This is a genomic window from Nocardioides terrigena (assembly GCF_003047265.1).
Taxonomy (GTDB): Bacteria; Actinomycetota; Actinomycetes; order Propionibacteriales; family Nocardioidaceae; genus Nocardioides; species Nocardioides terrigena.
Genome location: NZ_PZYY01000002.1, coordinates 338,774 through 394,310, shown reverse-complemented (window position 1 = coordinate 394,310; position 55,537 = coordinate 338,774). Strand labels below are relative to the sequence as shown.

Annotated in this window: 59 protein-coding genes (2 of these 59 cut by a window edge); 30 read left to right on the top strand and 29 right to left on the bottom strand. The window is 73.2% G+C overall.

Annotated elements, in window-relative coordinates:
* A protein-coding gene (locus DAE25_RS05870; protein WP_107765272.1) for an NAD(P)-dependent malic enzyme crosses the window boundary here: on the bottom strand, positions 1-772 show its 5' portion. It extends 404 nt beyond the left edge of the window; only the first 772 of its 1,176 coding nucleotides appear in the window; the start codon lies at positions 770-772; the stop codon falls past the left edge of the window.
* Between the two features lie 19 nt (positions 773-791).
* Positions 792-1,184: a S24/S26 family peptidase gene (locus DAE25_RS05865; RefSeq protein ID WP_234410875.1), complete on the bottom strand. Its 393-nt coding sequence runs from the start codon at positions 1,182-1,184 to the stop codon at positions 792-794.
* Positions 1,185-1,234: 50 nt separating this feature from the next.
* On the opposite strand from DAE25_RS05865, the gene sodN reads away from it, so the two are divergent.
* A complete protein-coding gene (gene sodN / locus DAE25_RS05860; RefSeq protein ID WP_056888499.1) occupies positions 1,235-1,636 on the top strand; it encodes a superoxide dismutase, Ni in 402 nt (133 codons plus the stop codon).
* A 110-nt stretch (positions 1,637-1,746) separates the two neighbouring features.
* On the opposite strand, the gene DAE25_RS05855 is transcribed toward sodN, so the two are convergent.
* Positions 1,747-3,114, bottom strand: a complete 1,368-nt coding sequence (locus DAE25_RS05855) for a chloride channel protein (RefSeq protein WP_107765271.1) — start codon at positions 3,112-3,114, stop codon at positions 1,747-1,749.
* Between the two features lie 203 nt (positions 3,115-3,317).
* Between DAE25_RS05855 and DAE25_RS05850 the strand changes: the two genes are divergently transcribed.
* Positions 3,318-3,752: an ATP-binding protein gene (locus DAE25_RS05850; protein WP_107765270.1), complete on the top strand. Its 435-nt coding sequence runs from the start codon at positions 3,318-3,320 to the stop codon at positions 3,750-3,752.
* Position 3,753: 1 nt separating this feature from the next.
* Positions 3,754-4,599: an RNA polymerase sigma factor SigF gene (locus DAE25_RS05845; RefSeq protein ID WP_107765269.1), complete on the top strand. Its 846-nt coding sequence runs from the start codon at positions 3,754-3,756 to the stop codon at positions 4,597-4,599.
* A 19-nt stretch (positions 4,600-4,618) separates the two neighbouring features.
* Here DAE25_RS05845 and DAE25_RS05840 read toward each other — a convergent pair whose 3' ends face one another.
* The gene (locus tag DAE25_RS05840) at positions 4,619-4,999 is read right to left on the bottom strand and encodes a hypothetical protein (RefSeq protein ID WP_159083603.1); all 381 of its coding nucleotides are present in this window, start codon (positions 4,997-4,999) and stop codon (positions 4,619-4,621) included.
* A 205-nt stretch (positions 5,000-5,204) separates the two neighbouring features.
* Here DAE25_RS05840 and DAE25_RS05835 point away from each other — a divergent pair, with 205 nt between their 5' ends.
* Positions 5,205-5,456, top strand: a complete 252-nt coding sequence (locus DAE25_RS05835; RefSeq protein ID WP_056888502.1) for a WhiB family transcriptional regulator — start codon at positions 5,205-5,207, stop codon at positions 5,454-5,456.
* Between the two features lie 4 nt (positions 5,457-5,460).
* Here DAE25_RS05835 and DAE25_RS05830 read toward each other — a convergent pair whose 3' ends face one another.
* Positions 5,461-6,930, bottom strand: coding sequence for a sensor histidine kinase (locus DAE25_RS05830; RefSeq protein WP_107765455.1), 1,470 nt, complete (start codon positions 6,928-6,930; stop codon positions 5,461-5,463).
* Between the two features lie 68 nt (positions 6,931-6,998).
* Here DAE25_RS05830 and DAE25_RS05825 point away from each other — a divergent pair, with 68 nt between their 5' ends.
* Genes DAE25_RS05825 through DAE25_RS05810 form a run of 4 tightly spaced genes read left to right on the top strand, consistent with a single transcriptional unit; the run spans position 6,999 to position 10,439 of the window.
* Positions 6,999-7,853, top strand: a complete 855-nt coding sequence (locus tag DAE25_RS05825) for a DUF2785 domain-containing protein (RefSeq protein WP_107765267.1) — start codon at positions 6,999-7,001, stop codon at positions 7,851-7,853.
* Between the two features lie 15 nt (positions 7,854-7,868).
* Positions 7,869-9,578 (top strand): acetolactate synthase, encoded by a 1,710-nt coding sequence (locus DAE25_RS05820; RefSeq protein ID WP_107765266.1) that lies wholly within the window; start codon positions 7,869-7,871, stop codon positions 9,576-9,578.
* 13 nt (positions 9,579-9,591) lie between these two features.
* Positions 9,592-10,074 carry a GNAT family N-acetyltransferase gene (locus tag DAE25_RS05815; RefSeq protein ID WP_107765265.1) on the top strand — a complete coding sequence of 161 codons (483 nt, stop codon included), beginning with the start codon at positions 9,592-9,594 and terminating at the stop codon, positions 10,072-10,074.
* The gene (locus DAE25_RS05810; protein ID WP_107765264.1) at positions 10,071-10,439 is read left to right on the top strand and encodes a thioesterase family protein; all 369 of its coding nucleotides are present in this window, start codon (positions 10,071-10,073) and stop codon (positions 10,437-10,439) included. Before DAE25_RS05815 ends, DAE25_RS05810 begins: the two co-directional genes overlap by 4 nt.
* Positions 10,440-10,499: 60 nt before the next feature.
* Here the strand turns inward: DAE25_RS05810 and DAE25_RS24255 are convergent, their stop codons facing one another.
* The 6 genes from DAE25_RS24255 to DAE25_RS05785 all read right to left on the bottom strand — a co-directional run bounded on the left by DAE25_RS24255 (position 10,500) and on the right by DAE25_RS05785 (position 13,934).
* A complete protein-coding gene (locus tag DAE25_RS24255) occupies positions 10,500-10,574 on the bottom strand; it encodes a 50S ribosomal protein bL37 (protein ID WP_369759046.1) in 75 nt (24 codons plus the stop codon).
* A gap of 99 nt (positions 10,575-10,673) precedes the next feature.
* Positions 10,674-10,943, bottom strand: a complete 270-nt coding sequence (rsrA, locus tag DAE25_RS05805; protein ID WP_107765263.1) for a mycothiol system anti-sigma-R factor — start codon at positions 10,941-10,943, stop codon at positions 10,674-10,676.
* Entirely contained in the window at positions 10,940-11,584 is a 645-nt protein-coding gene (locus tag DAE25_RS05800; protein ID WP_107765262.1) for a sigma-70 family RNA polymerase sigma factor, read from the bottom strand. Before DAE25_RS05800 ends, rsrA begins: the two co-directional genes overlap by 4 nt.
* Positions 11,585-11,711: 127 nt before the next feature.
* A complete protein-coding gene (locus DAE25_RS05795; RefSeq protein WP_325050362.1) occupies positions 11,712-12,365 on the bottom strand; it encodes an alpha/beta hydrolase family protein in 654 nt (217 codons plus the stop codon).
* Complete coding sequence (locus DAE25_RS05790; protein ID WP_107765261.1) at positions 12,362-13,123, bottom strand: SOS response-associated peptidase; 762 nt, start codon at positions 13,121-13,123, stop codon at positions 12,362-12,364. The genes DAE25_RS05795 and DAE25_RS05790 overlap by 4 nt, the downstream gene beginning before the upstream one ends.
* Positions 13,124-13,187: 64 nt before the next feature.
* Positions 13,188-13,934, bottom strand: a complete 747-nt coding sequence (locus tag DAE25_RS05785; protein WP_159083602.1) for a hypothetical protein — start codon at positions 13,932-13,934, stop codon at positions 13,188-13,190.
* A gap of 164 nt (positions 13,935-14,098) precedes the next feature.
* Here DAE25_RS05785 and DAE25_RS05780 point away from each other — a divergent pair, with 164 nt between their 5' ends.
* Genes DAE25_RS05780 through rsgA form a run of 4 tightly spaced genes read left to right on the top strand, consistent with a single transcriptional unit; the run spans position 14,099 to position 18,883 of the window.
* The gene (locus DAE25_RS05780) at positions 14,099-16,000 is read left to right on the top strand and encodes a sigma-70 family RNA polymerase sigma factor (RefSeq protein ID WP_159083601.1); all 1,902 of its coding nucleotides are present in this window, start codon (positions 14,099-14,101) and stop codon (positions 15,998-16,000) included.
* 53 nt (positions 16,001-16,053) lie between these two features.
* Positions 16,054-16,584, top strand: coding sequence for a DoxX family protein (locus DAE25_RS05775; protein ID WP_107765258.1), 531 nt, complete (start codon positions 16,054-16,056; stop codon positions 16,582-16,584).
* A 20-nt stretch (positions 16,585-16,604) separates the two neighbouring features.
* On the top strand, positions 16,605-17,885 hold the full coding sequence (gene aroA, locus DAE25_RS05770) for a 3-phosphoshikimate 1-carboxyvinyltransferase (protein WP_107765257.1): 1,281 nt from the start codon (positions 16,605-16,607) through the stop codon (positions 17,883-17,885).
* Entirely contained in the window at positions 17,882-18,883 is a 1,002-nt protein-coding gene (gene rsgA / locus DAE25_RS05765; protein ID WP_107765256.1) for a ribosome small subunit-dependent GTPase A, read from the top strand. Before aroA ends, rsgA begins: the two co-directional genes overlap by 4 nt.
* 5 nt (positions 18,884-18,888) lie before the next feature.
* On the opposite strand, the gene DAE25_RS05760 is transcribed toward rsgA, so the two are convergent.
* Positions 18,889-19,356 carry a DUF2231 domain-containing protein gene (locus DAE25_RS05760; RefSeq protein WP_107765255.1) on the bottom strand — a complete coding sequence of 156 codons (468 nt, stop codon included), beginning with the start codon at positions 19,354-19,356 and terminating at the stop codon, positions 18,889-18,891.
* Between the two features lie 41 nt (positions 19,357-19,397).
* On the opposite strand from DAE25_RS05760, the gene hisN reads away from it, so the two are divergent.
* From hisN to DAE25_RS05745, 3 genes are all read left to right on the top strand, one after another.
* The gene (hisN, locus tag DAE25_RS05755; protein WP_107765453.1) at positions 19,398-20,297 is read left to right on the top strand and encodes a histidinol-phosphatase; all 900 of its coding nucleotides are present in this window, start codon (positions 19,398-19,400) and stop codon (positions 20,295-20,297) included.
* Positions 20,298-20,379: 82 nt separating this feature from the next.
* A complete protein-coding gene (locus tag DAE25_RS05750; protein ID WP_107765254.1) occupies positions 20,380-20,811 on the top strand; it encodes a CBS domain-containing protein in 432 nt (143 codons plus the stop codon).
* 22 nt (positions 20,812-20,833) lie between these two features.
* On the top strand, positions 20,834-21,202 hold the full coding sequence (locus DAE25_RS05745; RefSeq protein WP_107765253.1) for an FKBP-type peptidyl-prolyl cis-trans isomerase: 369 nt from the start codon (positions 20,834-20,836) through the stop codon (positions 21,200-21,202).
* A gap of 24 nt (positions 21,203-21,226) precedes the next feature.
* Here DAE25_RS05745 and DAE25_RS05740 read toward each other — a convergent pair whose 3' ends face one another.
* Both DAE25_RS05740 and DAE25_RS05735 read right to left on the bottom strand, forming a co-directional pair.
* Complete coding sequence (locus DAE25_RS05740; RefSeq protein ID WP_234410892.1) at positions 21,227-21,448, bottom strand: RNA-binding S4 domain-containing protein; 222 nt, start codon at positions 21,446-21,448, stop codon at positions 21,227-21,229.
* A 76-nt stretch (positions 21,449-21,524) separates the two neighbouring features.
* Positions 21,525-22,796: a DUF445 domain-containing protein gene (locus tag DAE25_RS05735; protein ID WP_107765252.1), complete on the bottom strand. Its 1,272-nt coding sequence runs from the start codon at positions 22,794-22,796 to the stop codon at positions 21,525-21,527.
* An 87-nt stretch (positions 22,797-22,883) separates the two neighbouring features.
* Between DAE25_RS05735 and DAE25_RS05730 the strand changes: the two genes are divergently transcribed.
* Genes DAE25_RS05730 through DAE25_RS05720 form a run of 3 tightly spaced genes read left to right on the top strand, consistent with a single transcriptional unit; the run spans position 22,884 to position 26,416 of the window.
* Positions 22,884-23,279, top strand: a complete 396-nt coding sequence (locus DAE25_RS05730; protein WP_107765251.1) for an adenylyltransferase/cytidyltransferase family protein — start codon at positions 22,884-22,886, stop codon at positions 23,277-23,279.
* A 51-nt stretch (positions 23,280-23,330) separates the two neighbouring features.
* Positions 23,331-24,782, top strand: a complete 1,452-nt coding sequence (locus tag DAE25_RS05725) for an MXAN_6640 family putative metalloprotease (protein WP_107765250.1) — start codon at positions 23,331-23,333, stop codon at positions 24,780-24,782.
* 44 nt (positions 24,783-24,826) lie between these two features.
* The gene (locus DAE25_RS05720) at positions 24,827-26,416 is read left to right on the top strand and encodes an MXAN_6640 family putative metalloprotease (RefSeq protein WP_107765249.1); all 1,590 of its coding nucleotides are present in this window, start codon (positions 24,827-24,829) and stop codon (positions 26,414-26,416) included.
* 9 nt (positions 26,417-26,425) lie between these two features.
* Here the strand turns inward: DAE25_RS05720 and DAE25_RS05715 are convergent, their stop codons facing one another.
* The gene (locus DAE25_RS05715; protein WP_234410874.1) at positions 26,426-27,010 is read right to left on the bottom strand and encodes a TetR/AcrR family transcriptional regulator; all 585 of its coding nucleotides are present in this window, start codon (positions 27,008-27,010) and stop codon (positions 26,426-26,428) included.
* Positions 27,011-27,050: 40 nt separating this feature from the next.
* Here DAE25_RS05715 and DAE25_RS05710 point away from each other — a divergent pair, with 40 nt between their 5' ends.
* Genes DAE25_RS05710 through DAE25_RS05690 form a run of 5 tightly spaced genes read left to right on the top strand, consistent with a single transcriptional unit; the run spans position 27,051 to position 31,536 of the window.
* Positions 27,051-28,301 (top strand): acyl-CoA dehydrogenase family protein, encoded by a 1,251-nt coding sequence (locus DAE25_RS05710; RefSeq protein WP_107765247.1) that lies wholly within the window; start codon positions 27,051-27,053, stop codon positions 28,299-28,301.
* Complete coding sequence (locus DAE25_RS05705) at positions 28,298-29,062, top strand: SDR family NAD(P)-dependent oxidoreductase (protein ID WP_107765246.1); 765 nt, start codon at positions 28,298-28,300, stop codon at positions 29,060-29,062. The genes DAE25_RS05710 and DAE25_RS05705 overlap by 4 nt, the downstream gene beginning before the upstream one ends.
* Positions 29,059-30,129, top strand: a complete 1,071-nt coding sequence (locus DAE25_RS05700) for a phosphotransferase family protein (RefSeq protein WP_107765245.1) — start codon at positions 29,059-29,061, stop codon at positions 30,127-30,129. Before DAE25_RS05705 ends, DAE25_RS05700 begins: the two co-directional genes overlap by 4 nt.
* Positions 30,126-30,782, top strand: a complete 657-nt coding sequence (locus DAE25_RS05695; protein ID WP_107765244.1) for a histidine phosphatase family protein — start codon at positions 30,126-30,128, stop codon at positions 30,780-30,782. The genes DAE25_RS05700 and DAE25_RS05695 overlap by 4 nt, the downstream gene beginning before the upstream one ends.
* Positions 30,783-30,789: 7 nt before the next feature.
* Positions 30,790-31,536, top strand: a complete 747-nt coding sequence (locus DAE25_RS05690; RefSeq protein WP_107765243.1) for an SDR family oxidoreductase — start codon at positions 30,790-30,792, stop codon at positions 31,534-31,536.
* Between the two features lie 13 nt (positions 31,537-31,549).
* Here DAE25_RS05690 and DAE25_RS05685 read toward each other — a convergent pair whose 3' ends face one another.
* From DAE25_RS05685 to DAE25_RS05665, 5 genes are all read right to left on the bottom strand, one after another.
* Positions 31,550-32,389, bottom strand: coding sequence for a glycosyltransferase family 2 protein (locus tag DAE25_RS05685; RefSeq protein WP_107765242.1), 840 nt, complete (start codon positions 32,387-32,389; stop codon positions 31,550-31,552).
* Positions 32,386-33,423, bottom strand: coding sequence for a glycosyltransferase (locus DAE25_RS05680; RefSeq protein WP_107765241.1), 1,038 nt, complete (start codon positions 33,421-33,423; stop codon positions 32,386-32,388). The genes DAE25_RS05685 and DAE25_RS05680 overlap by 4 nt, the downstream gene beginning before the upstream one ends.
* The gene (locus DAE25_RS05675; protein ID WP_107765240.1) at positions 33,420-34,499 is read right to left on the bottom strand and encodes a glycosyltransferase; all 1,080 of its coding nucleotides are present in this window, start codon (positions 34,497-34,499) and stop codon (positions 33,420-33,422) included. Before DAE25_RS05675 ends, DAE25_RS05680 begins: the two co-directional genes overlap by 4 nt.
* Positions 34,496-35,602, bottom strand: a complete 1,107-nt coding sequence (locus tag DAE25_RS05670; RefSeq protein WP_234410873.1) for a glycosyltransferase — start codon at positions 35,600-35,602, stop codon at positions 34,496-34,498. Before DAE25_RS05670 ends, DAE25_RS05675 begins: the two co-directional genes overlap by 4 nt.
* 63 nt (positions 35,603-35,665) lie before the next feature.
* A complete protein-coding gene (locus DAE25_RS05665) occupies positions 35,666-37,798 on the bottom strand; it encodes a DEAD/DEAH box helicase (RefSeq protein ID WP_107765239.1) in 2,133 nt (710 codons plus the stop codon).
* Between the two features lie 313 nt (positions 37,799-38,111).
* Here DAE25_RS05665 and DAE25_RS05660 point away from each other — a divergent pair, with 313 nt between their 5' ends.
* A complete protein-coding gene (locus DAE25_RS05660; RefSeq protein ID WP_107765238.1) occupies positions 38,112-38,924 on the top strand; it encodes an MBL fold metallo-hydrolase in 813 nt (270 codons plus the stop codon).
* A 37-nt stretch (positions 38,925-38,961) separates the two neighbouring features.
* On the opposite strand, the gene DAE25_RS05655 is transcribed toward DAE25_RS05660, so the two are convergent.
* Entirely contained in the window at positions 38,962-39,987 is a 1,026-nt protein-coding gene (locus tag DAE25_RS05655; protein WP_199907449.1) for an NADP-dependent oxidoreductase, read from the bottom strand.
* A 69-nt stretch (positions 39,988-40,056) separates the two neighbouring features.
* On the opposite strand from DAE25_RS05655, the gene DAE25_RS05650 reads away from it, so the two are divergent.
* Positions 40,057-40,524, top strand: a complete 468-nt coding sequence (locus DAE25_RS05650; RefSeq protein WP_107765236.1) for a PPOX class F420-dependent oxidoreductase — start codon at positions 40,057-40,059, stop codon at positions 40,522-40,524.
* A gap of 14 nt (positions 40,525-40,538) precedes the next feature.
* On the opposite strand, the gene DAE25_RS05645 is transcribed toward DAE25_RS05650, so the two are convergent.
* Positions 40,539-41,225 carry a VC0807 family protein gene (locus DAE25_RS05645; protein ID WP_107765235.1) on the bottom strand — a complete coding sequence of 229 codons (687 nt, stop codon included), beginning with the start codon at positions 41,223-41,225 and terminating at the stop codon, positions 40,539-40,541.
* 205 nt (positions 41,226-41,430) lie between these two features.
* Here DAE25_RS05645 and DAE25_RS05640 point away from each other — a divergent pair, with 205 nt between their 5' ends.
* Both DAE25_RS05640 and DAE25_RS05635 read left to right on the top strand, forming a co-directional pair.
* On the top strand, positions 41,431-41,772 hold the full coding sequence (locus tag DAE25_RS05640; protein ID WP_107765234.1) for a hypothetical protein: 342 nt from the start codon (positions 41,431-41,433) through the stop codon (positions 41,770-41,772).
* 144 nt (positions 41,773-41,916) lie between these two features.
* On the top strand, positions 41,917-42,327 hold the full coding sequence (locus DAE25_RS05635) for a hypothetical protein (protein ID WP_159083600.1): 411 nt from the start codon (positions 41,917-41,919) through the stop codon (positions 42,325-42,327).
* Here DAE25_RS05635 and DAE25_RS05630 read toward each other — a convergent pair.
* From DAE25_RS05630 to DAE25_RS05615, 4 genes are all read right to left on the bottom strand, one after another.
* Entirely contained in the window at positions 42,300-42,950 is a 651-nt protein-coding gene (locus tag DAE25_RS05630) for a hypothetical protein (protein ID WP_107765232.1), read from the bottom strand. The genes DAE25_RS05635 and DAE25_RS05630 overlap by 28 nt on opposite strands.
* Positions 42,951-43,052: 102 nt before the next feature.
* Positions 43,053-45,128 carry a phosphate acetyltransferase gene (gene pta, locus DAE25_RS05625; protein ID WP_107765231.1) on the bottom strand — a complete coding sequence of 692 codons (2,076 nt, stop codon included), beginning with the start codon at positions 45,126-45,128 and terminating at the stop codon, positions 43,053-43,055.
* Positions 45,125-46,321: an acetate/propionate family kinase gene (locus DAE25_RS05620; protein WP_107765230.1), complete on the bottom strand. Its 1,197-nt coding sequence runs from the start codon at positions 46,319-46,321 to the stop codon at positions 45,125-45,127. The genes pta and DAE25_RS05620 overlap by 4 nt, the downstream gene beginning before the upstream one ends.
* On the bottom strand, positions 46,318-48,729 hold the full coding sequence (locus DAE25_RS05615; protein ID WP_234410872.1) for a phosphoketolase family protein: 2,412 nt from the start codon (positions 48,727-48,729) through the stop codon (positions 46,318-46,320). Before DAE25_RS05615 ends, DAE25_RS05620 begins: the two co-directional genes overlap by 4 nt.
* A 173-nt stretch (positions 48,730-48,902) precedes the next feature.
* On the opposite strand from DAE25_RS05615, the gene DAE25_RS05610 reads away from it, so the two are divergent.
* Both DAE25_RS05610 and DAE25_RS05605 read left to right on the top strand, forming a co-directional pair.
* Positions 48,903-51,149 (top strand): copper-transporting P-type ATPase, encoded by a 2,247-nt coding sequence (locus tag DAE25_RS05610; RefSeq protein ID WP_325050361.1) that lies wholly within the window; start codon positions 48,903-48,905, stop codon positions 51,147-51,149.
* Positions 51,150-51,307: 158 nt separating this feature from the next.
* Entirely contained in the window at positions 51,308-51,955 is a 648-nt protein-coding gene (locus DAE25_RS05605; protein ID WP_107765228.1) for a DUF305 domain-containing protein, read from the top strand.
* Between the two features lie 25 nt (positions 51,956-51,980).
* On the opposite strand, the gene DAE25_RS05600 is transcribed toward DAE25_RS05605, so the two are convergent.
* A complete protein-coding gene (locus DAE25_RS05600; protein ID WP_107765227.1) occupies positions 51,981-52,571 on the bottom strand; it encodes a flavin reductase family protein in 591 nt (196 codons plus the stop codon).
* A 129-nt stretch (positions 52,572-52,700) separates the two neighbouring features.
* Between DAE25_RS05600 and DAE25_RS05595 the strand changes: the two genes are divergently transcribed.
* Complete coding sequence (locus tag DAE25_RS05595) at positions 52,701-54,230, top strand: DUF4389 domain-containing protein (RefSeq protein WP_107765226.1); 1,530 nt, start codon at positions 52,701-52,703, stop codon at positions 54,228-54,230.
* Between the two features lie 75 nt (positions 54,231-54,305).
* Here the strand turns inward: DAE25_RS05595 and DAE25_RS05590 are convergent, their stop codons facing one another.
* Together DAE25_RS05590 and DAE25_RS05585 are read right to left on the bottom strand one after the other, a co-directional pair.
* Entirely contained in the window at positions 54,306-55,226 is a 921-nt protein-coding gene (locus DAE25_RS05590; protein WP_107765225.1) for a YhjD/YihY/BrkB family envelope integrity protein, read from the bottom strand.
* A gap of 75 nt (positions 55,227-55,301) precedes the next feature.
* A protein-coding gene (locus DAE25_RS05585; RefSeq protein WP_107765224.1) for an SHOCT domain-containing protein crosses the window boundary here: on the bottom strand, positions 55,302-55,537 show its 3' portion. The gene runs 142 nt beyond the window's last position; only the last 236 of its 378 coding nucleotides appear in the window; the start codon falls outside the window, past its right edge; it ends in the stop codon at positions 55,302-55,304.

The window sequence follows — 55,537 nt, the reverse complement described above, 5'->3', positions numbered from 1 at the left end:
CGCCGGCCATCGCGTCGGCCAGGCTGCCGCTGCGACCGAACTTGTCGGCGGTGTCGCGGGCCAGGGCCGCCTTGACGGGCGTGAGGTCCGAGCGCCGCGAGTTGAGCACCCCCTGGCGGTCGATGACGGCCAAGTCCTCGACGCCGGCCTCCAGCAGGATGCGGGCCACGGCCACGCCCGCGGCACCGGCGCCGGAGATCACCACGCGGGTGCCCTCCGCGGTGCGACCGGTGAGGCGCAGGGCGTTCTTGAGGGCAGCCAGCGCGACCACGGCGGTGCCGTGCTGGTCGTCGTGGAAGACGGGGATGTCGAGCATCGCCTTGAGGCGGTCCTCGATCTCGAAGCAGCGGGGGGCCGAGATGTCCTCGAGGTTGATCCCGCCGAAGCTCGGCGCGAGCCGCGCCACGGTCTCGATGATCTCCTCGACGTCGGTGGTGTCGAGGCAGATCGGGACCGCGTCCACGCCGCCGAACTGCTTGAAGAGGACGGCCTTGCCCTCCATCACCGGCATCGCGGCGGACGGACCGATGTCCCCGAGGCCCAGCACGGCGGTGCCGTCGGTGACGATGGCGACGACGTTGGGGACCCAGGTGTAGTGCTGGGTCATCGAGGGGTCGGCCGCGATCGCCTCGCAGACCCGGGCCACGCCCGGCGTGTAGGCAAGCGAGAGCTCCTCCCGTCCGGTGAGGGCGACCGTGGACACGGTCTCCATCTTGCCGCCCACGTGGAGGTCGAAGACGGGATCGCCGGCGTGCGGGTGCTGCGGTTCCATGTCGCGATACTGGCACAGCTCAGCGAGGCGTCAGGTGCCGTCCCAGCCGTGGGGAGGGCCACACCCGCGCCAGTACGACGCCACGCACGTCGTCGTCGGCCACCGGGCCGCGATGGCGGGAGTCCACGCCCTGCGCCGGGTTGTCCGAGAGCAGCCACCACCCGGGCTGCCCGGTGCGCAGCTCCCGACGCTCCGCGGCCCGCTTGACGGCCAGGGTGCCGTCCGCGAAGCGGGCCACGACCAGCGCGCCGACGCCGGGCACGGCGGCGTACCGCACGAGCAGCCGGTCCCCCTCGCGCAACGTCGGCTCCATGGAGCGACCGCGTACGACGGCCATCCCCAGCACGCCGCCGACCAGGCCTGTCAGGGCCTCACCCGCACGGGCGAGACCCACGTTCCGGGGTGTCCTCACGCGGAGTAGTGTCGCAGCGAACCGACCTCACACCCTTCGAGAGGACTGCGATGCTCCCCCAGCTCTTTGCCCGTACCGTCGAGGTCTCGGCACACTGCGACCTGCCGTGCGGCGTCTACGACCCCGCCCAGGCCCGCATCGAGGCCGAGTCGATCAAGGCACTGATCGGCAAGGTCGCCGACAACGACGACCCCGACTTCCGCACCCGCGCGATCCTGATCAAGGAGCAGCGCTCGGAGCTCGTCAAGCACCACCTGTGGGTCCTGTGGACCGACTACTTCAAGCCCCCGCACTTCGAGAAGTACCCCCAGCTGCACACGCTGGTCAACGAGGCCACCAAGCTCGCCGGCGCCTCGGGCACCAAGGGTGAGCTCGACGCGGCCAAGGCCGACGAGCTGCTCGCCAAGATCGACGAGATCGCCGAGATCTTCTGGGAGACCAAGAAGGCCTGACGATCGTGGCAGGCTTCTGACCTGCACTTTCAGACGTTGGACGCCGCCTCAGTCGGCACCGGGTCCGCAAGGGCTTCGGGACTGGGAGCGGCGTCCAGCACGTTCCGGCATCAGTCCCGGCCACGCGCTTGCGGGAGCATGTTCGTGACCAGGAAGGCCACGACCACGGCGACGACGACCTGGGGCGTCACCGAGACGCCGTCGGCGCCGAGGAGCAGGGTGGCCAGGAGCGTCGAGGTGAGCGGCAGTCGCAACATGGCCGAGCACATGGCTCCGATCCCCATGCCGATCGCGGGCGCGAGGCTCAGGCCGGGCAGCCCGGCGGCGGCGATGCCCAGCACGGCGCCGATGAACATCGCCGGGAACACCGGTCCGCCGCGGAAGGCGCTCAGTGACAATCCGTAGGCGAGCGTCTTGCAGAGGGCGAGCAGGAGCAGCACACCGGTCGAGTAGCTGGAGGCGTCCGCCACCAGCTCGGGAAGGTCGTCCTGGCCGGAGAACAGGACCTGGGTGAAGGGGTTGTCGGTGGCCAGCTGGTAGGCCATGGCCGCCGAGCCGACGAGCAGACCCAGCACCGACGTCACCAGCACCCGGTTGCGGTGGACCGCCGGACGCAGCGCCAGAGCCAGCCGACTGATCAGCCAGCCGAGCAGCGCGGCGGCTGCGCCGATGGGCAGGGCCCAGGCCATGGTGGCCACGGTCGGGCTCTCGGCCGCAGGCACCGAGGTGAGGGCCAGCGAGAAGCTCCCGAGGCCGGTCCAGCTGTCCAGGCCGACGAAGACCAGGGCGCCGATGCCGGACGCAAGCAGTCCCGGCAGGGCCACCAGGCTCAGCGTGGCGCCCCCGATGCCGGCCGCCTCCATGATGAGGAACGCGGCCAGCACCGGGGAGCCGAGCAGGGTGCTGATCGCCGCGAAGCTGCCGGCCGACGCCATGATCGTCAGGGCCACCGGTGGTGCGTCCTTGCGCGCCAGGTGCACCGTCAGCGCCGCAAGGCCGCCGCCGATGGCGATGAGAGGTGCCTCGGGTCCGAGGACCGCGCCCAGGCTGAGCGTCGTCAACGCGGCCAGGATGATGCCGGGGAGCTCCCCGGCAACCGGCGGGCCGCCGCCTGCGTGGAATCCCAGTGCGGGCGAGTGACCTCCGTTGCCGGGAAGGAACCGGATGGTCAGGCCGGTCAACAGCCCGGACACGACCAACCAGGGCACCGGCCACCAGGCGGGCGGCCCGGCGTCGAACACGTCGCTGGGCAGGTCGTGGAACACGAGCTCCTGGATCTCGGTGACGAGTGCCAGGAAGCCGTAGGCCGCCGCCGAGATGGGGACACCCAAGACCGCGGCGAGCAGCAGGGCCGCGAGGTAGGTCTTCGAACGAATGGTCGCCACCACGTCGATCGTCGGTGGGCCGCCGGGCGCCGGATCGCGGGACCGGCCCGCGGCAGGTGACGCGGGATCCGCGGGGCCGTTCACGTCAGTCATCAGATGGACCGTCCACGCGTTCGGTGAGGCTCATGGTCCTCCTCTCGACGCCGGTGCTCACGCTGTCCGACGAAGGCGGCGAGTGACTCCTCCGAACAGGGTGAGTTCCTGCCCTCCGGGACATCGCCGCGGCCGGGGCGAGGGGCCCCGTTAGTGTGTCTCCACCCCCCAGCCCTCGACCCCAGGACGGGACCCCCACGCTGATGGCCAGTCACGACAATCCCGACGGCCGGGCCGACGTCGAGCTCCGGCTGCCCGCGGACGGCGCCTACGCCTCCGTGCTCCGGACGACCACGGCCGGTCTGGCCGCCCGCCTCGACTTCACCATGGACGACATCGAGGAGCTGCGGATCGCCGTCGGCGAGGCCCTGGCGCTGGTGCTCTCCGAGGCCGACCCGGGGGCGGACCTGACCTGCCGCTTCCACCTCGGAGCCGGGACCATGACGGTGCAGGTCGAGACCCGGGCGACCGACGACCCCCAGCCCGACTACGACAGCTTCGCCTGGCAGGTCCTCGACACGCTGGCCTCCGAGGCCGCGGTGGAGTCGACCGGCGGGGTGTTCGCGGTGCGCTTCACGATGTCGACCCAGGTGGGGGCCACCGGGACGGCCGACGACACGGCGGGCGCCGACCGCTGAGATGACTCACGACACCACGGGGGACGGTGCGGTGGACGGGGACGCCACTGGACCGACGGACTTCGCGCCGGCGAGCGCGCCGACGCGCGTCGAGGTCACGCGTGCGCGCAGCGCGGAGCTGTTCCGCGAGATGCGCGACCACGACGCGTCGCACGCGTCCCGCACCACGGCCCGCGACGGCCTGGTGCACCTGCACCTGCCGCTGGTCGAGCACTGCGCACGCCGCTTCCGCAACCGCGGGGAGCCGCACGAGGACCTCGTGCAGGTCGGAACCATCGGGCTGATCAAGGCCGTCGACCGCTTCGAGACCGACCGCGGCGTCGAGTTCTCGACGTACGCGACGCCCACGATCATCGGCGAGATCAAGCGCTACTTCCGCGACAAGGGGTGGGCCATCCGCGTCCCGCGCCGCCTGCAGGAGCTGCGCATGCAGATCGGCACGGCGACCGCGGAGCTGACCCAGAAGCTCGGCCGCTCCCCCACCCCCCGTGAGCTCGCCGAGGCCATCGGCTGCACCGTCGAGGAGATCATCGAGGGGATGGAGTCGAGCAACGCCTACTCCACCTTGTCCCTCGACGCCTCCGACAGCTCCGACGACGGCCCGCCGAGCATGCTGGACACCCTCGGCGTCGACGACGAGGGCCTCGAGCACGTCGAGATCCGCGAGTCGATCAAGCCGCTCCTCGAGGGCCTCGGCGCCCGGGAGAAGCGCATCCTGCTGCTGCGCTTCTTCAAGAACATGACGCAGTCGCAGATCGCCGAGGAGATCGGGGTCTCGCAGATGCACGTGTCCCGGCTGCTCACCAAGACGCTCACCCAGCTCCGCGCCTCCCTCGAGGCGGAGTAGCGCGGCCGGGGCGGGCGACTCAGCGCTGCGACTCGAGCGCCTCGACGCTCTGCGGGTGCACGATGCCGGCGATGGCGACCAGCGCGACGATCCCGATCACCACGGCGACCAGCGTGGTCTCACCGCCGCGGAGGTTCCACGCGAGGCCGAGCTGGATGAGCTGGGCCAGCAGGATGGGTCCGCGGGCCCAGGCCCCGCCGTGGGTGATCGCCCACGCGCAGACCAGCAGCAGCCCGCCGTACGCCGCGAAGAAGAGCGTGGTGGTCAGCCCCATGGTGAGCCGGCCGCCGGTCAGCGAGGCGATCTCGAGGGCAGCCAGCAGGAGGATCACGACGCCCTCGACCGCGGCGAGCGACGCCGAGGTCACGAGCGGGGCGGGGCTGGCGGGGCGCTGCGTCACCCCGACAGCCTAGGTGCCGCCCCCTGTTGTGACGGAAGCGACCATGCAGGGGGTTGTGTTGGGCCCCAACTCTTGCCAGTCTGGGGGGTGCGCTCACGGAGGAGTTCACTTCGTGGTGCCCACACGTGGGCACTCCCCCGAGCGCCCGGGCTCCGCTGACTGCCCGCACACAGCCACACGCGTGAAGAAAGAGGAACCCCCTGCCATGGATTGGCGCAGCCGTTCAGCTTGCCTCGACGAGGATCCGGAGCTGTTCTTCCCGATCGGCAACACCGGTCCTGCCATCCTCCAGATCGAGGAGGCCAAGCAGGTGTGCCGTCGCTGCGAGGTGCGCGACCAGTGCCTCGCCTGGGCGCTCGAGGCTGGTCAGGACCACGGCGTCTGGGGCGGCCTCAGCGAGGACGAGCGTCGCGCGCTGAAGCGCCGCAACGCCCGCGCCCGCATCCGCACGGCCTGACCGCCTAGGCCGGCAGCTCGATCCGCACCCGGGTCCCGCCGCCGGCCGCAGGCCCCATCTCCAGGGTTCCTCCCAGCTCGGACTCGACGAGGGTCCGGACGATGGAGAGGCCCAGGCTGGTCGACGCGGCGAGGTCGAAGCCCTCGGGCAGCCCCCGGCCGTCGTCGGAGATCGTCACCACCAGACGTCCCGGAGCCGTGACGGCCTCCAGCTCGATGGTCCCCTCCCGCGCCGACGCCGGGTCGGGGTAGCCGTGCTCCACGGCGTTCTGGAGCGCCTCGGTGATGACCATCGCCAGCGGCGTGGCCGTCTCGGGGGCCAGGACGCCGAAGCTGCCACGGCGTACGACGCGGATGGCGGCCCCGACGACCGCCACGTCGGTCACCATCCGGCCGAGGCGGTCGGCGATCTCGTCGAAGTCGACGTGCTCCTCGACCGCCTGGCTCAGGGTCTCGTGGACGATCGCGATCGAGCCGACGCGGCGGACGGCCTCCTCCAGGGCGGCACGGGCCTCGGGCTGCTGGATACGACGGGCCTGGAGCCGCAGCAGCGCGGCGACGGTCTGGAGGTTGTTCTTCACCCGGTGGTGGATCTCGCGGATCGTGGCGTCCTTGGTGACCAGCTCGCGGTCGCGTCGGCGCAGGTCGGTGACGTCACGGAGCAGCACCAGCGCCCCGATCCGCTCCCCCGTCGGCCGCAGCGGGATGCTGCGCAGGATGAGGCTGACCTGATCGGTGCCGACCTCGGTGTCCCGGTCGGCGCGCCCGGAGAGCACTACGCTGAGGGTCTCCTCGTCGGGGCGACGTCGCGGCGGCACCAGCTCGCGGGTCAGGTCGGCCAGCACGAGGTGGGTGAGGTCCCCGCTGAGCCCCAGGCGGCGGTAGACCGACAGCGCGTTGGGACTGGCGTAGACGACCCGGCCGGCGTCGTCGAGGCGGATGAAGCCGTCGCCGACCCGCGGCGAGTCGGCGTGGTCGCTGCGCTGGCCCTCCTGGGGGAACCAGCCGCCGGCGATCATCTGGGTCAGCTCGGCGGCGGTCTGGAGGTAGGACAGCTCGAGGCGGCTCGGGGTGCGGACACCCAGGAGATTGGTGTTGCGGGCGACCAGCGCGATGACCCGGTCGCCTCGGCGCACGGGGATGACCTCGACCCGCACCGGCACGTCGTCGCGCCACTCCGGGTCGCCCTCGCGCACGAGCCGACCCGTCGCGTGCGCCTCGTCGAGCATGCGGCGCCGCCCCGCGGGGATGAAGGTCCCCAGGACGTCGTCGGTGAGCGCGGTGGGACCCGTGGTCGGGCGCATCTGGCCGCCCGCCCAGAACCCCCGCCCGTCCCGGTCGGGCAGCCACAGGACGAGGTCGGCGAAGGACAGGTCCGCGATGATCTGCCAGTCCGCCATGAGCCGGTAGAGCCAGGCGACGTCGGCGTCGTCGAGGTCGGTGTGGGCTCGGGCGAGCTCCTGGAGGGACGGCACGGGCACAGCCTAGGTGCCGGGGCCGGGCCGGTTCGCCGTCGTCGGAGGCGGCTGGCAGGATGGCCCGCATGCCCACCGGCTACTGGCAGAGCGTCGTGATGCAAGGCCTCGAGGTCCCCTCCGACCGCCCCCTCGACGACCTCACGGCAGAGCTGACCGCGATGCTGGGGTCCCCCGATCCCGAGCAGCGCGACGGCATCGCCTACCCCGCGCTCGCGACGTGGGTCGACCGCGGCGTCTACGACGACCTGCTGGTCGGCCTGGGCGACGGGATGGCCGCGGGCCTCACCGTCGGCCTCGGGGAGGACGGCACCGACTCGGTGTTCCGCCGGGCCTTCTCGGTGCTCGTGCTGGCCGAGTGCCTCGAGCGCGGCACCGGGCAGCACCTCCTGACCTCCGGCAAGGTCCTGCAGTGGGGCGACCAGATCGCCACGTGGTACCTCCGGGAGCGCGACACCCGCGGCTACGTGCCCACCAAGGGCTGGGCCCACACCGTGGCCCACGGCGCCGACGCGATCGGGGTGCTGGCCACCTCCCCGCACCTCGCCGCCAACGAGCTGACCGTGCTCCTCGACGTGCTGGCCGACCGGCTGCTCGCCCCCGGCACCGGGCTGCTGACCTGTGGGGAGCCCGACCGGATGGCGCTGGCCACGATGCAGGTGCTGCGGCGCAACGTCGTGAGCCTCAAGGTGCTCGAGCCGTGGATCAACCGGATCGCCGCCGCGGCGTCGTCGCTGGGCAGCACCCAGGACCGCGACCCGTTCCTCGACAGCGGCAACCCGCAGGCGTTCCTGCGGGCGCTCTACCTCCAGCTCAGCCTGGCCGCCGACCCCCCGCAGGTGCGGCCCGACCTCATCCTGGTGCTCGTCGAGGTGCTGCGCGCGACCAACCCGCACTATCTCGGCCCGCACCACCCCGCGTGAACTAGCCTGCGCTCCATGAGCGACGAGACCGCAGCCACCGAGACGCCCGCCGCCGGACGGGGGGCCCACCAGCCGGGCGACGAGATCGCCGGGCACAGCGGCGAGCTGGCCGTGGCCGCCGCCCGGGCCCACGGCGTGGAGACGATGTTCACCCTCTCCGGGGCCCACGTCTTCCCGATGTACGACGGCGCGGTCAAGGCCGAGCCGCCGATGCGCCTGCTGGACGTGCGCCACGAGCAGACCGCGGCCTTCGCGGCCGAGGCGACCGGCAAGCTGACCCGGGTGCCCGGCCTGGCCGTTCTCACCGCCGGTCCCGGCGTCACCAACGGCGTCTCCGCGATGGCCCAGGCCCAGTTCAACGGCTCCCCCATGGTCGTGGTCGGCGGGCGTGCCCCGGCCAACCGGTGGGGCTCGGGCGCGCTCCAGGAGATCGACCACCTGCCGATCGTCGACTCCATCACCAAGCAGGCCCGCACGCTGCACACCGCCGCCGAGGTCGCGACCGGGATGGACGACGCCTTCACCGTGGCCCGCTCGTCGCACCGTGGTCCGGTCTTCGTCGACATCCCGATGGACGAGTTCTTCAACTCCTCGACCGGCCCGGCCTCCGCCGGCACCCCGGCACCCCGGCTCGAGCCCGACGGCGACGACCTCGCGGCCTTGGCCACCGCGCTCGCCGGGGCGACGCGGCCGCTGCTGATCCTCGGCACCGACGTCTGGGCCGACCGGGCCGAGGAGGCGGCGCTGCGCTTCGTGGAGGCCCTGGGCATCCCCACGATCACCAACGGCATGGGTCGCGGCATCGTGCCCGGCGGGCACCCGCTGCTCGTCACCAAGGCCCGCGGGGCGGCCATCAACGGCGCCGACCTGGTCGTGGTCGTCGGCACGCCGCTCGACTTCCGCCTCGGCTACGGCGTCTTCGGCGGCAAGGACGGCGCCACGCCGGCCCGGGTCGTGCACGTCGCCGACTCCCCCGGCCAGCTCTCCCCGCACGCCGCGCTCGCCGCCTCGGTGGCCGGCGACCTCTCGTCCGTCTTCGACGGGCTGCTGGAGCCCGTGCAGCGCGGACGTCGCGGCGACTGGTCGACGTGGGCCTCCGAGCTCGCCGACGTGGTCCGGGCGACGGTCGCGCGCGACAGCGAGATGCTCACCGCCGAGGCCGATCCCATCCACCCGGCGCGCATCTACGGCGAGCTGGTCCCCCGCCTCGCGGACGACTCGGTCGTGATCGGCGACGGCGGCGACTTCGTCAGCTTTGCCGGCAAGTTCGTCGAGCCCAAGCGGCCCGGCGGCTGGCTCGACCCGGGCCCCTACGGCTGCCTCGGCGCCGGGCTCGGCGCGGCGATCGCGGCCCGTCTGGCCCGACCCTCCGCCCAGGTCACCCTGCTCCTCGGCGACGGTGCTGCCGGCTTCTCCCTGATGGACGTCGACACCCTGGTCCGCCACGACCTGCCCGTCGTGATGCTGATGGGCAACAACTCCGCCTGGGGGCTCGAGAAGGGCCCGATGCAGATGCTCTACGGCTACGACGTGGTGGCCGACCTGGCCCAGCGCACGGCGTACGACCAGGTCGTCAGCGCCCTCGGCGGCGCCGGCGAGACGGTGACCGACCCGAAGCAGATCGGTCCGGCCCTCGACCGGGCCTACGCCGCGGGCGTGCCCTACCTCGTCAACGTCATCACCGACGTCGAGGCGGCCTACCCGCGCAGCACCTTCGGCATCTGAGCCGGTGCCGGGGATGGAGCTGAGGCGTGCCCGCCCCGACGAGCTCGCCGCCGTCGGCGAGCTCACCGTGGCGGCGTACGCCGACTTCACCCTGGGCCCCGGCGACCCCTACGTCGAGCGGCTGCGCGACGCGGCGTCGCGCGACGCGCAGGGCGAGCTCTGGGTCGCGGTCGAGGACGGCGAGCTGCTCGGCTGCGTCACCTGCTGCCCGCCCGGCTCCCCGTGGCGGGAGCTGGCCGGCGAGCACGAGGGCGAGTTCCGGATGCTCGCCGTCGCTCCGGCCGCCCGGGGCCGCGGGGCGGGGGCGGCACTCGCCGCGCTGTGCGAGGAGCGGGCCCGCGAGCACGGGGCGACGGCGATGGTGCTGTCCTCGCTGCCGGACATGACGCACGCGCACCGCATCTACACCCGGCTCGGCTACCGCCGCGACCCGTCCCGCGACTGGGACCCGGTCCCGGGTGTCCACCTCATCGCCTTCGCCAAGGAGCTTTCATGACCGGCGCCGCCACCCTGACCTTCACCGTCGGCGAGGACGACACCGCCATGGCCGTCGGCAGCGGCTCGTTGCCGGTGCTCGGCACCCCGCGGCTGCTCGCCTGGTGCGAGGCCGCCACCTGCGCGGCCGTGGAGGCGGACCTCGCGGACGGCGAGACCAGCGTCGGCACCCGCGTCCAGCTCGAGCACCTCGCCGCGAGCGCGGTCGGCGCCGAGGTCGAGGTCGCGGCCACGACGTCGTACGCCGACGGGCGGCTGCGGCGTTTCACGGTCAGCGCCCGGGACCTCGGGACCGGCAAGGTGGTCGCGGCCGGGGAGGTCACCCGGGTGGTCGTCGACGCCGAGCGGTTCCTCTCCCGCCTCTGACGCCCAGGCCGAAATGCAGCGAGCCCCCGGCCAGTGGCCAGGGGCTCGGTGTCTCAACGCTCAGGCGTTGGGGCGCTTTCCGTGGTTGGCGCCCTTCTTCTTGCGAGCGCGGCGCTTGCGACCGGTCTTGCCCATGATGGTCCTCCAGAAATCGTGTTGCCCTGACGGGTGCCCCGTACAGGGCTCCGAGCATCCTCTCAAAAGCCGGGCAGCGGGGCCAATCAGCCCCTCTGCTCAGCCCTCGGAGATGCGGACCTGGACCTCGCGGATCTGGACCCGGACCCGGGCCCGCAGCGCGTCGGGAGCCATCTCCGAGGAGCACGACCGGGCGACGACGGCCTTGACCGTCCGCTGGAGGTCGTACTTCTCCAGGCAGGGACCGCACTCGTCGAGGTGCAGGCGCACCGCCGAGCAGTCGGCCTCGTCGAGCTCGTTGTCGAGGAAGTAGACGATGCGCTCGAGGTAGTCGGCGCAGTCCTCGTTGCTGTGTCCGTGCTCGCTCACGAGTCGCTCCCCCCTCCGGTGGTGCCGGTCGGGAGCAGGTCGTGGGCCCGCACGTGGTCGGCCAGCATGTCGCGCAGCTGGCGGCGACCCCGGTGGAGCCGGGACATCACGGTGCCGATGGGGGTGTTCATGATCTCGGCGATCTCCTTGTAGGGGAATCCCTCGACGTCGGCGAGGTAGACCGCGAGACGGAACTCCTCGGGCAGCCGCTGGAGGGCGTCCTTGACCTGCGAGTCGGGCAGGTGCTCGAGGGCCTCCATCTCGGCCGACTTGAGGCCGGTCGAGCTGTGGGACTCGGCCCGGGCGAGCTGCCAGTCCTCGACGTCCTCGGCCATCGACTGCTGGGGCTCGCGTTGCTTCTTGCGGTACGTGTTGATGTAGGTGTTGGTCAGGATGCGGTAGAGCCAGGCCTTGAGGTTGGTGCCGGGCTTGAACTGGTGGAACGCGGAGTAGGCCTTGGCGAACGTCTCCTGCACCAGGTCCTCGGCGTCGGCGGGGTTGCGGGTCATCCGCATCGCCGCGCCGTACAGCTGGTCGAGGAGGGGCAGGGCGTCGCGCTCGAAGCGCAGGGCGCGCTCGTCCGCGGTCTCGGTCTCGAGGTCGACCGCGGGATCCCCGCCGGTCTGGAGTGATTCGGTCATCGTCTCCCAGACTACTGCGGCCTCGGCTGGACCGAGGCTCGAGCGTCGGGTCGGACGGCTGGGGGCCGGACGCGGGACTGTGGCGATCACGAACGTCTCAACACGACGGACCGGCCACTGATTCCCGCTACCGGCTCCCGACGACCTCGCGCACCAGCCACTCCAGCGTGGACTCGACCACGATCTCCATCGCCTCGTCCTGGCTGAGGGGGGCGCGGGCGGGGACCTTGAGACCGTGGTCGGCGGCCGGGACGACGGCCATGTCGAGGTCCGGCAGGTCGGCCGGGAACTCCTCGGGCCGACCCATCGGGTCGCGCTCCCCCTGCACCACGAGGACCGGCACGCCGGCGCCGGCGAGCTCGTCGGCCCGTGACTTCTCCGGACGCCCCGGCGGGTGGAGGGGGAAGGAGAGCGCCAGGCAGCCGACGGCGCCCAGAGAGCTGGCGCACCGGGCGGCCGACCGTGCCCCCGCGGACCGGCCGCCGACCACGAGGGGCGTGCGGGACCGCGCCGCGGCGGCGGCCGCGCGGAGGCCGGCGTCGAGGGAGGCCGGGGGCGTGGCGATCCTGCGCCCCGCCACGCGCCAGGGCTGCTCGAGGAGGAGGACGCTGATGCCCTGCGCGGGGAGTGCCGCGGCGAGGGCGACCAGGTCGCGGGCCTCGACGCCCCCGCCGGCCCCGTGGCTCAGCAGCAGCGTGGCGATCGGGCGGTGCGCGCGGCGTACGTGCAGGCGGCCCTCGCCGTGGGGGGTCTCGACGGACCGGACGGTCGGCGTGATCACGACGGCGACCCCTCGAGCGGGACGTCCTCGAGCGGCAGCGGCTCGACCAGCTCGGGCCCGTTGTTGCGGACGTTGCCGACGGCCGTGGAGACGGGGTAGGCCTCGAGGCTGCCGGGAGCCGCCGGGACCAGCAGGGACAGCTCGCCAGCGACGCGGGGGTCGAGCCACTGCGACCACCGGTCGCGCTCGACCATCAGGGGCATCCGGTCGTGGATGTGTCCCAGCGAGTCCTCGGCCTGGGTGGTGAGCACCGTGCAGGTCCAGCGGAAGCGGCCCGGGTCGTCCTCGGCCAGCGTGGGGTCCCGCCATATCTCGTAGAGGCCGGCCATCGCGAGAATGCCGCCGTCGGCCGGCCGGATGAAGAAGGGCTGCTTGACCGGCTTGCCGGCCTTCGTCGTGCGGTCGGTGGGGTACCACTCGAAGTAGCCGTCGGCGGGCAGCAGGCAGCGGCGCACCGCGAAGGCCCGCTTGTACGCCGGCTTGTCGGCCACCGTCTCCATCCGCGCGTTGATCATCCGGTTGCCGATCGAGGGGTCCTTGGCCCAGGACGGCACCAGCCCCCACGTGAGCGTGCGCAGCTGGCGCTCCGGGGGATCGGGACTGTCCTTGGCGGGCGGGCGCTCGACGACGGCGTAGACCTCCTTGGTCGGCGCGACGTTGTAGTCGGCCGCCAGCGGAGCGGGCGTGCGGTCGGCGACGACCTCGAACTCCTCGATGAGGTCCTCGGGGCGTCGCGACGAGGCATACCGTCCGCACATGTCCCCAGCCTAGTGACCGGGACGGACGTCCGGGCCGCGTCGACCCGCCCCGGGCGCGCCCGCGTCAGCCCCGGGCGAGCTCGTCGAGCAGCTGCGAGGCGGCCAGGTCGGTGGCGGGCAGGCCCTCGATCCACACCCGCGGCGGGTCGTCGGTCAGGCCGGCGACCAGGGACCGCAGCAGGCGCACCCGCGTGCCCAGCCGGTCACCGCGGCTCGCCACGACGACGACCCGGTGCGGCGCCAGCCGGCCGACGGTCTCGCCCCCGGCGAAGACCGTCCGGGCCGCCTCGCCCACGCGGGAGAGCCGCAGGGACCGGGCGAGCCGGTGGCCGGCGTCGAGCTCCCCGCTGGCCGGGGCCTCGCCGGTCAGCTCGCACACCACGAGCGCCCAGGCGGTGTTGACGTCGGTGGCACCGTGCTGGCGGTAGAGGTCGCCGAGGCGGCTGCGCACGTGCACCCGCGTCGCCAGCCCGGTCATCGGGTCCTCGCACGACAGCGCGTGGAAGTAGGACAGGGCCGCCTCGCTCCAGCCGACGAGCAGCGCCGAGGTGGCGTCGTACGACGGGTCGCAGCCCTCCAGCGTGCGCCACGTCTGGCGCAGCCCGGCCATGGTGTCCTCGAGCGAGGAGCCGTCGAGGGCGAGGTCCCGACCGACCACCGAGCAGGCGTCGCATGGATCCGATCCCGAGACGAGTGCCTCCGCCACTGCCTCGAACCGGCGTGGCAGCCCCATCTGCACACCGGGTGACAGCAACCCACTCGTCCCGGGACCGGCCGTGGGACGCCGCGCGCGCAGTGCGAACAGTCCCACGGTGCTCCCCCTTGCTGATGACGGTCCTTGCGTGTTCGTCGTACGGGGGTTGGACGGCGCCGCGCGGGAGGCATGACGCCGAATAGGTGAAATGTCTGCACCACCGGCCCGGACGGGGCCTACAGTGGCGTCACGCTTCAGCCCCCCGAAACGGTGTGGTCACCATGAGCACGACGACGCAGGTGGAGGCCCCGGGCGACGCCGAGCTCATCGCGTCCGTCCGAGGCGGGGACACCGACGCCTACGGACAGCTCTTCGAGCGCCACGTCGGGGCCGCCCGGCGGCTCGCCCGCCAGCTCGTCTCCGCCGGCGACGTGGAGGACCTGGTGTCCGAGGCGTTCGTCAAGGTGCTGCAGGTCCTGCAGCGCGGTGGCGGTCCGGACGTCGCCTTCCGCGCCTACCTGCTCACCGCCGTACGCCGCCTGCGCGTCGACCGCCTGCGCGCGACGTCGCGCCTCCACACGACCGACGACATGGAGATGTTCGACCCCGGCGTGCCGTTCCGCGACACGGCCGTCGAGGGCTTCGAGAGCGCGACCGCCGCCCGGGCGTTCGCGTCGCTGCCCGAGCGGTGGCAGCTGGTCCTGTGGCACACCGAGGTGGAGGGCCAGAAGCCCGCCGACGTCGCCGTGCTGCTGGGGATGAGCGCCAACTCCGTCTCCGCGCTCGCCTACCGGGCACGCGAGGGGCTGCGCCAGGCCTACCTCAACGAGCACGCCTCCGAGCTCGACGACGAGAGCTGCCAGTGGACGCGGGACCACCTCGGCGCCTACATCCGCAACGGCATCTCGCGCCGCGACGCCGGCAAGGTCGAGGACCACCTCGGCCACTGCCGCAGCTGCGCGGCGATCTACCTCGAGCTCAGCGAGGTCAACTCCAACCTCGGCGCCATCCTCGCCCCGCTGCTGCTGGGCGGTGTCGGCGCGGCCTACGCCTCGGCCGCCACCGGGATCGCTGCCCCCGTCGGCGCCGCCGGGGTGCTCGGCCGCGTCCGGGACGTGGTCGCGGCCAACTCGCAAGCGGTCGCGGTCGCGGGGGTCACCACGGCGGTGGCACTGGGCGGCGGCGGGTTCCTCGTGTGGCAGGACTCGCAACCACCCGCCATCGTCTCCGGCGAGGTCGCCGGTGCCGGGCTGCCCGGCGGTCCCGCGGCCGCGGACACGGACTCCCCGTCCGACGCCGCGGCCGGCACCGGGCAGCGCACGGCGCCGGCCCCCGGCTCCGACGGTGCAGACGGTGCCGTACCCACCACGCCGGTCGACGGCGCGGTCCCGGTGACCGCCACGGCCCCCGTCACGGTGCCCACGACGGAGCCGACCACGCCACCCGCCACGGCTCCCACCGAGGACCCGACCCCGGCCACGGCAGGGCCCACCACCGCACCCACCGGCGGGGCCACGACCTCCCCGACGCGCGACCCCGGCACCTCCTCCGGCCCGACGCGGGACCCGGAGCCGACCGTGGACACCGCGCCCACGACCGGTGACGTCCCGACCGCGCCGCCCACTCTCGTCCCGCCGCCCACCGCGGACCCGTCGCCACCGGTGCCCGACCCGGTCCCGGATCCTGACCCCGTGCCCGACCCCGACCCGGTGCCGGACCCCGACCCGGTGCCGGACCCTGACCCGGTCCCGGATCCCGACCCGGTCCCGGATCCCGACCCGGTGCCGGACCCTGACCCGGTCCCCGATCCCGACCCGGTCCCGGATCCCGACCCCGATCCCGACCCCGATCCCGACCCGGTGCCCGTCTTCGGCATCTCCCTCGCCGGGTCGGTCGTCGCCGGGAGCCAGGCCGACGTCGTGGCCACGATCCTGGGCATCCCGGCCGGCGGGTCGGCCACGGTGGAGATCACCGGAGCCCGCCGCCTCATGACCCGCGACGCGGCCACGGACGCACGGTGCGGCCCCGAGGACGGACCGACGCTGACGTGCGTGGTCGCCGACGGCGCGCCGCTCCTCGTGCACGCCGTCCGGGCCAACGCCGTGGCCCCGGCACTCGTGGTGACGGTGACCCTGGCCGGCGACCCGACGGCCACGGTGGTCGAGACCCTGCCCTGGCCCTAGCCCGCCTCCGGTGGGGTGGACCGGTGCTCGCCCGGGTCGTGTAGGAATGTCCCATGACCGTCTCCAGACTGATCGCACGCCCGATGCTGGCCTCGATGTTCGTCGTCGGCGGCCTCAACGCCCTCAAGAACGCCGACGCGCTGGCGGCCAAGGCCCAGCCGGTCGCCGACCGCTTCGTGCCGGTGGCCCAGAAGGCCGTGCCCCAGGCCCCCATCCCCACCAACGCCGTGACGCTGGTGCGCCTCAACGCCGTCACCCACATCGCCGCCGGGCTCGCGCTGGCCACCGGGCGTGCCCCGCGGCTGGCCTCGACGGTCCTCGCAGCCTCCCTGGTGCCGACCACGCTGGCCGGTCACCGCTTCTGGGAGGAGTCGGACCCGGCGGCCAAGGGCAACCAGCAGGTCCACTTCTTCAAGAACGTCTCGATGATGGGCGGCCTGCTGCTCGCCGGCGTCGACACCGACGGCAAGCCCGGGCTCGCCTGGCGTGCCCGCCGCGCCGCGTCCGACGCCAAGCGCGAGGCACGCCAGCTGGCCAAGGACGCCCGTCGCGAGGCCCGTCTCGCCAAGGCACAGCTCACCTGAGCGATCGATAGGGTGCGCGGGTGACCGACTCCTGGCCCGCACCCCGTCCGACCGGCCCGGTGGCGAGCGTGATCTCGCTGCCGGGCAGCAAGTCGTTGACCAACCGCGCCCTGGTGCTGGCCGCGATCGCGGACGGGCCGAGCGTCGTACGACGTCCGCTGCGGTCCCGCGACACCCTCCTCATGGCGGCCGGCCTGCGGGCCATGGGGGTCGGGGTGGAGGACCGGGACGACGACTGGCTGGTCACCCCCCGACCGATGGTGGGTGACGCAGCGGTCGACTGCGGCCTCGCCGGCACCGTGATGCGCTTCGTCCCGCCCCTCGCCGGGCTGGCGACCGGGCGGATCGACTTCGACGGCGACCCCCACATGCGCAACCGACCCGTGGGCGAGGTGCTGACCGCCCTGGCCGCCCTCGGCATCCGCGTGGACGACGGCGGGCGCGGCGCGCTGCCGTTCACCGTGGTCGGGTCGGGCACGGTCCCGGGCGGCACCGTGGTGATCGACGCGAGCGCCTCGTCCCAGTTCGTCTCCGCCCTGCTGCTGGCCGGGGCGCGCTACGAGCACGGGGTCGACGTCCGCCACGACGGCAAGCCGGTGCCCTCGCTCCCCCACATCGAGATGACGGTCGCGATGCTCCGCGACCGGGGCGTGCAGGTCGACGACTCCGACGCCAACCGGTGGGCGGTCGCCCCGGGCCCGGTCGAGGCGATCGACGAGGCGGTCGAGCCCGACCTGTCCAACGCCGCACCGTTCCTGGCCCTGGCGGCCACCACGGGCGGCACCGTCACCGTCCGGGACTGGCCCGCACGCACCACCCAGCCCGGCGACGCGCTGCGCGACGTGCTCACCCGGATGGGCTGCACCGTCGAGGACGTGACCGGACCCGACGCCGGCCTGCGGGTGACCGGCGGCGACCGCATCGCCGGCATCGACCTCGACATGCACGACATCGGCGAGCTCACCCCGGCCGTCGCCGCCCTCTGCGCGCTCGCCGACTCCCCCTCGCACCTGCGCGGCATCGGCCACATCCGCGGCCACGAGACCGACCGGCTCGCCGCCCTGGCCACCGAGCTGGGGGCGCTGGGCGCCGACGTCACCGAGCACCCCGACGGATTGTCCATCCGGCCCGCGCAGCTGCACGGCGGCACCTTCCACACCTACGCCGACCACCGGATGGCGCACGCCGGGGTCATCATCGGCTCCGCCGTCGACGGCGTGCTGGTGGAGGACATCGAGACGACCAGCAAGACCTTCCCCGACTTCGCCCCCTTCTGGACCTCCGTGGTGGGAACGGCGTGAGCGGGCGCTACGGCGAGCACGACCACGAGCACTACGAGCGGCCGCGACGGCGGACCCGTCCCCGCACCAAGGACCGGCCCACCTACGACGACGCCGTCGACGGCGTCGTCGTCACCGTGGACCGCGGGCGCTTCACCCTCCTCATCGACGGCGCCACCGTGATGGCGATGAAGTCCCGCCCCCTGGGCCGCAAGGGGGTCGTCGTGGGCGACCGCGTGCGCGTCGTCGGCGACACCTCCGGTGCCCCCGGATCGCTGTCCCGGATCGTCGAGGTCGTCGAGCGCACCACCACGCTGCGCCGCACCGCGGACGACGACGACCCGGTCGAGCGCGTCATCGTCTCCAACGCCGACCAGCTCGTCGTCGTCACCGCCCTCGCCGACCCCGAGCCCCGGCCGCGGCTGATCGACCGTGCGCTCGTCGCGGCGTACGACGCGGGCATGTCACCGCTGCTCGTCCTCACCAAGGCCGACCTCGCCGACCCCGAGACCCTGCTCTCCACCTACCGCTCCCTGGGCGTGCCGTGGGTGGTGACCCAGCGGGGAGGCGACCTCGAGGAGGTGCGCGCCGTGCTGCGCGGGCACACCAGCGTGCTGGTGGGGCACAGCGGCGTCGGCAAGTCGACCCTGGTCAACGCGCTCGTCCCGACGGCGCACCGCGACGTCGGCATCGTCAACGCCGTCACCGGGCGCGGCCGGCACACCTCGACCTCGGCCTACCTGCTCGCGCTGCCCCGCACCGAGGAGGGGGACGACGGCTGGATCATCGACACCCCGGGCATCCGGTCCTTCGGGCTGGCCCACGTGCAGCCGGAGGACCTCATCGGGGCGTTCCCCGACCTCGAGGAGATGACCGAGGACTGCCCGCGCGGGTGCACCCACGGCACCGACGAGCCCGAGTGCGGCCTCGACGTGGCCGTGGCCGAGGGCGAGGCCGACCCCGACCGGGTGCAGTCGTTCCGGCGGCTGCTCGCCGCCCGGTCGCACGACGACTACTGAGCCCGTCAGCCCCAGACGGCCCGCGCGCCGGAGTCGCCGGCGAGGAACACCAGCACCAGCAGCGCCACGGCCCCCACGGCGATCAGCACCGTGGCGATCATGCCGACCACGGGATTGGTGTCGCGGGCCCCACGACCCGAGGCGAGGGCCGACGGACCGCCCAGCGCCCAGGCGCCGAGCGCGGCCGCGGCGGCGTACGCCAGGGACGCCGTGCGGAGCAGCTCGCCCCAGTCCTCGTGCTCGTCCACCAGCGGCTCGAGCTCGGGCCGCGCGTCGAGCAGGGACTCGCCCGCGGACGTGGCGACGACCGCCGTGACCGCGGTGACGAGGGCGAGCCCGACGAGGGGCCAGCGGAGCAGCCAACGCCACCGGGGCACGAACGCGTAGGCCAGCCCGGTGAGGGCGGCGAGCGGGCCGAGCACCACGACGGCGTGCACGACGAGGGGGTGCAGCGGAAGTCCGTTGATCTCCATGGATGCACGGTAGAGCGCAACGCTGGCAATAACCTGTGGACATGCCCATCTCCGGACCCGGCCATCAGGACTACACAGACGACCTCAGGCTGGCCCACGTCCTGGCCGACGACGCCGACTCGCTGACCCAGGCCCGCTTCAAGGCGCTGGACCTGCACGTGATGAGCAAGCCCGACCTCACGCCGGTGACCGACGCCGACGAGGCGGTCGAGGAGGGCATCCGGCGCACCCTGTCGCGGGTCCGCTCGCGGGACGCGGTGCTGGGCGAGGAGCACGGGTCGTCCGGGCACAGCCAGCGGCAGTGGATCGTCGACCCGATCGACGGCACCAAGAACTTCGTCCGCGGCGTGCCCGTGTGGGCGACCCTCATCGCGCTGGCGGTCGACGGTGAGGTCGTGCTCGGCGTCGTGTCGGCGCCGCAGCTCCAGCGCCGCTGGTGGGCGTCGAAGGGCCACGGTGCGTGGACCGGCCGCTCGCTGCTCAAGGCGACGCAGTGCCAGGTCTCCGACGTACGCCGCCTCGAGGACGCCTCGCTGTCCTACAGCTCGCTGTCGGGCTGGGACGAGCGCGACCGGCTCTCCGACTTCGTCAACCTCACCCGCCGCTGCTGGCGCACCCGGGCCTACGGCGACTTCTGGTCCTACATGCTCCTCGCCGAGGGCACCGTCGACATCGCCGCCGAGCCCGAGCTCGCGCTCTACGACATGGCGGCCCTCGACGTCATCGTGCGCGAGGCCGGCGGTCGGTTCACCTCCCTCGACGGCACCGACGGCCCGTACGGCGGCAACGCGCTGGCCACCAACGGGCACCTCCACGAGGCGGCCCTGTCCTTCCTCGGCTCGCTCCCCGACGACCTCGATGACCCGGACTACCGGCCGTCGGGGCACGGCTCGGTGCACGACCTGCGCGCCCGGCAGACGCCGCCGACGGTCGCGGACTGAACCCACCCTCGTCGCCCCTGTCGCTCAGCCCCCCGAGTGACTAGCGTGGTCGAGCACCAACCGCGACTCCCGGAGGTGGCGCATGCGCATCCACGACATCCTCACTGCCAAGCCGAGCCAGGGGGTCGTGACAATCAGTCCCGATGCCCCCGTGCGTGACCTGGTCGCCCACCTCACCGAGCACAACATCGGTGCCGTCATCGTCAGCTCCGACGGCGAGACCGTCGACGGCATCGTCAGCGAGCGCGACGTCGTACGCCGCCTCGGCTCCGACCCGGCCGTCCTGGACGCGCTCGTCGGCGACATCATGACCGTCGACGTGCAGACGTGCAGCGGCGACGACCACCTCACCGACCTCATGAAGACGATGACCGAGCTGCGCATCCGGCACCTCCCGGTGGTGGCCGACGGGAGGCTGACCGGCATCATCAGCATCGGTGACGTGGTCAAGCACCGCATCGACGAGCTCGAGTTCGAGCGCGACCAGCTCGACCACTACGTGCACCAGACCTGACAGGCGAATGAGAGGCAGTGACATGGACAAGCCCGACGTCGACCCGCACATGGGAGACGCACCCACCGAGCTGGAGGTCACGGACCTCTCCGAGGGTGACGGCGCCGAGGCCACGAGTGGATCGACGGTGTCGGTCCACTACGTCGGGGTGGCGCACTCGTCCGGCGAGGAGTTCGACGCGTCCTACAACCGGGGCACCCCGCTGCAGTTCCGCCTCGGCATCGGCCAGGTCATCCAGGGATGGGACGAGGGCGTGCAGGGCATGAAGGTCGGCGGCCGCCGGCGCATCGTGATCCCGCCGCACCTCGGCTACGGCGACCGCGGCGCCGGGGGCGTCATCAAGCCCGGCGAGACGCTGATCTTCGTGGTGGACCTGCTCGAGGTCCGCTGACCCGGACCACGGATCACCGCACGGCTACCAGGGGACGTCGATCTCGGCGTCCCCTGTGGCGACTCTCGCCGCGGCCGGTCCCAGGGTGACCACGTCGCCCGGGACGAGCTGCCGGCCCCGACGGGTCTCCACCTCGCCGTTGACCGTGACCTGCCCGTCGGCCAGCACCGGCTTGGCGTCGGAGCCGCTCTCGACCAGGTTGGCGAGCTTGAGGAACTGACCGAGCCGGATCGTCTCGTCACGGATCGGGACGTCCACGACACCGTCTGGGACACCGGCGGGGACGGACCCGGTGGGGTCGGCAGGGGTCTGGTTCATGGGCTCAGTGAACCAGCAGCGAGATCGCGTGGATCAGGACGCCGACGAGCCCGCCGACGATGGTGCCGTTGATCCGGATGAACTGGAGGTCGCGACCCACGTGCAGCTCGATGCGCCGGGCGGCCTCCTTGCCGTCCCACCGCTCGATCGTGTGGGTGATGACCGCGGTGAGCTCCTCGCCGTACCGCGAGACCCCGAAGACGACCACGTCGGCCGCGGTCCGGTCCATGCGCTCGCGCAGCGTCGCGTCGGTGCGCAGCCGCTCCGCGAAGCTGTTGAGCTCCTCGAGCAGGCGCTGTCGCACCGCGCCGTCGCGCTCGCGGACGCTGGTCAGCAGCGCCGCCCGCATCGCCTTCCACAGCGAGATGGCCGTGGTGACCACCTGCGGGTGGTCGAGCAGCCGCTCCTTGAAGCGCTCGGCCCGGTCCTGGGTCGCGGCGTCGACCAGCAGGTCGTGGGCGAGCTGGGTGAGCATCGAGTCCAGCGCGGCCCTGGCGTGGTGGTCGGGGTTGTCGCGGATGTCCTCGACCCAGCGGACCGCCTCGACATGGATGCGTTGGGTGACGGCCTCGTTGAGCCGCGGCGGAGCCCACCAGGGGGCCCGCTCGCTGAGCACCTCCACGAAGGTGTCCGGGTTGTGCACCAGCCACCGGTGCATCTCGTCCAGGCAGAGGTCGACCACGCCGTGGTGCAGGTCGTCGCGCACCACCTCGGACAGCAGGGAGCCGAGCAGCGGCGCGATGGGCTCCTCGCGGAAGCGCGGGACGAAGGCGTTGCTCACCAGGTCGGCGATGTGGTCGTCCCTGACCTTGCCGAGGGCGATCGCGGTGACGTCGGCGACCTCGTCGACGACGCGCCGGGCGTTGGCCGGGTCGGAGAGCCAGTCCCCCACCCGGGCCGAGATGGTCGCCGCGGCCACCCGGTCGCGGATGATGTCCTCCTGGAGGAAGTTCTCCCCCACGAACTCCTCGAGGCCCTTGCCCAGCTCGTCCTTGCGCTTGGGGATCAGTGCCGTGTGCGGGATCGGCACCCCGAGCGGGTGCTTGAAGAGCGCGGTCACCGCGAACCAGTCGGCGATGGCACCGACCATGGACGCCTCGGCACCCGCGTTGACGAATCCCCAGAAGCCGTCCTGGCCGAGCGTCGCGACGTACACGACGGCGGCGAGGACCAGGAGGGACACCGCGACGGTCCGCATCCGGCGCAGGCCACGGCGGCGCGCCTCGTCGGCACCCGGGTCGGGCGTGATGAGCGGGAGCACCGTGGAGACAGCCATGCGCCGATCCTCCCCTGCCGTGCCACACGGGGCCACACGACGCACCCTGGGGCCCACCCCGAGGGGCGGCGGTTTAGATTGGCGCCCATGTCTCGCACGGTCATCACCTTCGGCACGTTCGACGTGTTCCACGTCGGGCACCTGCGCGTGCTGGAGCGGGCCGCGGCGCTCGGTGACCGCCTCGTCGTCGGCGTGTCGGCCGATGCGCTCAACATGCGCAAGAAGGGCCGGGCGCCCGTCTTCAGCGAGCGCGAGCGCCTCGAGATCGTGGCCGCCCTGCGGGTCGTGGACGAGGTCTTCGTGGAGGAGAGCCTCGAGCTCAAGCGGGACTACGTCCTCGGGCACCGCGCCGACGTGCTGGTCATGGGCGACGACTGGGCCGGCAGGTTCGACGAGCTCTCCGACGTGTGCGACGTCGTCTACCTCCCCCGGACCCCCGCCATCTCGACGACGGCCATCATCGAGCACATCGCCGATCTCTGACCGGCGACCCGGAGTCTGTAGCCTGTCGGGACTCCACCCCGGAAGGCCTCAGTGACCGACAACCCGGTGCGCGCCCTCGCCACCCTCGCCCTCGCGGCCTGCCTGGCCCTCGGTCTGCTGACCGTGGCCGGTCCCGCGACCGCCGCCCAGGCCGCCACCCGAGCCGCAGGCACGGACCCCGGCGCGGACACCCTCGAGCTGCGTGACCAGTTCTTCGGCACCGGCACCGGCACCGTCGGCGAGCGCCGGTTCTCCGCCCGCGCGGCGCTGCCGCGGCCGGCATGGGACGCGACCCTCCCCCAGGGCCGCGAGTGCACCGACCTCGTCTGCCTGCACTACGTCGGCGCCTCGGGCGACGCCCCACCGATGGCCAGCAGCACCGGCGGCACCCCCGACTGGGTGGCCCTGACCCTGCGCACCGCGCACGACTCCTTCGTCCGGATGTCCCAGCTGGGCTGGCCGCTGCCGCCCAGCGACCGTGGCGCCGGCGACACGGCCCAGTTCGACGTCTACCTCGCGGACCTCGGCCGGCGCGGCCTCTACGGCTACTGCGCGCCCGAGCAGATGGTGCCCGGCGAGCGCAACGTCGCGTCGTCGTACTGCGTGCTCGACAACGACTTCACCGAGTTCCCGCTGCCCCCGACCCCCAGCATGCGGGTCACGGTCGCGCACGAGCTGTTCCACGCCGTGCAGTTCGGCCTCGACGCCCGCGAGGACGGCTGGCTCCTCGAGGCGACCGCCACCTGGATGGAGGAGCAGGTCACCGACGACGTCGACGACAACCGCCAGTACCTCGTCCACGGGCAGCTCGGGGACCCGCGCACCCCGCTCGACACCTTCGACAGCGGGCTCGGCTCCTACGGCAACTGGATCTTCTTCCAGCGCCTCACCCAGCGCTTCGGCAGCGAGGCGGTCCGGCAGGTCTGGGCCCGCGCCGACGGCCACGTCGGCCGGCGCAACGACTTCTCCGTCAAGGCGGTCAAGCGGTACGTCGAGTCGCGCGGCGTCTCGTGGCCGCGCTTCTACGCGGGCTTCCTCGCCGCCAACCGCACCGCCCGCTCGTCGTACGCCGAGGGGTCGGCCTACCGCCCCACACCGCCGCAGAGCCGGGCCCGCCTCGGTCGCGAACGCCGCAGCTGGACGCGGACGGTGCCGCTCGACCACCTCACCGGCCACGTCGCCTCGCTGCGACCGGCCCCCGGCCTCAAGCGTGGTCGCCTGCGCATCTCCGTCGACGCGGGCCGACGGGCCACGGCCCCGGGCGCCCACGTGGTGCTCATCGGTCGCAAGGGCATCATCGGGCGCAGCCCGATCCGGATCGACCGCCGCGGCCACGGCACCCGGGTCGTGAAGTTCCACCGCCCGCGCGTGCGCCGCGTCGAGGTCGTGCTCGCCAACGCGTCGACCCGCTACACCTGCAACCGCGGCTCCCAGTTCGCGTGCCACGGCAAGCCGCGCGACGACCGTCGTGGTTTCCGGATCACGGCCCGGGTCCTGCGATGAGCCGACGGCACCACCCCGCCCGCCCGGCCACGAAGGGACCCCGCGTGCGCTCCACCCTCGTCCTCCTGTCCTTCCTCACGAGCGCGGCCACCGCGCTCGCCCTGGTGCCCGCCGTGCCGGCCACCGCGACGGACGACGGTGGCGCCGGCCCCGGCCGGGTGACGGAGGCGCTCCCGCCGGTGCAGCGCTCCGCACCGGTGGCGCTCCCCCCGCAGGCCTCCCCGCGCGCGACCCTCGCGGTGGCCGACCGGGTGCTCGACGGTGAGGCCCGGACGGCCGACCCGTCGGCCACCGTGGCGCTGCGCGACCTCTGGCTGGCCCGGCCCGACCTCACGGGTGCCGAGGCCGTCGAGGCCGAGGCCCTCCTCGCCCGACCGACCGACGGGGCCGGCGACCCGTTCCGCAACGGCTACACCGTGCCCTCGACCCGCACCTGCGGCCAGCACGTCTGCGTCCACCACGTCCCCTCGACGGCCGATGCCCCGCCGAGCGCCGGCTGGGTCGACCTGACCCTGGCCACCCTGGAGAACACCTACGCCGTGGAGGTCGGCCAGCTCGGCTACCGCGCCCCGCTCGGCGACCGCGGCATCGGTGGCGACGACCGGCTCGACGTCTACCTCAAGGACCTCGGCACCGGCCTCTACGGCTACTGCGCGGCGGAGTACCGCAAGAAGGGCCGGACGGCGAGCGGCTTCTGCGTGCTCGACAACGACTACGCCCCGGCCCAGTTCCCCTCGGGCACCTCCCCGCAGGACAACCTCACCGTCACCGCGGCGCACGAGTTCTTCCACGCCGTGCAGTACGCCTACGACTACGACGAGGACCCGTGGATGATGGAGTCCACGGCCACCTGGATGGAGGAGCGGGTCGCCGACCACATCGACGACAACCGGCAGTACCTCCGCTACAGCCAGCTCCAGGCGCCGTTCGTCCCGCTCGACGCGTTCAGCTCGACCTACGGCTTCCAGTACGGCAACTGGATCTTCTGGGAGTACCTCACCCAGCAGTACTCCCAGGGCCTGGTCAAGAAGGCCTGGCGGGCCGCCGGGAGCCTGAAGAAGGACGGCGGTCTCTACTCCGTGGAGGCCGTGCAGTCGGTGCTGCGCAAGAAGGGCGGACTCGCCACGGTCTACGCCGACTTCGCGGCCGCCAACACGGTCCCCGGCCTCGTCTACGAGGAGGGCGCGGCCTACGCCGCCGCGACCCCGGCCGGCGAGGCCACCCTCACGCGGGCCGCCAGGTCCTGGAAGAAGGCCGTCCGGCTCGACCACCTGGCGGGAGACTCCGTGCACCTCCGCCCCGGCGCCGACCTCGGTGGCGGCAAGTGGCGCCTCAAGGTCCGCGTCGACGGCCCGACCCGGAATGCCTCCCCCGCGGCGACGGCGGTGGCGCACCGGCTGGACGGCACCGTGAGGACGATGCGGGTCAGGCTCGACCGACGGGGCAACGGCGTCGCGACCGTGCCCTTCAGCGCGGCCACCGTGGCCGCGGTGACGGTGTCGGTGGCCAACGTCTCGACCCGCTACCGCTGCGGACGCAAGACGGTGTACGCCTGCGACGGAGTGGCCCGGGACGACAACCGCAAGTTCACCGTGCACGCCAAGGCAGTCAAGAAGCAGAAGCGCGGCCGCTGAGCGTCGCTCTCACGCGCCCTCGGCGCAGAGCGCGGCCAGGGCCCGCTCGCAGTGCGCCACCAGGGCCTCGAGGGTGTGCGGGCGCGCGTCCGGCGGGGCGGCGCTCCACGTGAGCGCCCGGTCCTCGACGTAGGCCCACCAGGCGTGCACGACCTCGTGCAGCCCGGGGTCGAGGCCGAGCGCCGCGACGACCCGGTCGGTCGACACCGAGCGCACGCTCTCGTGCACCTCGGCCAGCCGCGGGTCGGCGACCCCGCTGCCGTGCACGAGCGTCAGGTAGAACTCCCGCCGACGGTCGATCTGCTCGACCATCGCGGTCACCATCGTGCGCACCTGGACCGGTCCCTCGTCCCCCTCGGCGGGCGCGGTGTTGCGCAGGATCCGGCGCCCGGCCGCGGCGATGCACGCGAGGTAGAAGTCGGTCTTGGTCGGGAAGTAGTGGAAGAGCAGGCCGCGGGAGATGCCCGCCTCGGCCGCGATCTGGTCCATCGACAGGTCCTGGATCGGGGTGTCGACGATCCGCGAGAGGCCGATGCCGACGAGCTGCCGGCGCCGGTCCTCGGCGCTGAGGCGGCGGCGTACGGTGTCGGACACGCTATTGAGCATTGCTCAACAATGTGCGTAGGGTCAACCCATGGACTTCTCCCTCTCCCCCCGGGCCAGCGACCTCCAGACGCGCGTGCGCGACTTCATCGCCGCGGAGGTGGAGCCGATCGAGGCCGACGTGCACGCCGGCATCACCGAGCGGCGCGAGAGCGGCGGGGACAGCTGGACGCCCGACCCACGGATCGCCGAGCTCCAGGCCAAGGCTCGCGAGCAGGGCCTGTGGAACCTCTTCCTGCCCATCGAGCACGCCGGCGCGTACGCCGCGGACTTCGGCACCGACGGCGGCGTGGGCCTCAGCAACGTCGACTACGCCCCCTTGGCCGAGGCGATGGGCGGCTCGTTCCTCGCCCCGCTGGTCTTCAACTGCAACGCCCCCGACACCGGCAACATGGAGGTGCTGCTCCGCTACGGCACCGACGAGCAGCGGGCGACCTGGCTGGAGCCGCTCCTGCGCGGCGAGATCCGCAGCGCCTTCTGCATGACCGAGCCCGACGTGGCCTCCTCCGACGCCACCAACATGGCCGCCACCGCGGTCGTCGACGGTGACGAGGTGGTCGTCAACGGGAGCAAGTGGTTCTCCACCGGCATCGGCAACCCGGACTGCAAGATCCTCGTCTTCATGGGGCTCACCAACCCCGACGCCGACCGGCACTCGCGCCACACGATGGTGCTCGTGCCGCGCGACGCCCCCGGCGTGAAGGTGGAGCGGATGCTCTCCACGATGGGCTACTACGACGAGCCCCTCGGGCACGGCGAGGTGTCCTTCGACAACGTCCGCGTCCCGGTCGGCAACATCCTGCTCGGCGAGGGGCGCGCGTTCGAGATCGCCCAGGGGCGCCTCGGCCCCGGACGCGTCCACCACTGCATGCGCGCCATCGGGCTGGCGGAGAAGGCCCTCGCCCTCGCCTGCCGCCGGGCGTCCGACCGGATCGCCTTCGGCAAGCCGCTGGCCAGCCTCGGCGGCAACCGCGAGCGCATCGCCGACGCCCGGATCGCCATCAACCGCTCCCGGATGCTGGTGCTGCACGCCGCCTGGCTGCTCGACCAGGGCCTGTCCGCCGAGGCGATCTCCGCGGTCAGCGAGATCAAGGTCGAGGTGCCGCGGATGGCCCTCGACGTCATCGACATGGCCATCCAGATCCACGGCGGCGCCGGCATGACCGACGACTTCCCGCTCGCGGCGGCGTACGTCGGGGCGCGCACCCTGCGGCTGGCCGACGGGCCCGACGAGGTGCACCGCAACGTGGTGGCCAAGATCGAGCTGGGCAAGCACCGATGAGCCGGCGGGTCCTGGTGACCGGGGCCGCGTCCGGCCTCGGCGCCGCGCTGGTGGCCGCCTTCCGCGCCCGGGGCGACGAGGTCCTCGCCACCGACCGGGTGGCGGGCGACGGGATCGACCTGGTCCTCGACATCACCTCCGGCGACGACTGGGCGGCCGCGGTCGCCGCGGTCGAGCAGCGCTGGGGCGGCCTCGACGTGCTCGTCAACAACGCGGGGGTCGCGGGCGGCGGCCGGATCGACCGCTGCACGATCGAGGAGTGGCGCCAGATCACCGAGGTCAACCTCTTCGGCGTCGTCCGCGGTGTGCAGGCCTTCACCCCGATGCTCAAGGCCCAGGGGTCGGGCCACGTCGTCAACGTCGCCTCGCTGGCCGGGCTCGTGCACCCCGCCGGGATGGGCTCCTACAACGCCACCAAGGCAGCCGTCGTGGCCTTCACCGAGACGTGCGGCCACGAGCTCGCCGGCTTCGGGATCCGGGCCAGCGCCGTGTGCCCGTCGTACTTCCGGACCAACCTGATGGACTCGATGCAGGGCAGCGACACCGCCCTCGGCGAGATCGTCAAGGGACTGGTCGAGCGCTCCCGGATCACCGCTGACGACATCGCGGCCGCTGTGCTCGTCGGCATGGACGCGGGTGAGGACGTGATCGTGCCGGACGAGCCCGCCCGGCAGGCCTACTTCTTGAAGTGGGCCGACCGCCCGGCGTACGACGCGGTGATGCGCGCGCAGGCCGCCAAGCTCCAGGAGGCCGACGCGTGAGCGAGGTCGCCGGCGCCCGGCCGGTCCGCGACGAGGACGCCTTCGACGTCGAGGCCGTGTCGACCTGGCTGCGGGCGCACGCCGGAGACGCCACCGGGCTGGACGGCACCCCGGAGGTCCGCCAGTTCTCCGGCGGGGCGTCCAACCTGACCTACCTGCTGAGGTACCCGACCCGGGACCTGATCCTGCGCCGCGCACCGGCCGGCACCAAGGCCCGGGGCGCGCACGACATGCACCGCGAGTTCGTCATCCAGTCGGCGCTGGCGCCCGTCTTCTCGTACGTCGCGCCGATGGTCGCGTTCTGCGACGACCCGGACGTGATCGGTGCCGACTTCTACGCCATGGAGCGGATCGACGGGATCATCCCGCGCAGCGAGTGGCCCGCCGACGTGCCCCTCTCCCCCGAGCAGGCCCGCGAGCTCTGCCTCGGCGCGATCGACGTGCTGGTCGAGCTGCACAGTGTCGACGCGGCCGCCGCTGGGCTCACCGACCTGGGCAAGGGCGCGGGCTACGTGCGCCGCCAGGTCGAGGGGTGGTCGGTGCGCTACCGCAACGCCCGCACCGACGACGTCCCCGACTACGAGGACGTGATGGCGTGGCTGGCCGAGCACCAGCCCGACGACGTGGCCACCTGCGTCATCCACAACGACTACAAGCTCGACAACCTCGTGCTCTCCCCCGACGACGTGACCCGCGTGGTCGGCGTCCTGGACTGGGAGATGGCCACCCTCGGCGACCCGCTGATGGACCTCGCCGGATCGATGGCCTACTGGGTCGAGGCCGGCGACGACGACGGCTGGCAGATGATGCGCCGGGTGCCCACGCACCTGCCGGGGATGCTCACCCGCGACGAGATCGTCACCCGCTACTGCGAGCGGATGGGGTTGTCCGTCACCCCCGAGCAGTGGCGCTTCTACGAGGTGTTCGGGCTGTTCCGGCTCGCCGTCATCGCCCAGCAGATCTACTACCGCTACGTCGCCGGGCAGACCACCAACGAGGTCTACGGCCTCTTCGGTGAGGCCGTGCGGATGGTCGGCACCCGCGTCGACGGGCTGATGCGCCGGTGAGCCAGGTCCTGCTGGTCCGGCACGGGCAGGCGTCCTGGGGGGCCGAGGACTACGACGTGCTCTCCGAGCGCGGGGTCGAGCAGTCCGCCGTCCTCGGCGCCGCCCTGGCCGCCCGCGGCGTCGAGCCCACCGTGCTGGTCTCCGGCGCGATGCGGCGCCACCACCAGACCGCCGCCGCCGCGGTGCAGGCCGCCGGGTGGGACGCCGAGGTGACGACCGACGAGGGGTGGAACGAGTTCGACCACCTCCAGGTCCTCTCGAGGCACCCGGCTCCCGAGGGCGTCGACGTGATGTCGAGCCCCGGGGTCTTCCAGCGCTGGTTCGCCGAGGCCACCACCCGCTGGACCGACGGGGCCCACGACGCCGACTACACCGAGCCGTTCGCGGTCTTCGCCGCCCGGGTCGAAGCCGCCCTCGCCCGCGCGGCGGCCGCCGTCGCGGACGGCGGCACGGCCGTGGTCTTCACCAGCGGCGGCCCGATGGGCTGGGCCGCCACCTCGGCGCTCGAGGGCGACGGCGCGCTGTGGCTGCGCCTCAACCAGGTGACCGTCAACACCGGCGTCACCAAGCTCATCAACGGCACCCGCGGGATCACCCTGCTCAGCGTCAACGAGCACTCGCACCTGTCCCCGGCCGCCGTCACCTACCGATAGGAACCCCATGTCGACCATCCTCATCACCGGCGCCTCGTCGGGTCTCGGCGCCGAGATGGCCCGCCAGTTCGCCGCCCTGGGGCACGACCTGGCGCTGTGCGCGCGGCGTACGGACAACCTCGAGGCGCTCCGCGCCGAGATCGCGGCGTCGCACCCGGCCGTCCGCGTCGAGGTCCGGGCGCTCGACGTCAACGACCACGACGCCGTCTTCCGGGTCTTCGGCGAGTTCCGCGACCTCTTCGGGTCCCTCGACCGGGTCGTCGTCAACGCGGGCCTCGGGAAGGGCCAGCCGCTCGGCACCGGGCGCTTCGACGCCAACCGCGACACCGCGCAGACCAACTTCATCGGTGCCCTCGCGCAGACCGAGGCCGCCGCCGAGGCCTTCCGGGCGCAGGGCTCGGGACACCTGGTGATGATCTCCTCGATCTCAGCGATGCGCGGGATGCCCGGCAACATCACGACGTACGCCGCCTCGAAGGCCGCCGTCGCCCACCTCGCCGAGGGCTTCCGGGCCGACGTCATGGGCACCCCGATCACGGTGACCGTGCTCTACCCGGGCTACATCGTCTCGGAGATGTCGGCGACCTCGAAGGCCACCCCGATGGTCGCCTCGACCGAGCGCGGCGTGCGCTCGATGGTCGCGGCGATCGAGAAGGAGAAGGCCTCGGCCCGGGTCCCGGGCTGGCCGTGGGAGCCGATCGGCTTCGCCCTCAAGCACCTGCCGCTGCCGATCGCCCGCCGGCTGATGGGCTGAGCCGCTCAGTTCCTCAGGCCCGGGCGGTCTGCCGGCCGGACGGCGTCAGCCGCCACTCCCCGTCCTCGCGCTCGACGAGGCCCATCCGCTCGAACTCCCGCAGCCATCCCTCCATCGGCCAGCGGCCCCACCGGCGCCGGAAGAGCGCGCCGTTGTGCAGGATGTCGGCGAGGTGCTCCACCGGCGGTGAGGACGTCGGGTGGTGCTGGTGGTAGGCGCGGGCACCCCCGAGCCAGCCCAGGGTGAGGCCGGCCGAGGTGGCCGTCGCGGCGAAGTCGGTGTCCTCGGCGCCGTATCCGACGTAGCTCTCGCAGAAGCCGCCGGCGCGTCGCCACCCGTCGGCGTGCACCGCGAAGGACAGCGACCAGAAGAGGTCGGGGTCGCCGCCGAGGCGGCGCTCGCCGGGTGCGGGGGCCGGTCGTGAGGCGTGCGGGTCGTCGAGGGCGTCGAGCCCGTCGAGCGGGTAGCCGTCCGGGCCTGCCGGGGGCAGGTAGGTGACCGGTCCCGACCAGAGCACGTCGGGGCGGTCCCGGGCGGCGTCGGCGTAGGCCTGCACCAGCGCCGGGCCCGCGAGGCAGTCGACGTCGAGGAAGACCAGCACGTCGGCGCCGCGCTCCAGGGCCCGGAGGGCGGCGGCGTTGCGGGCGGCCGCCAGGGGCAGCAACCCCGCCTGCACCGGGATCTCGACCACATCCGGAGTCGGTGGGACCGCCGGGTGCCAGGCACGCACCGTGTGGTCACCCATGGCGGCGACGACGTAGTGGTCGGGCACGACCCCGCGCGCCAGGCTGGCGTGCTGCATCCGGAGGTGGGCAGCCCGCCCGTGGACGAGGGTGACGACGGCGACGGTCACGATCCGGCCGCCGGGGCGCTCACCAGGGACGCACTGTCGGAGCCCGCCGCCACGGCGTGCACGACGCCGACGAAGCGGTGCACCGCGCGCCCGTCGCACCACGTCGCCCACTGCTCGCCGTCGAGACGGGCGGTGCGGTCGAGCCGGGCACCCCAGCCCGCGTCCGGCCAGGTCTCGCGCACGCTCACCGGCCAGCCGCCCCGGGCGAGGACGCCAGCGGTGGTGCGCTGCTCGTCGTGCGGCCGGTCCTGGGGCACCACGACCGCCGGTCGGCGCGCGGCCGCCACCTCGGCGAGCGCGTTCTGTCCCGCATGGGTCACGACCACGTCGGCCGCCCGCAGCGCCGCCGTCGGGTCGGCCACCCACGTCCCCGAGGGCCCCCCGAGCACCTGCCACTCCCAGCCGGGCGAGGTGGCGCGGGCGCGGTCGAGCTGGTCGGCGGTGGGACCGCCGCCGCCCGACCCGTTGAGGACCACGACGCGTCGTACGCCGTCGTCGGGTCGCCCTCCCGCCAGCTCGTCGCGGCCGAAGCGCGACAGCGCGCCGAGGCAGCGCAACCGCGCCGCATCAGCGGGCGCGAGACCGCGCACCATGCCCCGGGCCGAGGGCGGCCAGAAGGACACCAGCTCGCTGGAGAGCCCGAGCCCGGCCCGGTGGGGCGCGTCGCCGCGCTCGCCGGGCAGCACGACCGAGACGACGGGTACGCCGTGCAGCCGGGCCAGCATCGCCACCTCGACCGAGACGTCCGAGACCATGACCGAGGGCCGTTGCTCCGCGATCCAGGCCGAGATGCTCGCCATCCGGGAGCGCAGCCCGTCGTCGTCGAGGGGCGCCCAGTGCAGCTGGCCGCGGGCGGCGGCGTCGCGCGGGCCCGGGTCGTCGTCGTCACGCTCGAGCTGCACCCACTCCCCCGCCCACTCCGCGGGCCGCGGCAGCGAGGAGAGTCCGACGACCGGCAGCCGGCACGCGTCGGCGAGCACGAGGGCCCGGTGCAGGTGGCCGTGCCCGTGGTGGTGGACGTAGTAGCCGATCACGCGGCCTCCCGCGGCCGCTCGAGGGCCTGCTCGTAGACCAGCTCGTAGGCGTCGACCATCCGCTCCAGCGAGCACCGCGCGACGGCGGTCCGCCGCACCCGCGCCCGGTCGAGCCGGGCAGCGGCGAGGATCGCCGTGGCCAGCGCGGCGGGGTCGCGCGGGTCGGCGAGGACGCCCCCGCCGTCGACGACCACCTCGCGCATCGCACCCCGGTCGAGGGCCGCGACGGGGGTGCCGCACGCCATCGCCTCGGCGGCGACGAGACCGTAGGGCTCCTCCCACTCGGGGGTCACCACGGCCACGCTGGCGCTGCCGACCAGAGCGCACAGCGCCCGCTGGTCGAGGTGCCCGACGTGGCGGACGTCGTCGCCGAGCCGCGGCCGGACCTCGCGGTCGTAGTAGGCCGCGTCGAGGACGGGCCCGGCGAGCAGCAGCGGCATCCCCGCCCGGCGGGCGGCGTCGATGGCCAGGTGGGGCGCCTTCTCGGGGACGAGTCGACCGCTCCAGACGGCGGGACCGCCACCGGGCCCCGCGACCCAGCGCTCGGTGTCGACGCCGTTGAGGATCGCCCGGCTGGCCACCGTCCCCGCCCAGGCGTCGGAGGTGCAGTTGCTGACCGCGACGAACACGGCCCGCGGCGAGGCGTGCACGAGGGCGGACCTCAGCCACGGGGTCGGCGGGGTGTGCAACGTGGTCACCATCGGCACCGGCACGACGTCGGCCATCGCGACGGGCAGGTGGTGGGTGCTGTTGTTGTGCACGACGTCGAACCGATCGTGCGCCGTGCGCATCAGCTCCAGCATGAGCCCCTGGTAGGCGTGGTGCTCCTGCATCCACCAGTGCGGCGGGATCGAGGTGTCGGGTCGCTCGCCGGGGTCGGGCTCCATCTGCTCCACGGCGAGCTCCCGGAGACCCAGCGACGGGTCGGACCCGGGCGCGGCGAAGAGGGTCACCTCGTGGCCCCGCTCCGACAGCCGTCGGGCCAGCGCGTGGGTGTGCGCCTCCAGGCCCCCGGCGAACGGCTCCCGGATCGGGAACCGGCTGGAGCCGATGATGCAGATCCTCAGCGGCCTCACCGGAGCAGCCGCCGGTAGAGCTCACGGTGTGCGGTGGCGACCTCGTCGCGCTGACGGGCCCGGGCGTCGAGGTCCGCGGGCGGCGGCGGGTCGGTGCGGGCCGTGCGCAGCGCCGTGCGCAGCGACGCGGCGTCGTACCGGCCCTCGCCCATCGCGTAGGTCAGGACCGGCCCCTGGTCGGCGAAGTAGCCGCAGTCGGGCACGACCACCGTGGTGCCGAGGTCGCGGCACGCCTCCAGCCACCCGGAGTGGGTGCCGAAGCGGTAGGGCAGCACCGAGACGTCGAGCCGGGCGAGGTAGTCCCAGAGGTCGTCGTCGGAGAGGTAGTCGTGGACGTGCAGCTCGAGGTCGCCGCGGCGCTCCGCGTCCCGGAGGTACGCCGCCAGCCCGGCGTCGTGGCGCGACCCGCCGTCGGCGAGGACGTCGCGGTGCCCGTTGACGAGCAGCCGGGCGTCGGGCGTCGCCCGGACCTCCTCGACGAGCGTCGGCAGGATCGCGAGGGGGTCCATGCTGGCGCGCAGGCTCTTCACGTGCAGGCCCACCGTCCAGGGACCCTCCGACGGGCGCTCCCGGAGGGCGCGGGCCAGGTCGAGGTCGACGACGTGCGGGTGCGGCACGACGACCGCCTCGATCCCCCAGCGCCGGGCGATCTCGGAGGCCGCGCCGCGGGTGAGGGTGACCACCGCGTCCGCGGACGGGAGGAGCACGTCGAGCTGGGCGTCGTGCTCGCGGCGGTCGGCGTGGTGGGGGTTGCGCAGGTCGTGCACGGTGACGACCAGCGGGATCCCGCGCCGGCGCAGCACGCCCACGAGCTCGCGCAGCCCGTCGGCGGTGCACGTGTCGAAGCCGAACTGGACGTGGAAGACGTCGACGTCCGCCGTCTCGGCCCACTCCGGGCGGAGCATCACCGGCGGCCACCACCGCTGCTCGGCGGACCGGCGCGGGTCGTCGGGGTGCGGGTCGGGCAGGCGCTCGACGCCGTCGTCCCCACCAGCCGGCGACAGGTGTCGGACGTAGACATGACCGGACGGCACGCTCGCGATCCGCAGCACGTCGCTGCTGGACCGGGCGTCCCTCCCCAGGGCCTCCCTCGTGATGCTCACGACGGTGTCGTACCCGCTGGGGCAGGCACATGCGCCGGGTCCACCCCTAGGGGCAGCCGCCGGTCACCGGCCGCGGGCCTCCAGCGCCTCGTCGAGCAGGCCGACCAGCGCCTCGAGCTGGACGTCGACCGACGACGCCACCTCGTCGGCACCGTCGAGAGCACGGGCGGCGAGGCCGGCCTTGCTGTCGATGAGCTCGGCGATCTTGGAGTCGATGGTCTGGGCGGCGATGATGCGCCACGCCGTGACCGGCTCGGACTGGCCGATGCGGTGGATGCGGTCGATGGCCTGGGTCTGCTCGGCATCGGTCCACGAGAGCTCGGCGAGCACCATGTTGGACGCGACCTGCAGGTTGAGGCCGACGCCCGCCGCGGTGAGCGAGCAGACGACGATCGAGGTGTCGGGGTCCGTGGTGAAGGACTCGATGGCCGCGGCCCGCGCCTTGGCGCTCTGGTCGCCGCGGATCGAGACGTAGCTGATGCCCCGACGGGCGAAGCTCTCCTCCGCCTCGTCCATCACGTCGACGTGCTTGGCGAAGAACACCACCTTGCCGACGCTGCGGGCGAGCTGGGCGGTGTAGTCGGCGGCCAGGCCGGCCTTGGCGCGACCGATCCGACGCATCATGGAGAAGACGTTCTCGCCGTCCTTGGCGGCCTCCATGTCCTCGCGCTCCCACTTGGCGACGCGGCGTACGAGGTCGTGGTCGATGCCGTCGACGACCTGGCCGGACGTGCGCGCCTCGAGCGCGGCGTCGTACCGGGAGACGAGGCGGCGGGCGAGCTCGCGCTCGGCCTCGCGGATGGAGCGACCCTCCGCACCCTCGAGCTCGACCGGCAGGTCGGCGACCCGGCGTGCCGGGATGTCGGCGGCGACGTCGATCTTCTTGCGCCGCACGATGCCCATCTCGATGACCGAGCGGCGGGCGTTGGGGTAGAAGCCCGGCTCGCCCGGCATCAGGCCGGTGTCCTCGAGCTTGTTCATCAGCTCGGCGAGCGGCTTCTGGTCGTCGATCCAGCCCAGGAACTGCCAGATCGCGCGGAAGTCCTCGATGTCGTTGATCAGCGGCGTGCCGGTCAGCGCCATCAGCAGCGGACGGGCGACCCGCGCCCGCAGGCGCTGGGAGAGCTCGAGCACGTGCTGGCTGCGCTGCGAGGACTTGTTCTTGATGAAGTGCGCCTCGTCGACGACCATCCCGCGGAAGCCGTGGTCCCCGAGCCAGCCGACGTGGCGGTCGAGCACCTCGTAGTTGACGATCACGATGTCGGCGAAGCCGTCGACCTGCTCGCCGTCGCCGTGGATGACGGTGACGGTGCGGTGCGGCGTCCAGAGGCTGACCTCGTGGGCCCAGTTGGCCTTGACGACGTTGGGGACGACGCACAGGAGCGGGTAGGCGTCGGCGGCCTGCGCGGCGATCAGCGCCTGGGCGGTCTTGCCGAGGCCGGGCTCGTCGGCGAGCAGGAAGGTGCGGTGGCCCTGCGCGGCCGCCGCGACGAGCTGCTTCTGGTGCGGCATCAGGGCGACGCCCGGGGTGCGGGCCGCGTCGGGGGCGGGCAGCGTCATGCAGGCGGACGCGCCCCCGCCGACGTACTCGAAGGACTTGAAGAGGGGCTCGAGGAGCTCCCAGTTGGCCAGCCGGCGGGCCGTCGGCCGGTTGAGCTCGGCGGCGGAGAAGTCCGGCACGAGGAACGGGTTGGCGAGCTGGCGGGCGATGACCGACTGGGGCACGACGCGACGCGGCGACGAGGTCGCGGTCCCCTCGGGCTTGGGCGGCTCGACCTCCTCCGGGGCGTCGATGCCGGCCTGCTTCAGCATCTGGCGGCGCAGGGCGCGAGCGCCCTCGGAGACCTGGGAGTCCTCGGCGAGCAGCTGCAGCAGCGAGGTGTCGCGGGCGGCGGTCTTGGCCAGGATCGTGGCGATGCCGTCGAGGCGCTTGAGCTGCTCGCCCTTGCGCCCCTCGGCGATCTCGGTGTCGGCGTTGATCCGGGAGCGCTCCTCACGCACCAGCAGCGCGACGACCTGGAAGGTCGCACGACCGTGGGGCATGACCTTGCCGCGCTCGGCGGCCTGCTCGACCTCGCGCACGGCGCGGGCGAGCACCGGGATGATGCCCTCGTTGTCCAGGCGCTTGACCTTGGTGCTCCCACCCCGTTGCCGGGACTGGCGCTGTGCGGTCTGGCGTCGGCCTCGCTGAGCCACTCACGTCCTCCTCGGATGCCCGACGTGCGTACGCCGGACAACGTCGCCGCACGCGGTCTGCTCGGTGCGACGCTGTCATCCCCGGGCCGTGCGGTGGTGACAGAACGTCACGCGTCGCAAGCGAATGCCGGGGCTCCACCACTCGGATCAGGCTCGATCGGGCGGCGGAGTGCTCTCCATGTTACCTCCGTCTCCCGCGAATGCGTGCACCGGCGGGTCCCGCGAGCCGATCGGGGCGCCGGGACCCCGGACCGGTCCAGTCAGCCCGGGTCGACAGTGGCGCCCACCGGTCCCGCGCCCCGATGCTGGGTCCGTGAAGGTCCACCACCTCAACTGCGGCACGATGCGCCCGCCCCTGACCCCCGAGCTGGTCTGCCACGTGCTGCTCGTCGAGGGGCCCACGGGCCTGGTGCTGGTCGACTCCGGCTTCGGCCTCGAGGACGTCCGCGACCCCGCAGGTCGCCTGGGCTCGTCCCGGCGCCTGGTCAGGCCGGTCCTCGATCCCAGCGAGACCGCGCTGCGTCAGGTCGAGGGCCTCGGGTTCTCCCCGCACGACGTGAAGGCGATCGTGCTCACGCACTTCGACTCCGACCACGTGGGCGGACTCGCCGACTTCCCCCGCGCGACCGTGCACGTCACCTCCAACGAGCTCGGCGCCGCGCTCACGCCCCGGACCCGCACCGAGCGGCACCGCTACCGCCCGGCGCAGCGCGCGCACGCGCCGACGATCATCGAGCACTCCCCTGCCGCGGGCGACTCGTGGCGGGGCTTCACGGCCGTGGAGCTCGAGGGCATCGCCCCCGGCATCGTGCTGATCGCCCTTCCCGGCCACACCCGCGGCCACGCGGCGGTCGCCGTCGACGCCGGCGAGCAGTGGGTGTTCCACGCCGGTGACGCGTTCTACCACCACGGGCAGGTCGACGGCTCCGGGTCGGCGCCGGCCACCCTGCGCACCATGGAGCGCGCGGTCGCGCACGACTGGGACATGGTGCGGGCCAACCACGCCCGGCTCGCGGGCATGTACGGCGGTCGCGAGCCCGGCGTGCTGCTGGTCAACTCCCACGACCCGGCGCTGCTCGAGCAGGCCCAGCGGGCCAGCGGCGGCAGGCACGCGCGGCGTACCTGACGCTCCGGCCCGCGGGCCCGGGACCGAGGTCAGGCGCTCAGGACTCGGGTGCGACCCGGACCAGCAGCTTTCCGACGTTGCGGCCGACGAGCAGACCGCGGAAGGCCTCCGGAGCGGCCTCGAGGCCCTCGACGACGTCCTCACGGTGGCGCACCGAGCCGTCGGCGACCCAGGCGGTCATGTCGCGCAGGAAGTCCTCGTGGTGGGTGGGCACGAACTCGTCCTGGATGAAGCCGCGCACGGTCAGGCTCAGCGACAGCACCCTGCCCATGAAGGCCGGCAGCTGGTCGGGCCCCTCGGGCGCGCTGGTGGCGTTGTAGCCGGCGACCAACCCGCAGACCGGGATCCGGGCGAAGCGGTTGAGCCGACGGGTGACCGCCGCGGCGACGGCGCCGCCGACGTTCTCGAAGTAGACGTCGATGCCGTCCGGCGTGGCCGCGGCCAGGTCGGCGACGAAGGTCGGCGACCGATGGTCGACGGCAGCGTCGAAGCCGTAGTCCTCGACGAGGATGCGGCACTTCTCCGCGCCACCCGCGATGCCGACGGCGCGGGCCCCCTTGACCCGGGCGATCTGGCCGACGGCCGAGCCCACGGGACCTGCGGCGGCGGCGACGACCACCGTCTCGCCCGGTTGCGGACGGCCCAGCTCGAGCAGCCCGGCGTACGCCGTGAAGCCCGGCATGCCGAGCACGCCGAGCGCCGTGCTGACCGGGGCCGCCTCCGGGTCGAGGCGGCGGGTGTGCCGGGCGTCGACCACGGCGTGGGTCTGCCACCCGGCGAAGGCGAGCACGACGTCGCCCACCTGGCGCGACTCCGCACGCGTCTCCACGACCTCGCAGACGGTGCCGCCGAGGATGACGTCGCCGACCTCGAGCGGGGCGGCGTACGACTTCGCGGCGCTCATCCGGCCACGCATGTAGGGGTCGAGGGAGAGATACAGGGTGCGGAGCAGCACCTGCCCCTCCGCCAGCTCGGGCAGCTCCTCGGTGGTGACCTCGAAGTCGCTGTCGGCCGGCTCCCCGACGGGACGGGCGGCGAGACGGATCTGGGTCGATGTGGTCATGGGCCCATTCAAGGCCATGGGTGGGCGTGCCACGATCGGGGGGCGAGACACCCACCGAGGAGGAACCCCATGGCTCCCAAGATCGCCACCAACACCCGCGTGGAGCGCGACGAGCTGCTCGACTTCGTGCGCCCCCGGCACCGGATGATCCTCATCACCCGCCGCCGGGACGGCAGCCCGCAGGCGTCGCCGGTGACCGGCGGCGTCGACGACTCCGGGCGCCTCGTCATCTCCAGCTATCCGCAGCGGGCCAAGACGCGCAACGCGCGCAGCCGGCCCGAGGTCAGCGTCGTGGTCGTCTCCGACGAGTGGGACGACCCGTGGGTGCAGGTCGACGGCACGGCCGAGGTCGTCGACGCCTCCGACGACGTGGAGCCCTTCGTGGAGTACTTCCGCAACATCGCCGGCGAGCAAGCCGACTGGGACGAGTACCGCCGGGCCATGCGGGAGCAGGGCAAGTCCCTGATCCGGGTCACCCCCGAGAGCTGGGGCCCGGTCGCGACGGGCGGCTTCCCGCCGGGGTCCGCCCGCGACTGAGCGTCACCGCCCCGTCAGGCGGTGACGGGCACGAGCTCGCGCGCCGGACCCATCAGGCCCTCCTGGCGCGCGACGAGGGCGGCGAGGCCGATCGTCGCGAAGGCCGCCAGGACGTTGATGGCCAGCATCGAGATGCTCTTCACCAGGATGAAGGTCGCGAGCGACTGCGACTCGAGCAGCCACAGGGTGGCGGCGGCCTTGGTGAGGCCCAGCACCGCCCACATGATCGTCAGGTTGCGGAAGAGCCGCTGGATCCGCGGGCGCGACGCCAGGTCGTGGTCCATCGGGTAGAAGTCCCCGGCCAGCCGCGCCACCATCGGCCGGGCGCTCGCGAGCGACAGCAGGAACAGCATGGCGACGGCGCCGTCGCTGATGACGGGCTGCAGGAAGTAGAGCCACGTGCTGTCCGCCAGCACCGAGAGCAGGGTCCGGCCGGTCAGCAGGAGCGCGGCGAGGACGAGGAGGCCCGACGTACGACGCCCGGTCAGGGCACGCCAGGCGATCGCACCGTACGACCACACGAGGGCGGCGGCCATCGCGGCCCAGACCCCCGCGACGACGAAGGCCGCGTAGAAGACGACCGCGGGGACGACCACCGCGACGAGCAGGCTCACCGAGACGCGGCGGACGACGGTGAGCAGGCCGGGCCGGTGGTGCGGCGCGACGGGCGGGGTCAGGGACGCGGGCTGGGCGTGGGGCACGGGGACCGGTTCTGCCGGCGGGGGCCGGGCGTGATCGTCGTACGCCGTGAAATGACGGCGGGACCACGACGTCTACGGGTTCCTCGGCCGGGCCAGTCTACGCCCGACGGCGCGTCGGGACCCCCGATTCGTCGTACCGGGGACCTTCGTCCCTGTGCGCGCCCCGGGCCTTCGGCAAGCATGGAGGCAGACGAAGGAGGCTGTCATGTCCACCGAGGACGTCCTCGAGGTCCACCTGGAGGAGCTGGGGCAGCACTCCTGGTGGAAGGCCCTGGCCAACACCCTGTCGGGCAGCTGCGGCAGTGCGCAGTTCCGCTTCGTGGCGCGACCCCCCGGACCGGACGACACGACGGACGACCACGTGCTGGGGGCCACGTTCCCGGTCATGCGGCTGCAGGACCTCGACGACCTGCGCGAGCCCAACGCATGGGTCGACACCGCGCAGGACCGCCTGCGCGAGCTCGACGCCCGCCTGGTCGGCGAGGGGTGGGAGCGCAGGGACACCCCGCACGCGCACTGGTGGTCCCTCACCTACGCCCGTCCATGACGTGGCAGGAGCCGGCGCCGTACGCCGACGGTCTCGGCCGGCTCCTGTCCCCCGGCTTCGACGGGACCAACGGCACTACCCCACACGACGGACGCGGAGCACCGTGGCAGGAACGGGCGTCCTGTGACTCGACGAGCGGAAGTGATGGCGATGGCACCGTGGCGCCGTACGGGCAGGCACGAGGGTGACGAGCGGGTCGAGGCTCCCCGGGGCGTCGTGCAGGTGCACCTCGAGGAGCTCGGCAAGCACGCGTGGCCGGAGGCCCTGCTGGGGGCGGTGCTCGGGGCGGGTGGCGGCCCCCTGTTCCGGTTCGTGGTTGCCGCGCCGGACCCCGACCACGAGGCGTCCGAGCACGCGGCGGCCGGGGAGAGGTTCCCGGTGGTGCGGTTCAGGGACCTCGACGACCGGGCCGCGCCGGACGAGTGGAACGACCTCGCCCACCGACGCCTCGACGAGCTGGAGGCCGAGCTGGTCGCGATGGGGTGGCGACGCCGGCCCGACACCGGGCCCTACTGGTGGTCGCGGCGCTACGACGTGCCGGCGAGCCGGGGCTGAACCGAGCTCGGCGGGACCGGGTCGAGCAGCCGGCCCGAGCGCCACGACCGCTGGACGACCACGGCGGCGACGAAGGCACCGAGCACCCCGAGGGTGAGGTCGCCGAGGGTGTCGCCGTAGGCGAAGGCCCGCTCGGAGGACTTGCTCAGGAACGCGACGTACTCCCCCAGCTCCCACGCGATAGCGGCCGTCGCCCCGAACGCCAGGGCCCGCTCGACGACGCGTCCCAGGCTGCTGTCACGCGGCAGGGTGAGGAGGATGAACGCGGCGGCAAGCAGACCGGTGTTCATGAAGTGCATCCAGTCGTCGAACCACACGACAGTGTCGTAGAGGTCCATCCGGTTGCCGAGCACGTCGGTGAAGCAGGTGATCGTCACCAGCAGGTCGGGGATCCACGGGAACGCCATCCGCTCGCGCCACCACGTCCACCAGATGAAGGGCACGGCGAACGACGCCAGCGGGTAGCCCACCGCGCGGACGCCGGCACCCTTGTCGCGCAGGTGCCCCAGGTCGGGGTAGAGCATGGCCAGCACGAGCAGCAGGACGAGTCCGGCCTTGGCCGTCACGTTGACCGTCTTGGCCACGCCGGGAGTGGCCGACGGGGCGAGCACCACCTCGGTCACGTCTGCACCCCACCCACTCGACGGCGCGCCGTCGGGGCGCAGGAGCCGCCATCGTCCCACCCCGTCGCCCGCAGGGGTGAATCAGGAACGGCGCGGCGTCCGTCACTCCCCCGGCATCGTCTGGATCGCCGTGATGGCGATCGTGTAGACGATGTCCTCCACCAGGGCCCCCCGGGAGAGGTCGTTGACCGGCTTGGCCAGTCCTTGGAGCATCGGCCCGATCGAGATCACGTCGGCGCTGCGCTGGACGGCCTTGTACGTCGTGTTGCCGGTGTTGAGGTCCGGGAAGACGAAGACGTTGGCCCGCCCCGCCACGGGGCTGCCCGGGGCCTTGGTGCGGGCGACCGAGGCGATCGCCGCGGCGTCGTACTGCAGCGGACCGTCGACGAGCAGGTCGGGCTCGCGCTCGCGGACCAGCCGGGTCGCCTCGGTCACCTTGACGACGTCGACCCCGGCACCCGAGGTGCCGGTGCTGAAGCTGATCATCGCCACCCGGGGGTCGATGCCGAAGCGACGGGCCGAGGCGGCGCTCTGGATGGCGATGTCGGCGAGCTGCTCGGCGTCGGGGTCCGGGTTGACCGCGCAGTCTCCGTAGATCACCACCTCGTCGGGCAGGCACATGAAGAAGACCGAGGACACGAGCGCGGCACCGGGGGCCGGGCCGAGGAGCTGGAGCGCCGGCCGGAGGGTGGCCGCGGTGGTGTGCACGGCCCCGGCGACCATGCCGTCCACCTCGTCGAGGCGCAGCATCATGGTGCCGAGCGTGATGGTGTCGTCGAGCTGGTTGCGGGCGATGTCGGCCGTCATGCCCTTGTGGCGGCGGGCCTCGACGAGCGCGTCGACGTAGCGGTCCGCGACCGCGACCGGGTCGACCACCTCGAGCCCCGGTGGCAGCGTCAGCCCCTGCGCCTCGGCCTGCGCGGCGACCTCGTCCGGGGCGCCGAGCAGCACGCACCGGGCGATGCCCATCTCGTGCGACGCCACCGCGGCCCGGATCGTGCGCGGCTCGGTGCCCTCGGGCAGCACGATCCGACGGTCGGCCTCGCGGGCCCGGGTCGCCAGCCGGCGCCGGAACGCCGGCGGGCTCAGCCGGGGTACGTGGTCCGGCGTCGGCAGGGTGGCCAGCCAGCCCGGCTCCAGGGCGTCGGCGACCGCGGTCATCACCAGGCCGGCCCGGTCGGAGTCGTCGATCGGGACCTCGGGGTCCATGTCGTGCACGGCGGTCGCGGTCTCGTAGCTGTTGCGCTCGGTGAGCAGCACGGGCAGCCCGGTGGACGCCGCACCGCGGCACAGCTCCCAGACCCGTGGGTCCGGCTCGACCCCGAGGGTGAGCAGGAGCCCGGCGAAGCGGGTGCCGTTCATCGCGGCGAGGCAGACGCTCAGGATGATCTCGTCGCGGTCCCCCGGGACGATGAGCAGCAGCCCCTCGCGCAGCAGCGGCAGGATGCCCGGCACCGCCTGTGCGCCGACGATGACCGACTTGACCCGACGGTCCTGGTCGCCGGCATTGAGCACCCGGACGTCGAGGCCGCGGACGGCGTCCGACACCCGCGGCCAGCCGAGCTCGGGGCGGTAGGGCACGGCACCGACCAGCGCGAGGTCCCGCCGGGCCAGCAGCCCCCGGATCTCCTCGGTGCGCTCCGTGGTCAGGTCGGGCACCCGGTTGACGACCGCGCCGACGACGCGGGCGCGCTCGCCGCCCTGGTAGGTGCGGGCGGTGATCTCCATCGTCTCGGCGAGGTGCTCCAGGTCCTGGCCGTCGGGCGCCCCCACGAGCAGGACGTCGGCGTCCAGCGCCTTGGCGAGGGCGACGTTGGTGCGTCCGGCGTAGACGAGCCCGGACCCGGGCACCAGCCCCTCGACGACCACGACGTCGTGCTCGGCGACGAGCGGCTCGGCGGCGGCGACGACGTCCTCCAGCAGCGAGTCCAGCTCGTTGCGCGACAGGGCCTGCTCCACCCGGGTGGCGGTGATGGGCTCAGGCGGACGGAGGGTCGAGGTGAGCCGGACGAGCGCGGTGGACCGGTCCTGGTCGGCACCTCGGGCCCGGGGCTGGGCGAGCGGCTTGTAGAAGCCGACCGAGACGCCCTGCCGCTCGAGGGCGTGCACCAGCCCCAGGCAGGTGGCGGTCAGGCCGACCCCGTGGCCGGTGGGGGCGACGAGCAGGGTGCGGGTCATCGGGCCTCCTCCCCCGTCAGCTGCACGGTGTCCCGGGCGATGAGGAGCTCCTCGTCCGTCGGTACGACGATCGCCACGCGGTCGCCGGGTCGGCTCACCCGCCCGCCGGTGCGCCGGCCGTGGTCGGCGTTGGCGTCGGGGTCCTCGGCGATCCCGAGCACCCCGAGGTGCGACAGGATCCCGCGACGCACCTCGGCGGAGTGCTCGCCGATGCCCCCGGTGAGCACGACCGCGTCGAGCCCGCCGAGCGCGACGGCCAGCGACCCGACCGCCTTGGCGGCGCGGTAGCAGAAGACGTCGACGGCCAGCCGTGCCGACGCGGAGCCGGCCAGGGCGGCGTCGCACACCGTGCGCATGTCGTTGCTGAGCCCGGACAGGCCGAGCAGCCCGCTGCGGGTGTTGAGGGCGTCGACGACCCCCGCGACGTCGAGGTCGAGGCGCTCGGCGACGTAGCCGAGCAGCCCGGGGTCGACGTCGCCGCTCCGGGTGCCCATGACCAGCCCCTCGAGCGGGGTGAGCCCCATCGTGGTGTCCATCGACTGACCGCCGCGCACGGCCGCCGCGCTGCACCCGTTGCCCAGGTGCAGCACCACGAGTCGCAGCTCGCCTGCCGGACGGGCCAGCACCTCCGCGGCGCGGGCGCTGACGAAGCGGTGGCTGGTGCCGTGGAAGCCGTAGCGCCGCACGTGGTGCTCGTCGTACCACTCCTGCGGGACGGCGTAGCGGTAGGCCACCGGCGGCATCGTCTGGTGGAACGCGGTGTCGAACACCGCGACCTGCGCCAGCCCCGGCAGGGCGTCGCGGGCGGTCTCGATGCCGAGCAGGTTGGCCGGCATGTGCAACGGAGCCAGGTCGACGAGGGCATAGAGGTCGTCCAGGGTGGCGTCGTCGACCACGACAGACGCGCTGAAGCGGTCGCCGCCGTGCACCACGCGGTGGCCGATCCCGACCAGGGCGTCGCGTTCCTCGTCGGTCAGCGATCCCATGAGGTGCGCCAGCGCGCCGCGGGCGGAGGGGTCGCCGGGCGTGGACGTCTCCTCGTGGTCGCCACGTCTGACGTGCACGACGGCGTCGCTGCTGCCCACGCGCTCGGCCAGCCCTGTCAGTCGCCGCTCCCCGGTGGCAGGGTCGACGAGGGCGAGCTTGACCGACGAGCTCCCGCAGTTGAGGACCAGCACGCACCCCTCGCTCACGCGGGACTTCCCTCGGCCGGGAGCACCCAGTCGCGCACCTCGGGCATGTCCTGGAGGTGCTCGACGACGTACACCTCGTGGGCCGCCAGCCGCTCCTCACACCACCTCATCAGGTCGCTGGCGCCGGGCGGCGTGCGCCGTGCGTTGTTGAGCGCGTCCATCACGAGGTGGTAGCGCGACACCCGGTTGCGCACGACCATGTCGAACGGCGTGGTCGTCGTCCCCTCCTCGACGAAGCCGCGCACCCGGAACCGGTCCGCGTCCGGCCGGCCGTGCACGAGCTGGTGGATTGCGCCGGGATAGCCGTGGAACGCGAAGACGACGTCGACGTGGTCGGTGAACAGCTCGCGGAAGAGGGTCTCGTCCATCCCGTGCGGGTGGTCGCGCACCCGCAGCAGCGACATCAGGTCCACGACGTTGACCACCCGGGTCCGGAAGTGCGGCAGCCGCTCGCGCAGGATCCGGGCGGCCGCCACGGTCTCCATGGTGACCACGTCACCCGCGCAGGCCAGGACGATGTCGGGGTCGGCGGTGCCGTCGTCGGTGCCTGCCCACTCCCACACGCCGGAACCGCGGGCGCAGTGCGCGTCGGCCTCCTCGGCGGTGAGGTACTGCAGCTGGGGCTGCTTGTCGATGACGATGAGGTTGACGTACGACGTGGAGCGCAGGCAGTGGTCGGCCACGGACAGCAGGCAGTTCGCGTCCGGCGGGAGGTAGACGCGGCCCACGGTCCCGCGGATGGTGATGACGTTCTGGATGAGGCCGGGACCCTGGTGGCTGAAGCCGTTGTGGTCGTTGCGCCAGGCCGTCGAGGTCAGCAGCACGTTGAGGCTCGGGACCCGCGCTCGCCACGGCAGGTCCTCGGCCTCCTGCAGCCACTTGGCGTGCTGGATCGTCTGCGACGCGCTCACCATCGCGAACGCCTCGTACGTCGCGAACATCCCGTGCCGCCCGGTGAGCGTGTAGCCCTCCAGCCAGCCGTGGCAGTTGTGCTCGGAGAGCACCTCCATCACCCGGCCGTCGCGCGAGATCCTCTCGTCGTCGTCGGTGACCCGCTCCGCAGACGCGCGGTCGGAGACCTCGAAGACGGCCCCGAGCCGGTTGCTGGTGGTCTCGTCGGGGCAGAACAGCCGGAAGCGGTCCGGGTTGGCGGCGTACACGTCGCGGAGCAGCTCCCCGAGACGGCGGGTGGACTCGAGCCGCACGCTCGCGGGGGACGGTACGTCGACCGCGTAGCCGTGGTGGTCGGGCAGGTCCAGGGCGCGCATGAGCAGGCCGCCGTTGGCGTGCGGTGTCGCGCTCATCCGCAGGTCACCCTCGGGGTTGGCGCGGCGCACGAGCTCGGTCGGGGCGCCGTCGGCGTCGAAGAGCTCCTCGGGGCGGTAGGACCGCAGCCACTCCTCGAGGATCCGGAGGTGGTCCGGGTTCTCCCGGACGGTCGCCAGCGGCACCTGGTGGGAGCGGAACGTGCCGAGCATCTGCACGCCGTCGACCACGTCGGGTCCCGTCCAGCCCTTGGGGCTGCGGAGCACGATCATCGGCCACCGCGGTCGGGTGCCGTCCCAGTCACCGCCGCGGGCGGACTCCTGGATGGCCCGGATCCGCGACCACGCCTGCGCCAGCACTGCGGCGAAGCGGTGGTGCATGCCGGGGAGGTCGGCGCCCTCGACCTCGAGGACGTCGTACCCGTGGCCCTCGAGCAGCGAGCGGACCTCGGCCGGGTCCTTGCGGCCCAGCACGGTCGGTCCGGCGATCTTGGCGCCGTTGAGGTGCAGGACCGGCAGCACCGCGCCGTCGCGCGCGGGGTTGAGGAAGGAGACGCCCTTCCACGAGCCCTCCAACGGGCCGGTCTCGGCCTCGCCGTCGCCCACGACCGCCAGCGCGATCAGGTCGGGGTTGTCCATCACCGCCCCGAAGGCGTGCACCAGCACGTAGCCGAGCTCCCCGCCCTCGTGGATCGAGCCGGGCGTCGTCACGGAGACGTGGCTGGGGATGCCACCGGGTGCGGAGAACTGGCGGAACAGCCGCCTCATCCCCTCGGTGTCGCGGGTGACGTCCGGGTAGGTCTCGGTGCAGGTCCCCTCGAGGTAGCCGGCGGCGACGAGCGCGGGACCCCCGTGGCCCGGACCGGCCAGGTAGAGCACCTCCTGCCCGGTCTCCCGGACCAGCCGCGACGCGTGCGCGTAGACGAACGACAGCCCCGGACTGGTCCCCCAGTGGCCGAGCAGCCGCGGCTTGATGTGCTCGGCGGTCAGCGGCTCCCGCAGCAGCGGGTTGGCCATCAGGTAGATCTGCCCGACGGTCAGGTAGTTGTCGGCCCGCCACCAGGCGTCGAGGGCGGCCACCTCGTCATCGTCGAGCACGGCGAGCCGTGCGGTCATCTCGTCCAGCAGAGCACGGTCCGACATCTGGTGCGTCCTCGTCTCGGTGGCCCTCGGAGTCGTACGACGGGCACGGCCAACGTACCGATCCTCTGCCTCGAAAGCGACGGGTCATGGGTCCTGCGGCGGGCGGACCCTCGGCCCCCTCCGATCGCCCGGACCCCTTCACACGCATACCCCCCGGGGGTATGGTGGGCGGCATGAGCACTCACCACACCCACCACCCCACGGGCACGTCCGGGGCCGCAGACGCGGCGCCGGGCGGGGACGAGGTGGAGTACACGTGCCCCATGCACCCGGAGATCCGTCAGCTGGGACCGGGGTCGTGCCCGATCTGCGGCATGGCCCTGGAGCCGGTCGTCGTCACCGCTGACACGGGCCCCTCGGCGGAGCTGCGCGACATGACCCGCCGCTTCTGGATCGGCGCGGTCCTCACCGTCCCCGTCGTCCTGCTGGAGATGGGCCGACACCTCATCGAGCCGCTGTACGACGCCATCCCCTCCGACGTCGCGACCTGGGCGCAGCTCCTCCTCGCCACACCGGTGGTGCTGTGGGGCGGGTGGCCGTTCTTCGTCCGCGGCTGGCAGTCCGTGCGCACCCGCAACCTCAACATGTTCACGCTCATCGCGATGGGCACCGGCGTCGCCTGGACCTACTCGGTCGTGGCGACCCTGGCACCAGGCATCTTCCCGGCGGCGTTCCGCACCGACGATCCCTCCGGGATGGGCGACGGCATGGTCTCCGCCGCGGGTGCGGGCTCGGTGGACGTCTACTTCGAGGCCGCGGCCGTCATCACGGTGCTCGTCCTGCTGGGCCAGGTCCTCGAGCTGCGCGCCCGCGAGCAGACCTCCGGCGCCATCAGGGCGCTGCTCGACCTCACCCCCCGGACCGCGCGCCGCATCGCCGCCGACGGCACCGACGAGGAGGTCGCCCTCGAGGACGTCCGGCTCGGCGATCGCCTCCGGGTCCGACCCGGCGAGAAGGTGCCGGTGGACGGCACCGTCTCGGACGGCCGGTCCTCGGTCGACGAGTCGATGGTCACCGGGGAGTCGATGCCGGTCACCCGCACCACCGGCGACAGCGTCATCGGCGGCACCCTCAACCAGTCGGGCTCCCTGGTCGTGACGGCCGAGAAGGTCGGCCGCGACACCGTGCTGGCGCGGATCGTGGCCATGGTCGCGGAGGCCCAGCGCTCCCGCGCCCCGATCCAGCGGACGGCGGACCGGGTCGCCGGGGTGTTCGTCCCGGTGGTCATCGGCATCGCCGCCGTCGCGTTCGTCGTCTGGGCCCTCGTGGGCCCCGACCCGCGGCTGGCCCACGCCCTGGTCGTCGCCGTCGCGGTGCTGATCATCGCGTGCCCCTGTGCCCTCGGCCTCGCCACGCCGATCTCGATCATGGTCGGCGTCGGCCGCGGCGCGGGCCAGGGCGTGCTCATCAAGAACGCCGAGGCCCTCGAGCGGATGGAGAAGGTCGACACCCTGGTCGTCGACAAGACCGGGACGCTCACCGAAGGGCGACCGTCGGTGACCGGCATCGTCACAGTCCCCGTCCCCCGCGGGAGCGGCGGGGTCACGGAGACCGAGCTCCTGCGCCTCGCGGCGGGCGTCGAGCGCGCCTCCGAGCACCCGCTGGCGCAGGCGGTCGTCGCGGCCGCACACGAGCGCGGGATCACCGTCCCCGAGGTCGGCGACTTCGACTCCCCCGTGGGGCGCGGCGTCCACGGCGTCGTCGAGGGACACACGATCGCCCTGGGGTCGGCGGACTTCATGACCGGTCGTGGCCTCGACCCCGGACCCCTGGTCGCCGAGGCCGAGCGGCTGCGGTCCACCGGAGCCACCGCGATCTTCGTCGGCGTCGACGACCGGGTCGAGGGCGTGCTCGCCATCGCCGACGCCGTCAAGGCCACCACCCCCGAGGCGCTGGCCGCCCTGCGCACCGAGGGCGTCGAGGTCGTCATGCTCACCGGCGACAACCGGACCACCGCGGGGGCCGTCGCGCGTCGGCTGGGCATCGACCGCGTCGAGGCCGAGGTCCTGCCCGACCACAAGGCCGCCGTCGTGGGCCGGCTCAAGGCCGAGGGGCGGGTCGTCGCGATGGCCGGCGACGGGGTCAACGACGCCCCGGCCCTGGCCGCCGCGGACGTCGGGCTGGCCATGTCGTCGGGCACGGACGTCGCCTTGGAGTCCGCCGGCGTCACCCTTCTCCACGGCGACCTCACCGGGATCGTCAGGGCCCGGCGCCTGTCGGCCGCCACGATGCGCAACATCCGCCAGAACCTGCTGTTCGCGTTCGTCTACAACGCCGCCGGCATCCCCGTCGCCGCGGGCGTCCTCTACCCCGTCACGGGCATGCTGCTCTCGCCGATCATCGCCGCCGCCGCGATGGCGCTGTCGTCGGTGAGCGTGATCACCAACGCCCTCCGGCTGCGGACCCAGCACCTCGGCTGAGGCGGTCACCGGCGCTGCGTACGATCGGGTGCATGACTGCGTCGGGAGCCGGTCCCGACCGACCCTGGCCGCCCAGCGTGTGGAGCTTCTCGGTCATCAGGTGCTGACGGGTCGCCGACCCGCCCACTGACGACCCTTCACACCAGGAGCACCCACCCATGCACATCCACCGCACGAGCACGCCCGCACGCCGGACCACCCGCCTGATCGGGGCACTCGGCCTCGGGCTCGCCCTCACCCTCTCGGCCTGCGGCAACGACGACAGCGCCGCCGACGCACCCACAGCACTCTCCGACACCGAGCACAACGACGCCGACGTCGCCTTCGCGACCGACATGATCCAGCACCACGCGCAGGCCCTGTCGATGGTCGACCTGACCCTCGACCGGAGCCTCGACCCCGAGGTCCAGCAGCTGGCCGAGGACGTCCGGGCGGCCCAGGGTCCCGAGATCGAGACCATGAGCGACTGGCTCCAGGACTGGGACGAGGAGATTCCCGCGACCATGCGCGACCACTCCAACGCAGGTCACGACATGGAGGGGATGGGCGACTCCATGGAGGGGACGGAGTCCGACATGCCCGGCATGATGTCGGGTGAGGACTTCGACGAGCTGGAGAACGCTTCCGACGCCGACTTTCAGGCCCTGTGGCTCGAGATGATGGTCGAGCACCACGAGGGTGCGGTGGAGATGGCCGAGGACCAGCAGGACGACGGGCAGTTCCGCCCCGCCGTCGAGCTCGCCGGGACCGTCGTCGAGACGCAGACCGCGGAGATCGAGCGGATGCAGGAGCTGCTCGCCGGCTGATCGCACCGTCGTGTCGGTACGCCGCTCAGGACGGGCGGCGTACCGACACGACCTCGGGTGGCAGCCCCCACTCGTCGCGCCCCAGCCGCGAGACGGGCTGCAGGTGCTCCATCGCCGGGTGTCCCCCGACCAGCACCTCCCTGCGGACGGTGGTCGCGACGACGTCGCCGAGCACGATCGTCGAGTCGCCGAGCTCGAGCGTCGAGTGCAGCGTGCACTCGATCGAGGCGGGCGAGGCGACGACCCGGCGCGGTCGGACCAGCTCGCTGGGCTCGGTCTCGATGCCCAGCGCCACGGCCTCGTCCACACCGGGGTCGAAGCTCGCCGACGAGTCGTTGACCAGGTCCATCATCGGTCGGGACGCCACGTTGACCACGAACTCCCCGGTCGCCAGGACGTTGGCCAGCGTGTCCTTGTCACCGACCGAGGTGAACTGCACGATCGGCGGTCGCGCGCACGACACGGTGAAGAACGAGTGGGGCGCCAGGTTGCCGACCCCTGCCGCCGAGAGGGACGAGACCCACGCGATCGGGCGGGGCACGACGAGGGCGGTCATCAGCCGGTAGACGTTGACCTCCGGGTCGTCGGAGCGGAAGACGGTGCGGGCTCGGTCCATGCCCCCATCCTCGCCGCCCTCCGGGTCGTAGGTCCCACGAGGTGCGGCCGAGCAGCCCTGCCGCCCGCGCCCGCGGGAGCGGAGCGTGGAGGACGACGGAGCACCGTCACCCCGTCACGGAGGCACGCCATGAGCACGACCGCCCAGCCCGTCCCCGCACGCCCTGTCCCGGTCCACCCCCTCCGGGTCGACGCCCGGCTGGACGAGCCGCTGAGCCGAGGGCTGTGGCTGGTCAAGTGGTTGCTCGCCATCCCGCACTACCTGGTGCTGGCCGCCCTCTGGGCCGCCTTCGTGGTGCTGTCGCTGGTGGCGCTCGTCGCCGTCGTCGTCACGGGCCGCTACCCGCGCGGGATCTTCGACTTCAACGTCGGCGTGCTGCGGTGGACGTGGCGCGTGTCCTACTACACGTACGCCGCGCTGGGGACCGACCGCTACCCGCCCTTCAGCCTGGAGGAGCGCCCCGACTATCCCGCCCACCTCGAGGTCGCCTACCCCGAGCACCTGTCCCGTGGGCTGGCGCTCGTGAAGTGGTGGCTGCTCGCGATCCCGCACTACATCGTCCTGACCCTGTTCCTGGGCGGGGGTGCCTACGCCGCGTCGGACGACCTGTCCACCGGGTGGAACGGCGGCCTCATCGGGATCCTCGTGCTCGTGGCGGGGGTGCTGCTGCTCGTCACCGGGCGCTACCCGCGCGGCGTCTTCGACCTGGTCGTGGGGCTCGACCGATGGACGCTGCGGGTCGCGGCGTACGTCGCCCTGATGACCGACGTCTATCCCCCGTTCCGCCTCGACATGGGTGGCCCCGAACCGGATGCCCGCGTCCTGTCCCTGGACGCCGCGTCCCCCGCAGCCCCGACCGGGACGGTCTCCCCGTCCCCCACGACCGTCCCGGCCGGGCCCGCGGCACCACAGCCCGCCCCGCCGCCCGTCCCGCCGTCGCCCCAGCGGTGGGGTGGTGGCCGGATCCTGGCGGTGGTCGTCGGGTCCCTGATGGCGATGACCTCGCTGGGGCTGCTGGCCGGCGGCGCGGCCCTTGCGGTCGGCGACAACCTCCTGCGCGACGACGACGGCTACCTGATGAGCCCCGCGACCAGCCTCGAGTCGCCGGGACTGGCGGTGACGTCGCGGGCCGTCGAGCTCGAGACCGATCCCGCAGGCGTCGACCTGGCCAGCCGCTGGCTCGGCACGGTGCGGGTCGTGGCCCGCTCACAGACCCCGGACGACGTCTTCGTGGGGGTGGGACCCTCCTCGGACGTGGATGCCTGGCTCGACGGGGTCGCCCACTCGACGATCGTCGAGCCTCCGGGCGGGGAGGGCGATCCGGACACGGTGTTCATCGACGGCGACACGGCCACGCTCCCGCCGGGCGACGAGACGTTCTGGGCTGCGTCGGCCTCGGGCGAGGGCAGGCAGGCGCTGGTCTGGGAGCCGGAGGACGGCGACTGGACGGTCGTGGTCGCCAACGCCGACGGCACCGCTCCCGTCGTGACGCGGGTCGCGGTCGGCGCCGAGGTCCCCGTGCTCGACGCCGTGGCCATCGGGCTGGTCGTGGCTGGCGCCCTCCTGCTCCCACTCGCGGCTCTGGTCCTGTGGCTCGCCGTACGCCGCCGGGCGACGCCCGCGGACGTCGCACCCCGGGACGTCAGCTCGTCGGTGTGAGGTCCGTGGCCCGGGGCCGGCGACGAGGGATACCGGGGTGGAAGCGGTCCGGCGGGGTGGGTGCCTGCTGGGACATCAGTCCTCCTCACCCGGTCGACCGGACCGTGCGCGGGTGGTGGCGGGGACCATCGGGGCTCCCCCGTCGGTCGATACCGTCGTCTCGGCGTCCCGGATGCCCAGGCGTCGTCGTACCGCCCGGGCCCACGGCTGGGGGGACCGGTCGAACTCCGCGGCCACGACGGTGGCGGCGACCACGATGAAGGAGATGCAGAGCAACCAGCCCACGAGGGCGACGGTGACCCCGAAGAGCCCGTAGCGGTCGCTGTAGGTCTCCATGAGGCGCGGCATGTAGATGGTCGACGCCACCCCGTAGAGGCTCGAGCAGGTGCCGGTCAGCAGGCCGGCAGGCAGCAGCCGACGCCAGGCGACCCGCCGGTCGAGCAGGAGCCACGGGATGGAGGTCCACAGCAGCAGGCTGGCCCCGACTGTGACGGGCACGGCGAGCACCCAGTCGAAGGGCAGCATCCGGACGAGCGAGCGGACGAGGTAGAGCAACGACACCTCGATCAGGAGTGCGGCCAGGCCCAGGGCAGCGTTGACGGGCCCCCGGACCCCCGGGATCGGTGACAGCTGCCACGCCGTGAGGTACATCCGCTGGAGACGCCGCGTGAGCGAGACCCCCGAGTAGAACAGGAGCAGCAGGCTCAGCACCCCGATGCTGCCGGTGTCCGAGTGCGCGAAGACGACCTCGACTGCCTGGGCCGAGTCCCCCGTCAGGCCGAACCTGCGGATGATGGAGTCGGAGACCAGGGTCGAGCTGCCCGCCGGCAGGAGCGCCGACACCAGGATCAGCAGCGGGATCAGTGCGGTGAAGGCCTGCGAGGCGATGACCATGCTGCGGTCGAGGGCCTGCATCTCCACGAAGGACGCGACGCACCTGCCGAGGAAGGTGGCCTCCAGGCGACTCCTGAGGGCCTGCAGGTCGACGGGTGCCACGCGGTGCCCTCCTCTCGCTCCGAACCGCCGCACCCAGGGGCGACGGGCCCGGCTACCCGGCAGCCGGTCGACCCGTCAGCTCAGGGCCTTGTCCTTGAGCCGCTCGTACTCCTCCGGGGTGATGGCCTGGGAGTCGAGCAACGCCTTGGCCTGGGCGATCTGGTCGGCCGGGGACGACTGGCTCGAGACCTGCCGGATGTAGCTCTCCTGCTGCTCGCGCATCGCCTCTGCCGTGCGGAGCTGTCGCTCCCCCATCCCCTTGCCGCGGACGATGAGGTAGACGACCGCCGTCACGAACGGTGCGACGATGA

What these genes read in the sequence shown, in the direction of transcription:
- DAE25_RS05595 (WP_107765226.1), top strand. Translation starts at nt 52,701, where the DNA reads ATGAGCACGACCGCCCAGCCCGTCCCCGCACGCCCTGTCCCGGTCCAC.
- DAE25_RS05610 (WP_325050361.1), top strand. Translation starts at nt 48,903, where the DNA reads ATGAGCACTCACCACACCCACCACCCCACGGGCACGTCCGGGGCCGCA.
- DAE25_RS05780 (WP_159083601.1), top strand. Translation starts at nt 14,099, where the DNA reads ATGAGCACGACGACGCAGGTGGAGGCCCCGGGCGACGCCGAGCTCATC.
- DAE25_RS05615 (WP_234410872.1), bottom strand. Translation starts at nt 48,729, where the DNA reads ATGTCGGACCGTGCTCTGCTGGACGAGATGACCGCACGGCTCGCCGTG.
- DAE25_RS05815 (WP_107765265.1), top strand. Translation starts at nt 9,592, where the DNA reads ATGGAGCTGAGGCGTGCCCGCCCCGACGAGCTCGCCGCCGTCGGCGAG.
- hisN (WP_107765453.1), top strand. Translation starts at nt 19,398, where the DNA reads ATGCCCATCTCCGGACCCGGCCATCAGGACTACACAGACGACCTCAGG.
- DAE25_RS05750 (WP_107765254.1), top strand. Translation starts at nt 20,380, where the DNA reads ATGCGCATCCACGACATCCTCACTGCCAAGCCGAGCCAGGGGGTCGTG.
- DAE25_RS05790 (WP_107765261.1), bottom strand. Translation starts at nt 13,123, where the DNA reads ATGTGCGGACGGTATGCCTCGTCGCGACGCCCCGAGGACCTCATCGAG.
- DAE25_RS05845 (WP_107765269.1), top strand. Translation starts at nt 3,754, where the DNA reads ATGACTCACGACACCACGGGGGACGGTGCGGTGGACGGGGACGCCACT.
- DAE25_RS05735 (WP_107765252.1), bottom strand. Translation starts at nt 22,796, where the DNA reads ATGGCTGTCTCCACGGTGCTCCCGCTCATCACGCCCGACCCGGGTGCC.
- DAE25_RS05760 (WP_107765255.1), bottom strand. Translation starts at nt 19,356, where the DNA reads ATGGAGATCAACGGACTTCCGCTGCACCCCCTCGTCGTGCACGCCGTC.
- DAE25_RS05820 (WP_107765266.1), top strand. Translation starts at nt 7,869, where the DNA reads ATGAGCGACGAGACCGCAGCCACCGAGACGCCCGCCGCCGGACGGGGG.
- DAE25_RS05810 (WP_107765264.1), top strand. Translation starts at nt 10,071, where the DNA reads ATGACCGGCGCCGCCACCCTGACCTTCACCGTCGGCGAGGACGACACC.
- DAE25_RS05775 (WP_107765258.1), top strand. Translation starts at nt 16,054, where the DNA reads ATGACCGTCTCCAGACTGATCGCACGCCCGATGCTGGCCTCGATGTTC.
- DAE25_RS05745 (WP_107765253.1), top strand. Translation starts at nt 20,834, where the DNA reads ATGGACAAGCCCGACGTCGACCCGCACATGGGAGACGCACCCACCGAG.
- DAE25_RS05605 (WP_107765228.1), top strand. Translation starts at nt 51,308, where the DNA reads ATGCACATCCACCGCACGAGCACGCCCGCACGCCGGACCACCCGCCTG.
- DAE25_RS05690 (WP_107765243.1), top strand. Translation starts at nt 30,790, where the DNA reads ATGTCGACCATCCTCATCACCGGCGCCTCGTCGGGTCTCGGCGCCGAG.
- DAE25_RS05850 (WP_107765270.1), top strand. Translation starts at nt 3,318, where the DNA reads ATGGCCAGTCACGACAATCCCGACGGCCGGGCCGACGTCGAGCTCCGG.
- DAE25_RS05635 (WP_159083600.1), top strand. Translation starts at nt 41,917, where the DNA reads ATGGCGATGGCACCGTGGCGCCGTACGGGCAGGCACGAGGGTGACGAG.
- pta (WP_107765231.1), bottom strand. Translation starts at nt 45,128, where the DNA reads ATGACCCGCACCCTGCTCGTCGCCCCCACCGGCCACGGGGTCGGCCTG.
- DAE25_RS05800 (WP_107765262.1), bottom strand. Translation starts at nt 11,584, where the DNA reads ATGACCGAATCACTCCAGACCGGCGGGGATCCCGCGGTCGACCTCGAG.
- DAE25_RS05710 (WP_107765247.1), top strand. Translation starts at nt 27,051, where the DNA reads ATGGACTTCTCCCTCTCCCCCCGGGCCAGCGACCTCCAGACGCGCGTG.
- DAE25_RS05730 (WP_107765251.1), top strand. Translation starts at nt 22,884, where the DNA reads ATGTCTCGCACGGTCATCACCTTCGGCACGTTCGACGTGTTCCACGTC.
- DAE25_RS05825 (WP_107765267.1), top strand. Translation starts at nt 6,999, where the DNA reads ATGCCCACCGGCTACTGGCAGAGCGTCGTGATGCAAGGCCTCGAGGTC.
- DAE25_RS05835 (WP_056888502.1), top strand. Translation starts at nt 5,205, where the DNA reads ATGGATTGGCGCAGCCGTTCAGCTTGCCTCGACGAGGATCCGGAGCTG.
- sodN (WP_056888499.1), top strand. Translation starts at nt 1,235, where the DNA reads ATGCTCCCCCAGCTCTTTGCCCGTACCGTCGAGGTCTCGGCACACTGC.
- DAE25_RS05640 (WP_107765234.1), top strand. Translation starts at nt 41,431, where the DNA reads ATGTCCACCGAGGACGTCCTCGAGGTCCACCTGGAGGAGCTGGGGCAG.
- DAE25_RS05650 (WP_107765236.1), top strand. Translation starts at nt 40,057, where the DNA reads ATGGCTCCCAAGATCGCCACCAACACCCGCGTGGAGCGCGACGAGCTG.
- DAE25_RS05855 (WP_107765271.1), bottom strand. Translation starts at nt 3,114, where the DNA reads ATGACTGACGTGAACGGCCCCGCGGATCCCGCGTCACCTGCCGCGGGC.
- DAE25_RS05655 (WP_199907449.1), bottom strand. Translation starts at nt 39,987, where the DNA reads ATGACCACATCGACCCAGATCCGTCTCGCCGCCCGTCCCGTCGGGGAG.
- DAE25_RS05705 (WP_107765246.1), top strand. Translation starts at nt 28,298, where the DNA reads ATGAGCCGGCGGGTCCTGGTGACCGGGGCCGCGTCCGGCCTCGGCGCC.
- DAE25_RS05600 (WP_107765227.1), bottom strand. Translation starts at nt 52,571, where the DNA reads ATGGACCGAGCCCGCACCGTCTTCCGCTCCGACGACCCGGAGGTCAAC.